39 protein-coding genes, 5 pseudogenes and 1 other annotated feature are annotated in these 57,671 nt (G+C 58.4%); of the genes and pseudogenes, 17 read left to right on the top strand and 27 right to left on the bottom strand.

Annotated features, from left to right (window positions below; all coding sequences use genetic code 11):
• Window positions 1-11: 11 nt before the first annotated feature.
• Window positions 12-1,133, top strand: coding sequence for a nodulation factor fucose acetyltransferase NolL (nolL, locus tag IVB50_RS13895; RefSeq protein ID WP_247296058.1), 1,122 nt, complete (start codon window positions 12-14; stop codon window positions 1,131-1,133).
• A gap of 537 nt (window positions 1,134-1,670) precedes the next feature.
• Here nolL and IVB50_RS13890 read toward each other — a convergent pair.
• From IVB50_RS13890 to IVB50_RS13865, 6 genes and pseudogenes are all read right to left on the bottom strand, one after another.
• Window positions 1,671-1,975 (bottom strand): annotated as a pseudogene (locus IVB50_RS13890) (3-methyl-2-oxobutanoate hydroxymethyltransferase); the annotation flags it as partial.
• Window positions 1,976-2,187: 212 nt separating this feature from the next.
• Window positions 2,188-3,450, bottom strand: a pseudogene (locus IVB50_RS13885) (adenosylmethionine--8-amino-7-oxononanoate transaminase).
• Window positions 3,447-4,079 carry a dethiobiotin synthase gene (gene bioD / locus IVB50_RS13880; protein WP_247296056.1) on the bottom strand — a complete coding sequence of 211 codons (633 nt, stop codon included), beginning with the start codon at window positions 4,077-4,079 and terminating at the stop codon, window positions 3,447-3,449. The pseudogene IVB50_RS13885 and the gene bioD overlap by 4 nt, the downstream one beginning before the upstream one ends.
• A complete protein-coding gene (locus IVB50_RS13875; RefSeq protein ID WP_247296054.1) occupies window positions 4,076-5,224 on the bottom strand; it encodes an 8-amino-7-oxononanoate synthase in 1,149 nt (382 codons plus the stop codon). The genes bioD and IVB50_RS13875 overlap by 4 nt, the downstream gene beginning before the upstream one ends.
• An 86-nt stretch (window positions 5,225-5,310) precedes the next feature.
• Window positions 5,311-5,664, bottom strand: a complete 354-nt coding sequence (panD, locus tag IVB50_RS13870; RefSeq protein ID WP_018455497.1) for an aspartate 1-decarboxylase — start codon at window positions 5,662-5,664, stop codon at window positions 5,311-5,313.
• Between the two features lie 50 nt (window positions 5,665-5,714).
• Window positions 5,715-6,429, bottom strand: a pseudogene (locus tag IVB50_RS13865) (radical SAM protein).
• A gap of 2,966 nt (window positions 6,430-9,395) precedes the next feature.
• On the opposite strand from IVB50_RS13865, the gene IVB50_RS13860 reads away from it, so the two are divergent.
• The 5 genes from IVB50_RS13860 (at window position 9,396) to IVB50_RS13840 (ending at window position 18,858) form a co-directional block, all read left to right on the top strand.
• Window positions 9,396-9,617: a hypothetical protein gene (locus IVB50_RS13860; RefSeq protein ID WP_157642944.1), complete on the top strand. Its 222-nt coding sequence runs from the start codon at window positions 9,396-9,398 to the stop codon at window positions 9,615-9,617.
• A 2,829-nt stretch (window positions 9,618-12,446) separates the two neighbouring features.
• Window positions 12,447-13,532 (top strand): GDP-mannose 4,6-dehydratase, encoded by a 1,086-nt coding sequence (gmd, locus tag IVB50_RS13855; protein ID WP_247296052.1) that lies wholly within the window; start codon window positions 12,447-12,449, stop codon window positions 13,530-13,532.
• Entirely contained in the window at window positions 13,513-14,490 is a 978-nt protein-coding gene (locus tag IVB50_RS13850) for a GDP-L-fucose synthase (protein ID WP_275991526.1), read from the top strand. Before gmd ends, IVB50_RS13850 begins: the two co-directional genes overlap by 20 nt.
• Before the next feature lie 218 nt (window positions 14,491-14,708).
• Window positions 14,709-16,535: a glutamine--fructose-6-phosphate transaminase (isomerizing) gene (glmS, locus tag IVB50_RS13845; protein ID WP_247296050.1), complete on the top strand. Its 1,827-nt coding sequence runs from the start codon at window positions 14,709-14,711 to the stop codon at window positions 16,533-16,535.
• Between the two features lie 973 nt (window positions 16,536-17,508).
• Window positions 17,509-18,858, top strand: coding sequence for an MFS transporter (locus IVB50_RS13840; protein WP_247296049.1), 1,350 nt, complete (start codon window positions 17,509-17,511; stop codon window positions 18,856-18,858).
• Window positions 18,859-19,332: 474 nt separating this feature from the next.
• Here IVB50_RS13840 and IVB50_RS13835 read toward each other — a convergent pair whose 3' ends face one another.
• From IVB50_RS13835 to IVB50_RS13775, 13 genes are all read right to left on the bottom strand, one after another.
• On the bottom strand, window positions 19,333-20,199 hold the full coding sequence (locus IVB50_RS13835; protein ID WP_247296047.1) for an electron transfer flavoprotein subunit beta/FixA family protein: 867 nt from the start codon (window positions 20,197-20,199) through the stop codon (window positions 19,333-19,335).
• A 411-nt stretch (window positions 20,200-20,610) separates the two neighbouring features.
• Entirely contained in the window at window positions 20,611-22,371 is a 1,761-nt protein-coding gene (nifA, locus tag IVB50_RS13830) for a nif-specific transcriptional activator NifA (RefSeq protein WP_247296045.1), read from the bottom strand.
• Between the two features lie 260 nt (window positions 22,372-22,631).
• Window positions 22,632-23,468 carry an SDR family oxidoreductase gene (locus IVB50_RS13825; protein ID WP_247296043.1) on the bottom strand — a complete coding sequence of 279 codons (837 nt, stop codon included), beginning with the start codon at window positions 23,466-23,468 and terminating at the stop codon, window positions 22,632-22,634.
• Between the two features lie 917 nt (window positions 23,469-24,385).
• Window positions 24,386-25,360, bottom strand: coding sequence for a nodulation protein NodZ (locus IVB50_RS13820; RefSeq protein ID WP_026232960.1), 975 nt, complete (start codon window positions 25,358-25,360; stop codon window positions 24,386-24,388).
• A 198-nt stretch (window positions 25,361-25,558) separates the two neighbouring features.
• Window positions 25,559-27,565, bottom strand: coding sequence for a carbamoyltransferase (locus IVB50_RS13815; RefSeq protein ID WP_247296040.1), 2,007 nt, complete (start codon window positions 27,563-27,565; stop codon window positions 25,559-25,561).
• Between the two features lie 190 nt (window positions 27,566-27,755).
• Complete coding sequence (locus IVB50_RS13810; protein ID WP_026232959.1) at window positions 27,756-28,544, bottom strand: ABC transporter permease; 789 nt, start codon at window positions 28,542-28,544, stop codon at window positions 27,756-27,758.
• 3 nt (window positions 28,545-28,547) lie between these two features.
• Window positions 28,548-29,462 carry a nodulation factor ABC transporter ATP-binding protein NodI gene (gene nodI, locus IVB50_RS13805; protein WP_018455479.1) on the bottom strand — a complete coding sequence of 305 codons (915 nt, stop codon included), beginning with the start codon at window positions 29,460-29,462 and terminating at the stop codon, window positions 28,548-28,550.
• 4 nt (window positions 29,463-29,466) lie between these two features.
• A complete protein-coding gene (gene nodU / locus IVB50_RS13800; protein ID WP_247296038.1) occupies window positions 29,467-31,179 on the bottom strand; it encodes a nodulation protein NodU in 1,713 nt (570 codons plus the stop codon).
• An 11-nt stretch (window positions 31,180-31,190) separates the two neighbouring features.
• Entirely contained in the window at window positions 31,191-31,820 is a 630-nt protein-coding gene (gene nodS, locus IVB50_RS13795) for a nodulation methyltransferase NodS (protein ID WP_247296035.1), read from the bottom strand.
• A 22-nt stretch (window positions 31,821-31,842) separates the two neighbouring features.
• A complete protein-coding gene (gene nodC, locus IVB50_RS13790; protein WP_247296033.1) occupies window positions 31,843-33,192 on the bottom strand; it encodes a chitooligosaccharide synthase NodC in 1,350 nt (449 codons plus the stop codon).
• Window positions 33,193-33,206: 14 nt separating this feature from the next.
• On the bottom strand, window positions 33,207-33,845 hold the full coding sequence (nodB, locus tag IVB50_RS13785; RefSeq protein WP_247296063.1) for a chitooligosaccharide deacetylase NodB: 639 nt from the start codon (window positions 33,843-33,845) through the stop codon (window positions 33,207-33,209).
• Between the two features lie 17 nt (window positions 33,846-33,862).
• Window positions 33,863-34,495, bottom strand: a complete 633-nt coding sequence (locus tag IVB50_RS13780) for a NodA family N-acyltransferase (RefSeq protein WP_247296031.1) — start codon at window positions 34,493-34,495, stop codon at window positions 33,863-33,865.
• Window positions 34,492-34,908 carry a response regulator gene (locus IVB50_RS13775; RefSeq protein ID WP_247296029.1) on the bottom strand — a complete coding sequence of 139 codons (417 nt, stop codon included), beginning with the start codon at window positions 34,906-34,908 and terminating at the stop codon, window positions 34,492-34,494. The genes IVB50_RS13780 and IVB50_RS13775 overlap by 4 nt, the downstream gene beginning before the upstream one ends.
• Window positions 34,909-35,350: 442 nt before the next feature.
• Here IVB50_RS13775 and IVB50_RS13770 point away from each other — a divergent pair, with 442 nt between their 5' ends.
• From IVB50_RS13770 to IVB50_RS13745, 6 genes are all read left to right on the top strand, one after another.
• Entirely contained in the window at window positions 35,351-36,295 is a 945-nt protein-coding gene (locus tag IVB50_RS13770) for a LysR family transcriptional regulator (protein WP_018455472.1), read from the top strand.
• A 1,794-nt stretch (window positions 36,296-38,089) separates the two neighbouring features.
• Window positions 38,090-38,809, top strand: coding sequence for a MerR family transcriptional regulator (locus IVB50_RS13765; RefSeq protein WP_026232958.1), 720 nt, complete (start codon window positions 38,090-38,092; stop codon window positions 38,807-38,809).
• Between the two features lie 1,339 nt (window positions 38,810-40,148).
• Window positions 40,149-41,225, top strand: a complete 1,077-nt coding sequence (gene hisC, locus IVB50_RS13760; RefSeq protein ID WP_247296062.1) for a histidinol-phosphate transaminase — start codon at window positions 40,149-40,151, stop codon at window positions 41,223-41,225.
• A 209-nt stretch (window positions 41,226-41,434) separates the two neighbouring features.
• Window positions 41,435-42,463 (top strand): LLM class flavin-dependent oxidoreductase, encoded by a 1,029-nt coding sequence (locus IVB50_RS13755; protein WP_039799450.1) that lies wholly within the window; start codon window positions 41,435-41,437, stop codon window positions 42,461-42,463.
• 1,236 nt (window positions 42,464-43,699) lie between these two features.
• Window positions 43,700-43,969: a hypothetical protein gene (locus IVB50_RS13750; protein WP_247296027.1), complete on the top strand. Its 270-nt coding sequence runs from the start codon at window positions 43,700-43,702 to the stop codon at window positions 43,967-43,969.
• A gap of 1,260 nt (window positions 43,970-45,229) precedes the next feature.
• Entirely contained in the window at window positions 45,230-45,967 is a 738-nt protein-coding gene (locus IVB50_RS13745) for an outer membrane beta-barrel protein (RefSeq protein WP_247296024.1), read from the top strand.
• Window positions 45,968-46,445: 478 nt separating this feature from the next.
• On the opposite strand, the gene IVB50_RS13740 is transcribed toward IVB50_RS13745, so the two are convergent.
• The 3 genes and pseudogenes from IVB50_RS13740 to IVB50_RS13730 form a co-directional block, all read right to left on the bottom strand.
• A complete protein-coding gene (locus IVB50_RS13740; protein WP_247296022.1) occupies window positions 46,446-47,171 on the bottom strand; it encodes a LuxR family transcriptional regulator in 726 nt (241 codons plus the stop codon).
• A gap of 804 nt (window positions 47,172-47,975) precedes the next feature.
• Window positions 47,976-49,361: a cystathionine beta-lyase gene (metC, locus tag IVB50_RS13735; protein WP_247296020.1), complete on the bottom strand. Its 1,386-nt coding sequence runs from the start codon at window positions 49,359-49,361 to the stop codon at window positions 47,976-47,978.
• A gap of 335 nt (window positions 49,362-49,696) precedes the next feature.
• Window positions 49,697-49,812 (bottom strand) — a sequence feature (AL1L pseudoknot).
• Window positions 49,803-50,093 (bottom strand): annotated as a pseudogene (locus IVB50_RS13730) (transposase); the annotation flags it as partial. It overlaps the preceding feature by 10 nt.
• Window positions 50,094-50,808: 715 nt before the next feature.
• On the opposite strand from IVB50_RS13730, the gene IVB50_RS13725 reads away from it, so the two are divergent.
• Window positions 50,809-51,654, top strand: coding sequence for a transglycosylase domain-containing protein (locus IVB50_RS13725; RefSeq protein ID WP_247296017.1), 846 nt, complete (start codon window positions 50,809-50,811; stop codon window positions 51,652-51,654).
• Window positions 51,655-51,786: 132 nt separating this feature from the next.
• Here the strand turns inward: IVB50_RS13725 and IVB50_RS42280 are convergent, their stop codons facing one another.
• The 4 genes from IVB50_RS42280 to IVB50_RS13710 all read right to left on the bottom strand — a co-directional run bounded on the left by IVB50_RS42280 (window position 51,787) and on the right by IVB50_RS13710 (window position 53,276).
• Window positions 51,787-51,984: an FMN-binding negative transcriptional regulator gene (locus IVB50_RS42280; protein WP_346771301.1), complete on the bottom strand. Its 198-nt coding sequence runs from the start codon at window positions 51,982-51,984 to the stop codon at window positions 51,787-51,789.
• A gap of 17 nt (window positions 51,985-52,001) precedes the next feature.
• Complete coding sequence (locus IVB50_RS42275; protein WP_253076217.1) at window positions 52,002-52,379, bottom strand: FMN-binding negative transcriptional regulator; 378 nt, start codon at window positions 52,377-52,379, stop codon at window positions 52,002-52,004.
• Between the two features lie 64 nt (window positions 52,380-52,443).
• Complete coding sequence (locus tag IVB50_RS13715; protein ID WP_247296060.1) at window positions 52,444-52,596, bottom strand: rubredoxin; 153 nt, start codon at window positions 52,594-52,596, stop codon at window positions 52,444-52,446.
• Between the two features lie 62 nt (window positions 52,597-52,658).
• Entirely contained in the window at window positions 52,659-53,276 is a 618-nt protein-coding gene (locus tag IVB50_RS13710) for an MFS transporter (RefSeq protein ID WP_247296015.1), read from the bottom strand.
• 261 nt (window positions 53,277-53,537) lie between these two features.
• On the opposite strand from IVB50_RS13710, the gene IVB50_RS13705 reads away from it, so the two are divergent.
• Window positions 53,538-53,726: a hypothetical protein gene (locus tag IVB50_RS13705; protein WP_247296014.1), complete on the top strand. Its 189-nt coding sequence runs from the start codon at window positions 53,538-53,540 to the stop codon at window positions 53,724-53,726.
• A 931-nt stretch (window positions 53,727-54,657) separates the two neighbouring features.
• Window positions 54,658-55,026 (top strand): hypothetical protein, encoded by a 369-nt coding sequence (locus IVB50_RS13700; protein ID WP_247296012.1) that lies wholly within the window; start codon window positions 54,658-54,660, stop codon window positions 55,024-55,026.
• 219 nt (window positions 55,027-55,245) lie between these two features.
• Here the strand turns inward: IVB50_RS13700 and IVB50_RS13695 are convergent.
• Window positions 55,246-55,446, bottom strand: a pseudogene (locus IVB50_RS13695) (DUF2285 domain-containing protein); the annotation flags it as partial.
• A 1,212-nt stretch (window positions 55,447-56,658) separates the two neighbouring features.
• Here IVB50_RS13695 and IVB50_RS13690 point away from each other — a divergent pair.
• Window positions 56,659-56,880 (top strand): hypothetical protein, encoded by a 222-nt coding sequence (locus tag IVB50_RS13690; protein ID WP_039799447.1) that lies wholly within the window; start codon window positions 56,659-56,661, stop codon window positions 56,878-56,880.
• Between the two features lie 3 nt (window positions 56,881-56,883).
• Window positions 56,884-57,105, top strand: a complete 222-nt coding sequence (locus tag IVB50_RS13685; RefSeq protein WP_247296010.1) for a hypothetical protein — start codon at window positions 56,884-56,886, stop codon at window positions 57,103-57,105.
• The last annotated feature ends 566 nt before the right edge of the window (window positions 57,106-57,671 follow it).

Raw genomic sequence — 57,671 nt, 5'->3', positions numbered from 1 at the left:
CAGATATCTAGATGTTTCATACATTGCTACGCGTGACTGGAACGATCGCCCCGAGCTCGCGCACGACAGAGGCTAACGATCGAGATCTGAGCTTAGACTTCGCGAAAGGTGCGCTCATTCTTTTGGTGATCGTTGGGCACCTGATCCAGTATGTCATCTACCGAGACGACGGGTTTTGGTATTCGCCGTACTACAAATCGATCTATATGTTTCACATGCCACTCTTTATGGCGATAAGCGGATATCTTTCTTCTCGATCGCTGCTGCAAAAGTCGTTCACTCGAGCCGCCAGCGACCGTGCGAAGCAGCTCTTGCTGCCGATGCTGTTTTGGTGGACGTTCATGGAGACCGTTAAGCTGGCGGCATTGTGGCGCGCGACCAGCATAACGAGCGGACTTTTGGGATTTTTAGACGATTTCGCTGGCACCTATTGGTTCATCTGGGCCACGTTTGTTTCCTACCTTCTCATCAAGATTTCTAGCAGGCTCGACCAGCGATCGTGGGTCATATCTGGCGTAGCCATACTGGTCGCACTCGCGCCTCTGACATTCTCCATATCACCCCTGATCAGATTCACTTACCCATTCTTCTGCTTCGGCTTCTTGCTTGCTCAATCGAGAGAACGATGGACGAGTACATGGCGACGTCACAAGCCGCTCCTGGTCTTATTTCTCTCGATAGTGACTTGCGTATGCTTTCTAGCGTGGGGCAAGGACACCTATGTCTACAATAATCTTGGGATAATTCACGATCTTCGGTCGGCTAAAGACGTGCTTCTGATGTTTGTTGGCTCTGCAGCTGCCTCAGCAATCGTTATCGAACTCCTGCTGCAATGCTGGAGCCTTGGCCATTCAAATCGGATGGCCCGCTTTATCGCTGTGGAGTTGGGCCAGACCACGCTGCTGCTCTACCTGGTCCAGGGTACCGTGTTCCGTCTCATGGATTTCGTACAATTCGGAGAACTTTGGGATCTCACGACCCGGTTGATCATCGCGGGTCTGCTCGGTGCCTCGATTATTGCGATCGCGCTAATGGTGCGCTCGATTGTTCGCGGCGTTCCATATCTATCTCAGCTCGTCGTTGGAATGCCGCCACGCTCAGGTCTCCCGCAGGCCAAACCTGCAATAAACTAGCTGTATTGCATTTAATTGTTTGAGTACGGCAGGGTATTGCGATGGCATCGACTTGTGACGCCCGGAACAGCGGTCGACGGCGACGGCGTGCCGCCCGTCGAGCCGGTGATCGGCATAAGAGCAACCCCATCGAAGCGTGTATTGCTCAGGTTTGTATGGCACCGGCGAACTCAGCCCATTGCGTCCGTCTGTTCAATCGAGAGTCGTGAGATGAGCTTCGCTGTACCAGTCCTCTAGCCGCCGGGTTTCGACCCAGATCTGGCGATCGAACGTAATCCAATCACACTCGGCGAAATGTTTCTTCGAGTGCCGTACTGAATCCGAGACGTCCCAGTCGTTCGACTCTCCGTCTCGGCCCGCAGTTCCCATGCACTACCTTGACTTGGAAGGCGTCCAGTTTACGATCGAGTCGCGCAAACCGTCCGGAAGACGACATGACTCCTGCGACGCGGGGAATGCTGCGTTAAGGACATCAGCTGCCCAGCGCGAGAGGCCCTCCTGCAGCAGCTGACGGTCCTCTACATAGCCTGCGTCTGTGCCAAGCTGCAGGAAATCTCTAGCGTTGCGTATCGTGTCCTCGGGACTGATATGAAAGCTGAGAAACGGCATGTCAGCTACAAGCAGGGCGCGAGGCCTTGTTCGCGCGACCGCCTCCAAGTGGTGATTCATCATCCCATGCTGACGGGTAAAGTGTCATCACACCCAAGGCATACATTGCCGACGCTATCGCCGACAAGAATGACGTCGACGACAGGATCGGCGATACATGCCGTCACCGCATCATAACCCGTGGTCATGACGATGGTGTGCCTTTCCTCCTTGCATCATTGCAGAACTGGAACGTGACGCGTTCAACTGACAGCTGCGAAATGTGGCTCTGTTCGATCTGATCCGGCCTCCGCATGTCTCTGGAAACGGCCTTCCCCTTGGAACCCACATTGCAGATGCGAGGTCACAATCGCCCATTTCGAAAGTCTATGGCAAGGCTCTCTCAAGTCGTTCGGGAAGCCGACGACAGCTCAGGATCCTTCATCTTGCGCTACCGCGCGCGTCTTCAGGCCAGCGCATCGGCAGCGTCACAGATGCGTGCATAAATTTCGTCCAGGTCACCTGCTGTTACACAATATGGCGCATCACATAAATCGTATTACCGAGTGGACGCAGCAAGAGATTGCGGTCGTTAAGAAGGCGTGAAGCCTCGGGCCGACGCCTGCGAGATAGCCGGTATCTCTCGTCTTCAGGTCGAGTGCTGTGATGGTGCCGCTACGGCGAACGTTTGCAAAGCGCGGATCGGCGCGGAATCCTTCAATTGCCTGCTCTTGCATGGTTGCGACCGCAGCGATGCGCCGGTAACATTCCTGGCCTTTCCACAGATCCAGGTTAGCTTTGGCGGCGGCACAGGCCACCGGATTTGCCGTATACGAACTCGAATGAAAGAATGTGCGCGTACGGTCTTTTGAATAATGGGCATCGAAAATCTCTGCCCGGCAGAGTGTCACCGCGAGCGGCAGCGCCCCTCCCGTGAGACCCTTGGAATAGCACGCTATATCTGGCACAACATTGGCCTGCTCACAGGCGAAGATTGTTCCGGTGCGGCCCCAGCCCGTCATGACCTCATCGGCAATGAACAGAACGTCCGACGCCTCGCAGATCCGCTTCATCTCTCTTAGCACCCAAGCTGGGTACATCAGCATTCCGCCTGCCCCTAACATCAGAGGCTCGACAATAAAGGCTGCGGGATTTTCGTTCCGACATGCTGACTCAAGCGCATCGAGCGTCGCCCGCTCACGACCGCTCGCAGGGAACGGGATTGAGGTCACGTCGAACAGGAGAGGTCCGTACGCCGCGTTGAAGACACCGCGGGCACCAACTGACATCGCGCCGAACGTGTCCCCGTGATAGGAGTGCTGCTACAATGATGCGTGTTCGCTCTTCACCTATATTGTGCCAGTAACCGAGTGCCATCTTCAAGGCGACTTCCACGCTGGCTGACCCGCTGTCCGAGTAGAACACGTGGTCCAAGCCTTGGGGTGTGAGTTTCAAAAGGAGCCGAGCGACCTCCTCAGCCGGATCATGCGTGTAGCCGGCGAAAATGACTTGGTTTAGCTTGCCGGCCTGTTCCTGAATCGCGCTCACGATCTACGGATGGCAATGGCCGTGAGTGACGACCCACCAGGGTGAGATTGCATCTATGATTCGATTATGCATCCGCAGTGTAGAGATAAGCACCATCGCCACGCACAACCTTGGTCATCTCGTTGTGAAGAGCATGCTGCGTGAATGGATGCCAAATTGGCGACCTCTTGTTTGGCTTCATGGCGTGAAATCGCCGGGAATAAACGAGCCTTTGAAGACAGCCTGCAGGCTCTCTGCCGTCAAAGGAGAAATCCAGGGCAGCCGTCCTAACCAACGCACCCGCGCGATGTCACAAATTGCGCTCTCAGTCTCCGAATTTCTTTCTCCGATGAATGCGATCCCAAGAATGTCGATCTGGCGCTTTCGCAAGGCCTCTATCGAGAGCAGGGAGTGATTGATGGTTCCGAGTAGCGTGCGCGCGCAAAGCACGACGGGAAGTCGCCACCGCTCGAAGATGTCGATGTAGAGTGCACTAGAATTCAGCGGCACCATCAGCCCGCCAGCGCCTTCGATGACGAGCGGTCGCTCCCCGGTATGCGGCAGGACGAGCGAATCGGGGTCGATGCGAATTCCGTCTATTTCGGCGGCATGGTGCGGCGAGGCGGACGTTTTAAGGCGGTAACGCTCCGGAACGATCCGATCGGCCGGAAGACCGCTCAGTCGTGCGACCTGCTCGCTATCGGTCTCTCCTTCAACACCGGCCTGAATTGGTTTCCAATAATTCGCGCCGAGAAGATGGGCAAGGCCTGCCGAAAAGACAGATTTTCCGATCCCTGCATCTGTGCCGGTCACCACGATCCGCTGGCTCATCGAGATTCGCCCCCCGTCTCCTCAGCGAGGGCATCGAGCATCGCACGCACCTCATCCTCTCCGACGTTGAGCGTCAGTGAAATTCGTAAACGGGCCGTGCCGGTCGGCACTGTTGTCGGTCTGATTCCTCGGATGTCAAATCCGCGAGCCTGTAGCGCGGACGCTAGCCTCATGGCGCGGGCATTCTCGCCAACGATATAGGGAAGGATCTGCGAGTTCGAAGGACTTCTCTCGCCTCGCGCAACCATCTCCTGATGCGTGAACGCGACAAGCTTCGCCAGCCGCTGTTGGCGCTCCGGCTCCTCCTGCAGGATCAACAGAGCCTCCCGTACGGCCACCGCCATTAACGGCGAAGGGGCGGTCGCGAAGATAAACGGGCGACAGCGATTGATCATGAAATCGCGCAGCACGCCAGAGGCGGTGACAAGCGCGCCGGCAGCTCCCAGCGCCTTGCCGCAGGTATGAATAACCAGGAGATGTCCTTCAAACGGCCCTGTGAGCCCTCGCCCCTGCTCGCCGTAAACGCCGGTGGCATGAGCTTCGTCCACAACCAAGAACGCATCGTGCCGGTCCGCGATCGCGAGCAGGTCTTCAAGCGGTGCGAAATCGCCATCCATGCTGTAGAGGCTCTCGACTACGATCCAGACCTGCCTCGCTCCGCCCGCGGCACGCCAGTCGCAAATTGCGCTTTCGATAAACTGCGGGCGGTTATGGGCGGTGATTCGAAACGCGGCTCGGCCAGCTCGTGCTCCTTCGTGAATGCTGGCGTGAACCAGGGAATCAAGGACGAGCAGGTCATCCCGTTGCGGCAACGTTGTCAGCACCGCAACCTTTGCAACATAGCCACCGCCGAAGAAGAGCGCGGTCTGCGCGCCGAAGAACCGCGCCGCTGCTGCTTCGAGGCATTCGTGCTCCTCGCAGTTGCCGCGCAGAAGCCGTGATCCGCCGGCTCTGATCGAAGTACCGGCTTCAAGCGCGGTGACGATCGCTTTTTTCATCCGCGGCGCGCTCGCCAGGGCCAGATAATCGTTGGATGAAAAGTCAATCCCGGTGCGCGGCCTGAGACTCTGCAGGCGGTTCTCGCGTTTAAGCGCATCCAAGCCTGCCGCATAGCTGGTGACTTTACCCGCAATGATGGTATTCATTCTTCACTCGCTGAGCCAAGGGTCGACGCCGCAAAACTCCTAACTGGCCACCAACGACAGGGCTCTACGCGATTAGCTTGTTGGATTCAAATCGGCACGATGCGATTTTGTCGATCAACCAGCACAATGCGCGGCCTGAAGATTCTTGCCTCCGCCTCGTCAACTGAGGCGTATGCAACGATGCTTATCCTATCGCCGGGCATCGCCAGTCGCGCCGCCGCACCGTTCACGTCTACCGTGCCGGACCCTCGCGGCGCTTCTGTCGCAAACGTTGCAAAGCGTGCCCCCGTCTCGAGGTTGTAGAGTTCGACGCGTTCGTTAATCAGGATACCGGCCGCGTCCAAAAGTGCGCGATCAATCGAGATCGAGCCTTCAAAGTGCAGGTCGGATTCAGTTACCGAGGCGCAATGAATCTTTCCCTTCATCAAGACAATCTGCATTTCTTACCTACGCTAGTGGCTTGCGCGCAGCACGCCGTTCTTCTGATGGCTTAAGCGAGTCCAGACGTAATGCCGAGCCGAGCTAACAAACTTGCATCACCGTCAAATTGCGGGTTTTTGATAGTCAGCAACACATCGCCGACAAAGATGGAGTTCGCACCCGCCAAGAAGCATAGGGCTTGGAGTTCATCACTCATGTACTGGCGCCCGGCGGCCAACCGTACGACGCTCTTGGGCATCATGATCCGCGCGGTCGCCACCAGGCGCACCAGTGCAATCGGATCGGGACGCTCCGCCGTGACCTTCACCGGCACGCCATTCACCTCGTTCCACAGGTTGATCCTCGGGTGAAGTGTCCACGTTATGATTGTAGAAGTCGAGGCCGGCGTCGGCGAGGCGTGCGGCTTGCTTTGGCGTGAGCATGCCGGGCGTTACGCACGTCTCCATGCCAACACGTTTAACGGGGGCAATCATGTCGCAGACCTTATCGAGGTCGCGGTCCTTTGGACTGCGCCACGCCGCGGCCATGCAGAAGCGACTCGCCCCGGCCGCCTTGGCGCGCTGCGCGGCGGCGACCACATCAGCGCGATCCGTCAAGCGAGTCGCCTTCAGGCCAGTGTCGTAATACACGCTCTGTGCGCAATAGGCGCAGTCTTCAGGACAGCCGCCGGTCTTGATCTGAGCAGGCTTCCGGTTTCGACGTGGGTCAAAATTACCGCGATGAACGGTCTGGGCCTGAACTAGGAGCTCGGGAATTGGCTGCACGTAAACCCCCTCCGCCTCGGCACGTTCGCAGTCGCGGCGGACCGGCGCGCCGTTGCGGCCGCTATTGCCTTCGGCTTCCACAGCACCCTCAAGATTTTCGCTCGATCGTACAGACGACAACGTCGTGCGTAGCTCCGCAAAGCAACACTCTTGCCCTGTATTGAACGAGAAATATCGCCGAGTTGCGCGGGCATGGCGCTGATATCAGGCTAATCGCCGCCCCCTCATGCAGGATTTCCCCGCAGGCGCGCCTCACTCAGGTAACTAGGCGGTGCGTCCGGTAGTTGCGCCCCCTAGGAGCCTCTTCCGATGCAAATGTATTTGGCCGCGCGCCGTGTATAACGGAGCGACGGATCTGCTCACCTGACTGAATCCTCAATGGTGTTGTTATGCGCGTCACATTCCGCACAACAAACGGCGGCCTCAACAAGCCGACTCTGCGAGCGTTACCTTCCGCCCCTTTCAGAAGTGCAGCGGGTTGGGCTCTGGGGCGCAGAGTAGTGGCTGACGGCCCCTTGGCGGGCCTTGGCCACCTAGGCTCGCTCGCCGCTGTGCTCGTCGTCCCTGGCTGTGTGAGCAACTCCGCGGGAGTCTCGATTATGTCGCCGCCGCCCGACTTGGCTCCGGCGGGGCGAGATCCGCTAAGGTGTCGCACTCATCTGCGCAAACAGAATTGCCGCTTCAGACGGCCCGAGCCCGACGATGCCCACGAAGGCTGCCGGAGGCATCGGAATGACCTGCCGCGTCGGCCTCCAGAGATGCAGGCAATAGCGACTATTGTTCACATACTGCGAATGAGGAGGATGCAGCTGCATCACGCATTCCTCTTCATCCCAAAACATATCTTTAGCGAGGCACATCTCCTCCCAGTTTGGAGATCGCCGTGGCGTCGACACTGAGACATGCTCCCATCCCGGACGGATTAAGCCGATGATCTTGAGTTGGCAGCCACAAGGCCCCTGCACGAAGAAGAGACCAGAAGGGCCAGACCCTGGTGCAGTGGCGAATTGGCCCTCGCGAACGCGCCCCGCTTCCAGTCTTTCTACACTGTGCCTCCTCATGCGTCCTCCATTTGGCCGATAGAGTTGCATCCGGCACCACTCGTCTTGTCCGAGTCGCACATCGAACGGGCACCCGGGCATGGGCAGCCCCAGCTACCGCTGATCATCTGCACCGAACCTACTTGGATGAAGATCATCGGTTCTATCCGCACCGTTCACCGGGGAGTTCTCTTGGGTTTGTCTTTCGACATCTGATCGTCTCTTCAATTTTCTTGTCATTCGCGCCTTCGTTGCGAACCCGGCAGACAATCTGCGCAGAGATCTATGATGGCCCGTCTTGGCAAGCCGTGCCAGCAGGAGCTTCTGCTCGCCTCTTCGCCTGAACATGTCCGCAATGTATGGCGTTGAGTTCAGCAGTGCTTGGTGCAAGATGCCAGAATTCGACTGAAACGCCTCACGCCAAAATGGCGGCGGAAGCCAATTCGCGTGGCATGATCCGGCGAACCGGCTACTTTGTCACCCAAACAAACGTCCTGGCTTCGGCAACATGATGCAAAGCGCGACGCCAATGCCTCGCCAGTTCATCGAGCGAGAGGCTTTTGATTCGACGACCTGACGGTGGGCTTTCATCTCATCCTTCTCATGTCTAGCGGTTAGCCGGCTTGCCGCCTGAGACACCGTCAATGCGTCATCTATGTGGCCGGCCCCGCGACTCAGAATGGATTCATGGTCAGAGGCTCGGACGCGCGGACCGCGCTCGTTCAGCAGCCTAGCTCATTGGCCTTACCGCATGACGCAGTTTCGCAGTTCAGCTAACGGGCTGTGAGCTCCAACGGAGAGACACCCGCGCCGAGGTCACAAGGCGTTGACGATCGGTGCAACCGTCCGCCCGCTGGCGATCAGAACTGCCCATCAAGCTCATTTCTTTGCCGCCCCTCCGCGAGGCGAGCCAGCTTATCATATTCTTCAGCGACCTTGAGGAGCCTGCATCTGGATGTGTCGTCCTCGAGCGACTCCGCTTTTCTTCGGGTCGCTTCAGCACGGCTTCTCCAATGTTTGGCGTCTGAGAACAGCTTTTTTTCCTTCATGCGGAAGACGATGCAATTTTTAGATCACGAAAATGCGACACATGCCCTACGTAAGATCCCGTAGGTTGGCTTTCGCAAAAGCACCTCATTTGCGGTTATCTGCCGACCACTCTGTTGATGTCTGCGATGCGACAAGCCGCTCGCAGCAAGCGCGGCAAAGGGCGCGAATGCGCGACTCTCGACATTAGGGCTTGAATCGTACGTAGCGTCAGATTGTAGGGTCTCTTACAGTTGGCAAGCGTGCTTGGCCGTACAACAGCTTCCGGGCGACACAATTTCGAGTGTATCATTTGGCGCCCAGATTGCAGAACGCCCGCCTTGTCCCGGGCGCCGCAGTGAAGTCGCCTCGGCGAATCATTGCACGTGTGGCGACTAAGCCAGGCTGCAGGGGAACCGGATTCTAAGATCGCAGCAGCATCCTCGCGTGGCGGTTGCCCGATTTGACAGATTGCTCACGCAGAAGGTCGCCGTCCGGAGATCGGGGCCTCGCAGCTCAGAGTGGAATGGAAGTTGGAGGCCATACTCATCTTACGTAGCCGTGATGCGGCCGCGGGGAACCTGCAATAGCTTGCTCACGCCAAAACAGGTAGCTCCAGGCATACACGGTTGCCAGCATTCTCGCCAGAGATGCGTCGACTGGTCGCTCATGCCGAAGCCGCCTTCGGGTGCCTGGATTGCCTCCGCCGCCGCCTCCATCACGTTTTTCGTATCCAAAGACGGGCAACACGGCCTTCGCAGTAGCAATGACTTCTACAGCTTTGGCTAGCAAGTGGCCGTTCAACTGATGGCCATGGCGAGCGCGCGAGGTCAGACCACAAGGAAATCTCGATCTATGCTCTGTCCGAAATGTCACACAGATAACTGGTGCGAGATCGCAATGCACGATCCCTGGAGCGGCCGACCAGTGATCAACTGCAATACTTGCGGTGAGTATGCCGAATACGATTGCCTCCAGCGCAAAACAGCGCACGCGATCATCGCAGCTACCTTGGCCTGTAACGTTAGCAAAGAGGACGAGCGAGATCCGCGGGCGGTTGCTGAAACGATTTTGGATGTGCTGGAGAATGCCGGCCTAACAATCGCTCGCGCCTCAAGATGAATGGGAGGACGCCGATCGGCGCCCGCTACAAGGCCCCGGCCATCCATCAGAGAGCATGGCCAACTGCGCCGCTCGTTCCAACAGCCATTTGATTGCCTGCAAAACCGCGGTCTTTCCCCCGGCCGACCAGGAGTAGTCGGCGTAGCAAGTCTTCAATACCAACACGATTGTAGCAAACGCGCCAATCTGGACTCGAGCCGCGATGCTCTCAATGGGACCAGGGCTGAGTACCGCTTAGGCCTTCCAACGTGACGCTCGGCAAATCTTCCCACAAATATCGAATCCGCGATGATCAACCCGGCGTGGCCTGCACCTGACGACGCCTTTCGAGCTCGTCCATAGTTCAAGGTTATCTAGAACGGCGAAGTCATTGTTGGGTTACCTGACGGGAGCTTGGCTCTTTGACCAGGTTAACGGGCTGCCGATTGATCTCGTTTCCAATCTTCTCAGCCGCCGCGGCACCGACAACTCCCGGGAAGCAGCCCCATTACGATGGTGACAGCGGCAGAGCTCGGCTGGATAGACAAAGCCAATTCGCACCGACTCGCCAGAGCATTCCAGCCATGGGCGATCGATTGCGTCGCCAAGGCACCTCCTATCCACACATTTAAGTAAGCTTGATTGATTCGCTTGATCACTCGTGGCCACCGACGAGCAGCCTCCCAACTGGGGGGTCGCTATGCGCGCACACTCGAGCGGACCTGAGCTGCGCCTTCCGCAGACGATTGATACCCAAAGCCAACTGCCTTGGTGAAGCGCCTCCCGCCCTGCTCGTCTTGCGGCTGGCTCCTGGCAAACGAATACGGGTTCGACATATTCACGCGATAAGCTCGGAGAGGGATTGAATCATACGTAGCGTCAGATTGTAGAGTGCACAGCTAGGGAGCACCAATGTTCGGCCGCTTCCAGCGGAGCAGGCCGACCGCTTGCGATGAGAGGTCTTCTGCCAAAGCGGCTGAGGATCGCGCTCAGCCGAAGAACGCCTTTCTGTCCTGTCCACGCAATCGCCGGCCCCATGAAGACAAGATCGCCCACATGTAAGAAGGACCAATCCAGCCTTGGAGGCTACGAAATACGTTTGCGGGCACTGAGTTCCAAACCAGCCGCCGCGAGATCGATGCGGTATCCCGGAGCGGTCATGTGAGAGGACCCGATGGATCCAACAGGGTCTTGCTCGTCGATCACTGTGAGGGCCAATGCCGGGCCATTGTTGGTTTCAAGAATGGCGATCCGGGAGCCGCGTATATGTGCGGCGCCCCCGTTGTGACGGGGCCTCGCCAAAAGCTGTCATCGTGGTGCGCTTATCACCATTCCCGAATGCACGTCATGCCATGGTCGGACGGACGCAGCCTCGTTGAACGAAAGCAGACTAGATGAACAACAGTAATCCGAGACGAGTCCGCGCAAGTGCTAGGCATGGCAGCGGCCATCGCGGGAGCAAGAGAGCTGCCGATAGATCCGCGAGCTGGATCCGCTCGAGGTGCAGGCCTGACGATTGCCCAAGAGCCGAACGCCGATCCGGCAATGAGGCCCATCAAGACCTGACGAGCGAGTATTGAGAAGCTCATGTGAGCGCCTTGGAAGAGATGATGTGGAAGTTTATACCCGCGAGGGACTGAAGATTGATCTCGGCACCTTGATTTAGGGCAACACCGCGTTCGAACCCGATAAGCCGGCGATCCATTTCGAGACGCGCCTCTAAAGCTTACGCTGCTTTCGGCGCATTCGAGCGGGGGCACTTGGCTTAATGGCCCGGCTCGACCTCTCCACTCTCCACGAGCAGCTCATCCGACTTCCTTCTGCCGAGGGGCTGCAAATCAAATGTGATAGTTGAGGTAGAACGCAGTTGATCCGTCAGCTCAGGCTGCTATCCGCAGAATGCTTGCTCAAGAACCGGACTTTGCCGACAAGAGAAGGGGCGCTCGGGACCAGCAAACCACCAGTTTCAATGGCAGCGGCACGTGCTCGAGGCGGCTTAATTCACCCACAAGCGGGCTTTGCCTGGTCATACTACGGCCGGCCCGAAGACATGCTTGCGAGCGCGGAAAACACCCCCCGGCGGAATGGTCGCCGAACCGAGCACTGACCTTGTGAGCCATATCGTCCGCGCTAAACGCACCATTGTTGTTGATTCCTTGGCCACTCGCGAGCAATGAACCGCCAGATGCCTTTCGCTACTGAATTCGCCCTTCGGGGGCGCAGGGCACACTAATCGTCGCGATAACCCCCTTGAGGTCCCATATAGCACTGGCCTCATTCATCCAGCGTTTTTCTGTGAACTCAAACAGCACGGAAGCAGTATGCGCGCCTTCACTTTTGCTTGCCAGATCACCAACTTGATTGTCCAGAAATGATCGACGATGATAAGTACTGCGCGACAGAGAACGAATTTAAATGCTTTGTTTGGCCGGCTTGCTCGCGGTTGCACTGGATGAACAGCAAGATTGGAAAACTCTTAGGCAAGGACACGAAATGAGGGAAACTCGCTGGCTCAACGTGCGAGTTGACCACGAACGGACTGTGGAACGCTTCTCGGCCAAACGGGTCTGCTTACCTCCCATCCGCGCCGCAATTTCATTGGTCGCGCCCACGCCGAGAAACGCCTGACGAAGGCCGAACGGAATCTTCCGGACTACAAACTTTCGTATAGTCCTTCAAAACCCTTTCGATGTGGAAGGTTACCTCCGTACAGTTGAGCGCTTGATGCAATGCCTATACAGAATCCAGAACTCGGCCGTTCGAGAGCGTGACGCTTCCGCATTTCGAAGAGGCCAGACGCGATTGACGTCGTCGATCGGGGACCGACATTAGCCTGCACAGAGCAACGATTTGTCAAACCAAGAGAGCAAACGGCGGGTCGCTCTAATCACCGGCGTGACTGGACAGGACGGCGCCTATCTGGCCGAATATCTGCTGTCGCTCGGCTATGTCGTGCACGGCATCAAGCGGCGCTCGTCCTCGTTCAACACTGCGCGGGTCGACCATCTCTACCAGGACCCGCATCTCGGGGACGTGCCGTTCCTGATGCACTACGGCGACATGACGGACTCGACCAATCTGATCCAGCTGGTGCAGCAGATCCGGCCGACCGAGATCTACAATCTGGCCGCCCAAAGCCACGTCGCGGTCAGCTTCGAGAGTCCCGAATACACCGCCAATGCCGATGGGATCGGCGTGCTGCGGCTGCTGGAAGCGATTCGCATCCTCGGCATGGTGAAGGAGACGCGGTTCTACCAGGCCTCGACCTCCGAGCTCTACGGCCTCGTCCGGGAGATCCCGCAGAAGGAGACCACGCCGTTCTATCCGCGCTCGCCCTACGGCGTGGCAAAACTCTACGGCTACTGGATCACGGTGAACTACCGCGAAGCCTATGGCATGTTCGCCAGCAACGGCATCCTGTTCAACCACGAGAGCCCGATCCGCGGCGAGACATTTGTGACCCGCAAGATCACGCGCGCTGTCGCCCGTATCGAGGTCGGGCTGGAGGAGACGCTCTATCTCGGCAATCTCGAAGCCAAGCGCGACTGGGGCCACGCGCGCGATTACGTCGAGGGCATGCACAAGATCCTGCAAGCCGACAAGCCCGATGATTTCGTGCTCGCCACCGGCGAGATGCACTCGGTGCGCGAGATGGTCGAGCTATCGTTCGCCCACCTCGGCCGCCGCATTGCATGGCGTGGAGCAGGGGTCGAGGAGACCGGCGTCGATGAGACGAGCGGCAAGACGGTGGTGAAGATCGATCCGACCTATTTCCGCCCCACCGAGGTCGATCTCCTCGTCGGCGACGCCAGCAAGGCGCATCAGGTGCTCGGCTGGAAGCCGAAGCACACGTTCGCCCAGCTCGTCGAGGAGATGATGGCAAGCGATCTGGCGGAAGCAAAACGGGAGGCGGCCCATGGCAAGCGCACCGTTTGAGCTGAAGGGCAAAAGCGTCTACGTCGCCGGCCATCGCGGTATGGTCGGCAGCGCGATTGCGCGCCGGCTCGCGCGGGAGGACGTGCAGCTCGTCACGGTCGACCGGCGCGAGGTCGATCTCTGCAACCAGACGGCCGTGTTCGAATGGTTCGCGAAAACGCGGCCGCAGGTGATCTTCCTCGCCGCCGCAAAAGTCGGCGGCATCGTCGCCAACGACACGCTGCGGGCCGAGTTCATCTACGACAACATCACGATTGCTGCGAACGTGATCCAGGCCGCGCATCAAAACGGCGCCGAAAAGCTGATGTTTTTGGGCTCGTCCTGCATCTATCCGAAGCTAGCCCCACAGCCGCTGCGCGAGGTCTCGGTGCTATCAGGCCCGCTGGAGCCGACCAACGAGCCCTATGCGATCGCCAAGATCGCCGGCATCAAGATGGCGGAAGCCTATCGCAGCCAGTATGGCAGCGACTTCATCAGCGTGATGCCCACCAATCTCTACGGCCCCGGCGACAATTATCATCCCGAATTGAGCCATGTCGTTGCCGCGCTGATCCGCCGCTTCCACGAGGCGAAGGTCGCGGGCGCAAAGAGTGTCGCCGTGTGGGGCACCGGCACGCCACGGCGCGAGTTCCTTTATGTTGACGACATGGCGGATGCCTGCGTGCACCTGATGAAGAGCTATTCGGGACCGGAGCTGATCAATATCGGCACAGGCGAGGACATCACCATCGCCGAGTTCGCCCGTGTCGTCGCCGAGGTCGTTGGCTACAGCGGCGAGATTGCCTTCGACACGTCGCGCCCCGATGGCACTCCGCGCAAGCTGCTCGACGTCAGCCGTCTCGCAAGCCTCGGCTGGCGCGCGAGGACATGGCTTGTAGATGGAATGCGCCAGACCTACCGGGCCTTCTTGGCCGTATCGGGTACATCGGACAAAACGAGAGCCTCATGCAGCTGCTAACTGCTGACGGCGCTCATTGTGCGATTGCCAGACAGTTGCTTTAGGATCTCCCGGCGAATTCGACAGGGCTCCACGTTTTCTTGGAGTTCGAGCACCTCCGGGTGCCGCGTGCCCGATGGAGGGCAGGCACGGCTAGACTGGCGGATAACTAAAGCGAGCGAATTGGTCAGGCGCGCCTTGCGGGACGCTCTGTTTTGAACTTGAGGTAAACTGACTAAATGTGCGGAATTGTCGGCATCTTGGGGCGCGGTCCGGTCGCGGATCGTCTGATCGATTCACTGAAGCGACTGGAATATCGTGGCTATGACTCAGCGGGCATCGGAACGCTCAAAGGAAACCATATCGAGCTTCGACGCGCCGAGGGGAAGCTGAGGAACCTTGAGACACGCGTTCGCTGCCATCCGCTCTCAGGCCATGTCGGGATTGGGCACACGCGCTGGGCTACTCACGGCAAGCCGACGGAGCACAATGCTCATCCCCATGCAACGGACAATGTTGCAGTCGTCCATAACGGCATAATTGAGAACTTCCGCGAGCTGCGAGCGGAGCTAAAACAGCATGGCGCCTGTTTCGCCTCTGAAACAGACACCGAGGTGGTGACGCATCTCATCGACTTTTATCTGAAAGATGGCTGCTCGCCGCAGGAGGCAGTAAAAGCGTCGCTGCCGCGGCTAATCGGCGCGTTTGCGCTTGCAATCCTGTTCAAGGATCAACACGACCTCATGATCGGTGCGCGCAAGGGCTCACCACTCGCGATCGGACATGGAGAAGGCGAAATGTATCTCGGATCGGATGCTATCGCGCTCGCGCCCCTTACCGGCTTGATCACCTACCTTGAGGACGGCGATTGGGCTGTGCTCAACCGCAACTTCAGCGTGGTCTACGACGCACAAGGCACAGTTGTCCGCCGGGAGGTGATGAAATCTGGCGCGTCGTCGGTTCTCGTCGACAAAGCAAACTACCGCCACTTCATGGCGAAGGAAATCCACGAACAGCCAGAGGTGATCGGGCAGACGGTGGCGCGTTACGTCGATATCGCCACCGAGAGCGTGGCACTGCCGCAGGAGCTTCCGTTCGACTTCAACGAGATCGGACATATCTCGATCACGGCTTGCGGTACGGCAGGCTACGCCGGCCATGTCGGCAAATACTGGTTCGAGCGGCTGGCTCGTATTCCGGTCGAGCTCGATGTCGCCTCCGAATTTCGGTATCGTGAGGCGCCGATGCGCAAGGGAGATCTTGCTATCTTCATCTCGCAGTCCGGCGAGACGGCCGATACGCTGGCCGCGCTCCGCTATGCCAAATCGCAAGGCCTGCATACCCTCTCTGTCGTGAACGTACTGAGTTCGACCATTGCGCGCGAAAGCGGGACAGTGTTGCAGACGCTCGCCGGACCTGAGATCGGCGTTGCCTCGACCAAGGCGTTCACATGCCAGCTGGTCGTCCTTGCGGCGCTTGCGGTCGCTGCTGGCAAGGCGCGCGGTGAATTGCCGGATAGCGACGAGGTCGATCTCGTGCGAGCGCTGATCGAAATCCCACGGCTTGTTACCGCGGCGCTTGCCAGCGAGCCGCAGATCGAGAAGCTCGCACGCGACATCGCCAAATCGCGTGACGTGCTATATCTTGGTCGCGGCACGTCGTTTCCATTGGCCCTGGAGGGGGCACTGAAGCTGAAGGAGATCTCCTATATTCACGCCGAGGGCTATGCGGCCGGAGAGCTCAAGCACGGCCCGATCGCCTTGATCGACGAGAGCGTTCCCGTAATCGTCATTGCTCCCTGCGACCGGGTGTTCGAAAAGACCATCTCGAACATGCAGGAGGTCGCCGCACGCGGCGGCAAGATTATCTTGATAACGGACGCTCGGGGAGCCGCAGAGGTATCCATGGATTCACTCGCGACGATTGTGATGCCGGAGATGGATACGACGTTCACGTCCATTGTTTATGCGATTCCGGTGCAGCTTCTGGCCTACCACACGGCCATCCTGATGGGCACGGACGTCGACCAACCCCGAAATCTCGCGAAATCGGTAACTGTCGAATAAGGCAAGGTGATGCGACCTGGACATCGTGGTCAGATTCCGAATGCGCACAAGCCTCGGTCAGATCGAATTACGATGTGCCGCCCAGCTCCTGGCCCGATGCCACCGCATGGTTTCGCGGCGGTTCATAGCCCTCGCTTACGGAGGCGAGCCTCATGTGCAAAATTTACGGCCAATCAGGTTGCGAGGCTGGCGTGGCCTTGCCTCCGGCAAGCAAGCAGTCGCGCAGGGCTTATCACGACATTCCGATTGCTTGGACCTGGTCATAATTCGTGACAAACATCCAGGTTTCTAATACGACGTGGAAGCCAGATGAAGCTGTTCGATTAAGCCCATTATCGCTGAGGAGGCCCGCTGTGATCCTCCCCCTCAGCGCGGGTTTTGGACCGCATTAGGACCGCAGCGCCCCTCGAAGTACGAGGCGCGCCTCGCTTCGAAGGACAACGTGGCACTTGCCCGAGCATGGCGATCGGCGCTATCGGACGGGCTCGATCACCAGCACGCTCACCAAATCTTTTCCGTAAACCTCAGGTTAACTTGAGCAACTCGAGGCCAAATCGCTGGACATCGGGTGAGATGCTAACGCACCTCGGCTCCAATCGCAGGCTCGCGAGCTGTTCTAGCAGACATCTCACGGCAGCTCTTCCCTGCCGCTCTATCCCATGCATCTCGTCCTTGCTTTTCATTGCATGTCGGTGCGCTCAATGAGGAATTCGGCCACGCCACAGACAACAACCTTTCCACCGAGAATTGCCCGAGGTTTCAATAGGTTGAGAGTCACTCCTGCGACGCGAGCGGAATAACGCCCGAAAAACTGTGCGAGTTTGCGGCAATTGCCGAAAATATGCCGGAAACGTCAGGCGCTTACGGGTTGGTCGATAGTGCCCTTATGGCAGATTCGCGGCCATGAAACTGCACTCGGCTGGCGTGAGATTTTCTCCAGAACCGGCCATTTCAAACCGAGAGGAAACTCGCCATGTCACCAGTGTCCATCGCGCAAGCGTCAAAGGCCAAACAGCGCATTGGCGCCATCTTACGTGCGACGAGCGGCAACTTCCTCGAGCAGTTCGACTTCTTCTTGTTCGGGTTCTACGCCAGTGCCATCGGAAACGCGTTCTTTCCATCAGGAAGCGAAACCGCTTCACTGCTTAACACCTTCGGTGTGTTCTGGCTGGGGGCTTTGATGCGACCTGTTGGCGCGATTGTGCTTGGAGCCTATATTGACCAGATTGGCCGTCGGCAAGGCCTGATCATCACGCTTTCGATTATGGCTATTGGCACCGTCATCATCGCCTTTTGTCCCGGCTATGCAACGATCGGCATTGCCGCACCCGCGATCGTGCTGTTCGGACGGCTGTTGCAGGGCTTTTCTGCGGGCGTTGAGGTTGGCGGCGTTTCCGTCTACCTCTCCGAGATTGCCACCCCGGGTAACCGCGGCTTTTACACATCGTTTCAGTCCTCGAGCCAGCAGGTTGCGATCTTTGTCGCGGCTCTTATCGGATATTTTTTGAGCGAAGCACTTCCGGCCGAAATGGTTGCCGCCTGGGGCTGGCGGATCCCATTCTTCCTTGGCTGCCTGATCGTTCCGCTTATCTTCTTCCTGCGCCGGACGCTGGAGGAAACTCCGGAGTTTCTGGTCATGAAGACCCACCCAACGGCCCGCGAGGTCTTTGCCTCCACAGTTGCGAACTGGCGCATTGTCATTCTTGGCATGATGATCGCAATGCTGACGACCACGACCTTCTATTTCGTCACAGTGTACACGCCTACGTTCGGCAAGCACGTATTGCAGCTGTCCTCGCAGACCACGCTCTTGGTGACGCTTTTGGTCGCCGTGACGAACTTCATCTGGAACCCAATCGGCGGCGCGATCTCTGATAGAATCGGTCGGAAGCCGGTCTTGCTGACCATTGCTGGCCTTGCCTTGGTGACTGTATATCCGGCGTTGTCCTGGCTTGTGACCGACCCAAGCTTTGGCAAGATGGTGGTCGTGGAGATGATGTTCTCGTTCTATTTTGGCACCTACAGCGGCGCCATGTTGGGCGCTTTGGTCGAAATCGTGCCGAAGCACGTTCGCACAACCTGCTTTTCTTTAGCCTTCGCACTCGCCGCAGCTCTCTTTGGTACCTTTACGCCGCTGGCATCGACTTGGCTGATCGATCGGACCGACGACAAGGCTTCGCCGGGTTTCTGGTTGATGTTTGCAGCTTTGCTCGGCATTATCGCCGCGCTCAGGATTTATCCAGGAAACACCAACAGAGTTGCGAAGCTGTCGCGACCCGAGGGGTCTAACGGGGCCGTAAGCGCGCAATTTACCACACGTTAGCAGCGCGCCCACGGGGGACCTTCACGTCCAAGACTGAACTGAGCGGGGTGCGTGGCGGTCCTTGCGGTGATCTCGGTAGTCCGCGTGCCACTCGGCGGGCCGCGGGCCACTGCGGAATTCATGCAGCCTCAAGACGTGCCCGTTAAGTTTGCATGGCAGCGCACGTGGAGCTCGCGCGAGGGATGTATCTCCCTCGCGCGAGCTCTGCTCGTTTTTCACCTAACCGAAAAGTGCGAGTCGCGCCGCTCGACCACACAACGCATCGAGCGTTGCGTTAGTGCTCAGCCATTCCGACTCAGCATCAGCGACGGCTCGTCCCGATACAGCTCGACATTGCATAGGAAGAAGGTGTATCGCAGCTCGCCAATTCTCAGCTAGCGGTCGAAAAGCTTGAATCGTGCCTGGTGCGCCGCGCGTCGGGCCAGCATGACCACGACCCGGGCCGTCGCTGGCTCCGCTCGATCAGCGGCGACTTCACGCACCGCTAGTTTGGGCGGATGAGGTACCGCGCGCAAGCTGTGCGAGCTCCGTCTCGAGCGTAGGGTTGCGCTTGAACATGGCGTCGATCAACGCTTGCGCCGGCTGCTCGGCCGCTTCCACCCACGTCGCCTTCTCCGCTCGTGCGGAGGGCGCGAAGACACGCTTGACGACCGTCGGCGACCCCCTCAGACCGCATTTGGCCATGTCATCCACGCCGGCAGTTTGAGCGCTCCATTTTACGACGGAGGCACGGGCCGCACGCAAGGCGTCGATCATTGCACCGCGGCGAATTTGATTGCTTGCCTCTAACATGCTGACGAGACAAGGAAGCTTGGAACGCAGCACTTGGACTCCTCCTTCGCAGCGCCGTTCCGCATCGATCGTGCGTGCTTTGAAGTCCAACGCTTTGATTGTTGAAACATACGTAAGCTGCTGGACCCCGAGCCTCTTTGCAATGCCAGGTCCCACCTGCGCCGTATCGCCGTCGATAGTCTGCTTGCCAGTGAATATGACGTCTGGTGGGCCATATTCCTTCCCGATATTGCGAATCGCGCACGCCAGAGCGTAACTCGTCGCCAGCGTATCAGAGCCTGCGAAACTACGATCGGTGAGCAGGACAGCACGATCGGCACCAAATGTCAGCGCCTTTCGGAGAGATTCTTCGGCCGACGGCGGCCCCATTGTCAGAACAGTGATTTCGCCGCCGAACTTGTCTCGTAGCTCGAGCGCAGCTTCCAGTGCGAACAGATCATATGGGTTGATGATCGTCGGCACGCCCTGCCGCATGATCGTATTCGTGATAGGATGCACGCGGATTTGTGCGGAGTCGGGGACCTGTTTGATGCAGACGATGCTGTGCATATGCTTCTCCTAAGATGTTGAGCAGGCTCCCCACGAATAGCAACTGTCATACCACCCCAGGCACTTCGCCGATGAGAGACGAATGCAACGGCTGGCGACTGACGGTGAGACCGTTGGGACTGCGACGAGTTGCGTAAAGCGGACGTGATCTCTCTCATCTGAGTCGCGCCATAAACGGCCCGGCCGCGATCTTGCGCTGGTTCGACACCTAATCATTTCTCATAGGGCGAATACATTGCAAGCAGACGATGACCAGCACGCGGCTGACGCGAAGATGGCTTACGCTCCCGGCATGGCCCCCCAAGCAGAGCACATCGGTTTCGTATCCGCTTCATGGACCAGAGTACCGCCTCTTGCGCACGCTCTCCTACCGCGCCCGGCGATCGAGAGAGACGCGAGCCGACTTTTTATTCAGAAGCGCTTGATCTCGATACCGTGCCTTCTCAAGGCATAGCCAATCTGGCGCGGCGTCAGTCCAAGCAAGCGCGCCGCCTTGGCCTGTACCCACCCGGACGTTTCCATCGCGGCGACTACGCGCTCGCGATCTGTGACCTTGGCGGCACCTATGTTGGGTCGGCCGGGTGGCTCTAGCGGCGTCAGTTCGCTACCGACCGGCTGAACGTGTGCCACAGCTTGTGTCGGCGGCATGCTCAGCCTCGCGGGAAGTGAGATTATCGGGCTCGGCTGTCGTGCCACTTGCTCCAGCCCGCACTTCCATAGAGTGGCCGACAGGCATTGCCCGTGGCAGCAGGCAAAATCGTCTCTTACGATCGACGATCCGTGCGCCAGGGTCGCGGTCCGCTGCACACAGTTCTCCAGCTCACGGACATTACCGGGAAATCCGCAATTCATAAGAACGTCTATCGCACTTGACTCGAAGACCAGAGCACGGCCGTTCTCATTGTTGAAGTTCTTCAAGAATCGAGCGGCGAGAAGCGGAATATCAGTGCGTCTTTCGCGCAGCGGCGGCAGTAGCAGAGGAACCACGCTAATGCGATAATAGAGATCGGCACGAAACTCCTTCCTTGCCACCGCCTCTTCAAGATTCTTGTTCGTGGCAGCAATCACGCGGACGTCGACTTTGATCGTCTGATTGCCGCCCACCCGCTCGAACTCCTGCTCCTGAAGCACGCGCAGGAGTTTCGCCTGGAACGACGCCGAGATCTCGCCAATCTCATCCAGAAACAACGTTCCCTTGTCCGCGAGTTCGAAGCGACCCTTGCGCGCGTTGAATGCGCCCGTAAACGCCCCCTTCTCGTGACCGAACAATTCGGATTCCAGCACCGTCTCGGTAAGGGCTGCGCAATTCAGCTTGATAAAGGGGCGTTTGGCGCGCGCTGAACGCTCGTGAATAGCCTTCGCGACCAGCTCTTTGCCGGTACCCGATTCGCCACGCAACAGAACGGTGCTATTCGATTTTGCGATCAGCTCGATCTTCTCAAGCATCGCGCGCAGCGCCGGACTGTCGCCGATAATTCCCTCGACTTGGACCTTCTTACGCTCCCGGCCATGAGGCTTGAGCTCGGACGACGGCTGCGTCTGCAGCCGGAACTCCTCGTCCATAAGCCGCCCGCGGTCGCGCACAAAGGTGCAATGCAGCTTTGCCGTCTGGCCCAGAAGGCTTGCGACCATCGTCAGCAGGCGGAGGTCGTCCTCGAGCTGCGCATGCGTCCCGTGGTCTGCGATGCGGTCGATGCTCAGCGTACCCACAACTTTCTCGTCGATCTCTATGGGAACGCCGATGAAGGCAACACACGTATTACGGGCGGCGTCTAGCATCATCTCGACTTCCGAAAAACTGAAGATCGAATGCAGCGCTACGTTCTCGACGATGAGCGGCCGCCCCGTCGCCACAATTTGATCAATTGCTCCTTGCGGCAAGCGCCCCCCGCAACGCGCGTCGCGCCCTTCGCTCCGGCCGTCGTCTACGATGATCTCGGGCAGCCCGTCATGTTCGAACAGACATACGATGCCGCGCCGCATCTGCACGAGCGATGGCAGGCGCTCGATGACGCTCGCCAGCTTGGCTTCGAGCCGGGATAGGCCAGTGAGCGTGTGCGCTATTTCAAAGATCGTGCTTAGCGATTTCTCTTGCGACGGCGGAATAGAAGCGGAAGGGTCCGCGCCGGAGGTTGAGTTTGGTGTTTCGCTCAGGGAAACGCTGTCCAGCATAGTGACTTCTCCGTTCCTTTCTTGATCCTCCCCATCACCTCGATCGGACTTGTTAGACTCGTGTTGCATGCCTGCCTCGATCTGACATCCAGTTCTCAGGCCGGGGGCGAGAGATGACGGCTCTTCATGGCACGGCGGCAGCACTTACAGTGACTAGATTTTGCGCTTTATTCTTTCCAACTCGCTGCGCGGATTCGCCTGGCCAACATGGCTTCGATCGATGAAGCTGAGTTAGTCGGGTTCGCCAGGGACGGATTCACTCACAAGTGTTGCCCGCCATTGATCGGCACTTCGGCACCCGTGACATAACTTGCCGCATCTGAACATAGGAAGAAAATGACCTTGGCGACCTCTTCGGGTGTACCCACCCGGCGTAGTGGGATCTTTGGCACAAGATGCGCTTCCGTATCAGGCGACAAAATGTCCGTCTTGATTTCGCCGGGCGCGATCGCATTGACGCGAATGCCATGTGAGGCGTAGTCGTGCGCCATTTCGCGCGTGAGACAAGCGAGCGCAGCTTTCGACGTGGCATATGCCGTGCCTGCAAATGGATGCACCCGCGCTCCGGCGATCGAAGTCACATTGACGATCGAGCCTGACGCCGCTTTTAGCTCATCGAACAGACCTTGAGCGAGCAGGATCGGCGCCACCAGATTGAGGTGGAACACGCTCATCCAGGTATCGACTGAGGTCGCCAGCGACGTGAGCCGGGCACCGTTTGGCGTTTTTGGTGAGTTTCCGGCATTGTTTATCAGTCCCTGCAGCGGTGCGCCGGCAAGGCGCTCCTTTATCTGGGCAATCACGCGCGGTAGCGTCCGATGATCGCTCAGGTCGACTTCGATATAGCTATCCCCCTCTGAGTCCCATGGGCAGCGCACCGCGTCGAATGGTTGGCGCGCGCAAGAAATGATGCGCCAACCGGCTTCCGAAAACAATCTTCCCGTGGCGCGACCGATACCGCGCGATGCCCCGGTCAATACCAGCGTCTTCCGCTCACGCAGCGGACGGCCCGCTCCATCGGCGTGAATTGGACCACGAGGGTCCGTTTCCGACGATTTAGCTGCGACCGCGTTGTCATCTGGTAGACCTAGATTCACACGCGACTCCCTTCCGCTCCCCTCGCCCGTGCACCTGGTGCAGGATCCGGGCCAGAGCGAAGCAGGGCACAGGTGGCGCGCTTTTACGACGCAAATGGCAGGTTCCGAACATCTGGCCTGTTTGCTTTGCGACACCGGCAGCGCCGCAGCAATGGCTGTCGTCGAGCTCCCGGGTGCTGCCCACTGCGTGCGCTACGCCTCGAGCCAGAGGCTGGGGTTTCCATGGCGAGCTGACTGCGTCACCACTCCACGAGTGGTCTGTGGGTCATGCGCGCTAGACGAGATAGATTAGCTGCGGGCGGAGATCAGGATTTAATGGCCGGTTCGTCCAAGTTGCTCTCGGCCCGGTTACGCGCGGCCGCACATACGGCTCTTGAGCAATACCGATGGGCCGCCGGCCGCGCGGTTCATCACACCTCCGTCCGAAAGGACTCCGCGAGCGGAGCATGAACAAAGGCCGTCGTCCAGAAAACGAAAGCCCTGCCCAGCAAAGGCGATCCATCTACCGGACGCGCCTCCTTGCTGCTGGGACATTCTGTCGTGACTGTCTGTTACGTCAGATTTCCTCGCCGACCCGGACCGCCATTGCCGTGCTTTTCACCGTCTGGCCAGCGGCGGCGGACTTGGCTGGAGGATGACAGAACTGTAAGCTTTCCGCGCGACTCGACTTGCACCGGAGGGCCCGAAGTGTTGCCGGGCAAGACCGCCGGCCCTCGCTGGCATCCGCCTTACGCTTCTCAGGCGTTCGCCCTCCCACCGCACCGCATCCATGGTAGTGCGCCGGTCAGCCGTCGCTTGCGGGACGGAAGTCGCCATCCAACGTTCCTGCGACACGTTGCGAAACTCGACCGTGTCGAAGCCAGCAGTATCAGACCGATGATCTAGCCCGTCATTGTTCAGGCCCACATTCTGGCGCTTCAGGAAGCCGCGAAATGCTCGTATGGATTATCGATCAGGGTCAAGCGCTCCGGATTGCTCTGGTCGAATTCAATAATCCGTGGCACGAGCAGACGGGCATAGCGCGTGAAGGCGCTGGTGGGGGGAAAGCGGATCACGGTAGCGCACCGCGCAAGAAGATACATGTCGATGAGAGCGGAAGCTCCACCTTCAATTCCCATTTCCGCACTATGCAACGGCCCTGCCCGATCGGCCTGGAAACGTTTTGGTACGGCGAAGACATCGGGAAACAGACCCGATAGGCGATCGAGCACCTGTGCACTGTCCGTGCACAGGAAGACCTTTACAGGCTTTGGATATGGCAAAGCCTTGGCTTTACGGATTGCCATGCAAACCTGACGAAGGGCGAGCTCCGAATCGGCCCAGTACGGCGCATGCTCCATGATATCTTCGCCATTGCCGTGCCGAACATGAACGCCAATGATGCTATGGCCGCTAAAATGTTCCTCATACAAGGCGTCGATCCGCGCTTGAATCTCAGACCTGAGCTTGATGTTCCGAAAGATCAGTCGTTCGGCTGCCTCGCCACAACGCCACATCAGGCAGGCGTCACAGACAATGGTGTTGGCTTCGTTATCTTCTCTCGCCTGGAACAGCTCGGTCAGTTCGTCACGTTCTCGGAAGATCTGCTCATCCGGACGATTGATGCAGTCGATCGACGGCCTGTTCCACCACCGCGGGAAGAACGGTCCGGGAAACGAGAGCTGGTTGATCCGGTCATCGCAAATCACCGGTACCCCAGCGATGTCCTCAACTGGCTCGAAGAACACCGGAAAGGCGTTGCTGAACGGTCGGTCGATGTAGCAGGAACCGCGCCAGTCAACGACGAGCGTCCGCCCGGTCCGCTGCGCGTACGACCAGGCCGACGCCAATGACCAGAGGCAGTCACCGAAGCCGGTACGCCTCCGAGAAATAACAAAGCGTTCCTTGGTCAAGTTATCAAACCCTTCTCGTTGTGCAAGATCAGCTTTGTGTGGCGCACCTAGCATCTGCGATTCCGATCCACGCCAGTGGACGGCTGGTCACCGGGACGCAAGGCGATCAACCTGCAACCCTCCTCCACGGCACCGCGTTTGGGAGGTCATGCGAGAGGCCTCCAAAGAGCCCTGTTCCGCATTGCTCACCTTTTGCAATCACGCAGTCGGTGACGGATGCAGCCGTATACGGCGCAGATCCCAGAGCCCACGCAGTTCGTTCACGAGAGCTTCTCGCCTAGTCCTGTCAGAGGTGACCCTGGCGAGAAGATCGGCAAGAACAGCTTCCTTCTCAATTTGCATCAGCATGTCGAACAGGTCATGCGAGACGCGCACGCTCTCCTGGCTGGAGTGACCCATGCGGATCTCGCAGACTGTCTCCTGGCGTTCTCGGCCCGCATGAGCGCGAACCCGGTAAAGAGATACATGGGGCGGCAGTGATACAGCGAGTGCAGTCCAGCTTTCGAGCGTTGTCGCCCGCTTTTTGACGAGGAATGAACCGATTACAAGGCCATCCAGCTCGGTTGACAAAAACGCCGTAATCGCATCGGCAACGGAATCTACGATCGGTTCGGCATTGTTGTTGAACGACGTGTTAAGCAAAATCGGGACGCCTGTCCGGCTCTTGAACGCATTGATGAGTTCCCAATAGGCGGAATTGTTCGTGCGAGAAACCGTCTGCAGCCGAGCCGTACCATCGATATGCGTGATCGCGCCCAGCAAAGCACGCTTGGATTCCCGCACGCGAACGACGAAATTCATGAAGGGGTATTCTGCGCGACCATCCGGCAACTCAAAGAACGCGCCCGCATCCTCCTCCAGAACCGATGGTGCAAATGGTCGATAACTCTCGCGCTTCTTGACCATCGCATTGATCCGGTCCTTGTTCGCCGCGGGCCTCGGGTCCGCAAGAATACTACGGTTGCCGAGCGCACGAGGGCCGAACTCCGATCGGCCCTGCACCCACCCGATCACGGCGCCATCAACCATCCACTCGGCTGCTCTGGTTGCGACGTCAGCGGTCCGTTCAAACTCGAGGTGTCCGGCCCATCCCTGCAGTTCCTTTTCGATGCTATCGTCGCTGCCGACATCTGGCCCCCAATAAACCGCCTGTAGCCGCTCGCGGGGCGCAGGCTGCCCGGCCTCGTTCGACACCATCAGCGCCGCGCCCAATGCGCATCCGGCGTCATGCGCAGCCGGCTGCACGAAGATGTCTTCGAACAGGCCTGAATACAGGAGTTTTCCGTTCAGCGTGCAGTTATGGGCCACCCCGCCAGCCAGGCACAACCGTTTCATTCCGGTCGACTCACGGTAATGCCGCAGAATGTGAAACACGATCCGCTCCAGCGCCTCCTGCAACGATGCGCTCACATCTCGATGCTGTTGGGTGAACGGCATTCCCTTTCGCCGGACCTCGATATTGCGCAGCAATGCCGGGCCGATACGTTCGAGGTGAACGCGGTAGCCACCGTTTGCGGAGAGCTCATAAAATTGCGAAAAGAGCTCGCGATAGCGTGCGGGATCTCCGTAAGGAGCCAGTCCCATAACCTTATACTCGTCGAACAGGCCATAGCCGAGATATCGGATCGTCTCCAGATAGAACAGTCCGAGAGAGTTATTCTCTGGAAACGTCATAAGCTCGGTCATTTCGCTGCCTGACCCGACAGCCAAGAGACCCGACAGGAAGTCGCCACAACCGTCGATCGCGAGGACCAGGCTATCTTCAAAACCCGACATCGCCAGAGCGCTCACGGCGTGGGCCTGATGGTGGCCTACGAATGACACCCGGGAAGGATCAACTTGGGTACCGAACTCCGAGGCTAGAAGGTGCCGTAGCAGCAGATTCGCATCTAGGGGAATTGAGATTTCCGGTTGTGAGATGAACAACCGTTCGAGCATTGCATTGCAATAGGCTTCAGTAGCGTAGAACGCAATACGATCGACGTCGCGAAGCTCCACACCCGCGGCTGCAAGACAGTATTCGATCGCACTGCTCGGCAGCTTGTTTGAATGTTTGATCCGGTTGAGGCGCTCCTCTTCCACGGCAGCGATCACGCGCCCGTCCTTGACAAGTACCGCGGCGCCGTCGTGCAGAAACGTGCCCGGTAGCCCAAGGGGGTTTTCATAGACCCTGTCGAGGCCGCCACTCAATCCTAGACACAGCATCTTGTTCTCCGTTAATCCTGAGAGGCCTGTTGGCCCATTTCGTATCGCTTGCTTTGGAAGTAGGCCCCGCGGGGCCGATCAGGCACCGTTAGCTGACCAGACGCATGTAAGCGTCGCACGCGATTGGAAGTTCGCTAAGCCCGATATCTCATCTCGCACACGCGATGCTTCGCTTTAGATCTTATTCCTCTCACCGCATCAGGCGCTGCCGAAGGAGCACAGCCGAGACGAGGAAGGGGACTGCTGCGTAGATGCAAAGTGCGCCCACATGCAATCCGACGCTGTCAACCGGTCGACCAAGCATTGTTGGACGAATGAGATCGACCGAATGACTCAGCGGCAATAAGGCTGCGATGCGTTGAAATGAACCGGGCAACTGGCTCATTGGGAAGATCGTCCCGCTTAAATACATCATGGGCGTAAGAATAAGCGACTGGTAGAAGATGAAATAGTCGTGGCTCGGTGCAAGTGCTGAAACGACCATTGCGAGGCTCGCGAAAGTAACGCCAGTGAGGGCGATGGCTGGTAACGCATAGGGGATGGATGACCACTCTGCGTAACCCAGCGCGACGGCCACAATCGTGATCGCGGTCCCGGCGAGCAAGGCCTTGCTCGCTGCCCATGCCACTTCACCGAGGACAATGTCGCCGAGCGTAAGGGGCGTACAGAGCACTGCCTCCCAGGTGCAATTTGTCTGCATGCGAGCGTAAGCCGCATAGATCGTTTCGAAGGTTGCGGAGACCATCGCGCTTGTGGCAACCATTCCAGCCGCCAGAAACGAGATATATGAGGTGCCCTCAACACCACCTATGATCATTCCAAGGCCAAAACCGAGACCGAACAGAGAGCTCATCGGCTCGGCCAGATTCCCAAGAACCGATGCCAGAGCAACTTTCCGCCAAACCAGAAAATTGCGGCGCCATACCGCCATCCAGTTCCACGGATTAGCAGGGAGCGCCGGCGCAAAACGTTGCCACATCGTTCAGTCCTTTATCTCTCGCCCGGTTAGCCGCAAGAACACATCCTCCAGATTTGGAGGACGCTGCAGAAAGCGCAGATCCGTGCGGTTGACAAGCCGGAGGCGCACCTGCTCTGGATCCGTGACATAGCAGAACAGCGTCTCCCCGCTCACCTCAGCGCGCTGCACTTGGGGTCTAACCAGCGGCAGCAGTTCGTGCGGGTTACCGCCGTAAATCTCGATCACTTGGCAGCCGATCTGCTGCTCGATCAGCGCGCGAGGCTGACCTTCGGCGATCTTACGGCCGTGCTCGAGCACGCACAGGCGGTCGCACAATCGCTCCGCCTCTTCCATGAAGTGGGTGGTGAGAAGGATCGTTTTGCCGCGCCCTAATAACGAGCGCAAGCGTTCCCAAATCAGGTGACGGCCGTGCGGATCGAGGCCGGTCGTCGGCTCATCAAGGACCAAGAGCTGCGGATCGTTAATGAGGGCCCGTGCCAACGTCAGGCGTCGCTTCATGCCGCCGGACAGTTCGGCGACTCGCGCGTCCGCCTTGTTCTCCAGGCGTGCGAATTCGAGCAGTGACGGCGTGACCGCTTCCACCTCAGCCGCGCTCATGGCGAAGTAGCGCCCGAAAACGAGCAAGTTTTCGCGTACCGTGAGCTGAAGATCAAGGTTATCGAACTGTGGGACAACCCCGATCCCCCGGCGCGCCAAACGCGCCCGCGCCGGCACTGGCTCGCCGAGCACGCATATCTTACCTGCGTCGGGCGATGCAACACCCAGGATCAAACGCGCAAGCGTGCTTTTACCCGCGCCGTTTGGTCCCAGCAGACCGAAGCACTCTCCCGGCGAGACCGTAAACGAAAGAGCGTCCACGACGACCCTGTCGTCGTAGAACTTGCTCACCTGGAAAAGGTCGACTGCCGCGGTTGACATTTGCTTACGCCATCGCGACGGACGTTATTCCCGCCGCTTCCCCGCTTGCGCGCTTTTTTGTCCAAAGCAGGCCGTCACACCATACGTGATCGACGCGTCCCCACTGGCACGCGGCGGCAGCATCCGGGAAAAAGCCGCGTCCATGCAGATTGGCGCTGGTATTGCAAAGCAGCGGAATGGCTGTGAGCTTCTCGTATTCGACGAGAAGCTCGGCCACTTCATGCTGAGAGGTTCTAGAAACGGTTTGTAGACGAGCAGATCCATCGAGATGCACAACGGCGGGAATTTTGTCCCGCCATTCTGGTCGCGTCTGGTGATCGAACAGCATGTACGGATCAGGTATTCCAGGGCTAAAAATCTCCGCGGCACGATCCTCCAGGCATATCGGCGCTACCGGCCTGAAATGCTCACGAAGTTTGATGTCGTTGAGATGATCTTTCATTCCTTCCCAGCTCGCAGCCGCGAGAATGCTTCTGCCACCCAAGGCTCGCGGCCCGAGCTCGGCACGCCCGGCAAGGAAGACCACGGGCTTGTCGCAAGCGAGAATTGCCGCAAGTTGGCCCATAGTGCAGGGCGCGCCCTCCCATTCGGGCGGGACTTCGCTGGGACGCACGGCCGGTCCGCTGTAGACCGACCATTCCAGAGCTCTAAAGCCTTGCTGTGCCGCCAATGCAGAGCAAGCAGCACCAATGGCTGAGCCGCTGTCGTTCGGAAAGGGCGGCACCCACACGAAATCGAACAGGCCTGTCGCACGAAATGCACTATTCCACTTAATATTCAGGCCACAGCCGCCGGCTATGCAGAGGTTACGCGCCCCCGCAAGATTCGAATGCCGCTCCACCACATCAGCAATGGTGCGAACCAGCAGACGCTCTAGAAACACGTGAAATGACGCAAGGACGTCTTGGGCCTGTTTTTCCTTCAATCGCATTGCGCACGCATCGAAGAAGTCGTGCAGAGCTTCAAGTGGCGATTGTGAGCTGTTGATCTCTTCAAGCTCAGGACAAGCGCCCTCAGCATCCGTGGCAAAGTGGCCCTCATAAAGTTCATGAAACGTCTTAATACAATCCTCGTCGGGCGATCCCAGTGCGATATAGGCCATCAGCTTGCCGGCAATACCGAGATCCCAGCTGGTCCGGTCTGCCCGCCTGTAAGGTCCAAAGTGGTGTCCTGCCGTCGCATAGGCGTGACCTATTATCGGAAACAGGCACTCGATGAACCGGATGCCGTGGGGCTCTACATAGTAGAGGCGCGGAAAAATGCAGCCGTCCCACACCAAGCAGAAAGCAGATTGTCCGGATTTGGCAAACGAGCTGGCGCAGTATGCGGATGCTACGTGCCCGGTGACATGGGGATAGCTTTGATAGGGATATAGCTTCCCATCAAGCATGAGGCCGATCCGACCGCGGGACGTCAGGGGGCTATCGCCTTGCCGTTCGACATACGGCGCGCCCTTGAGCTTGATGGTCGTCGTCCCACTAAGGACTTCAAACTGTGACTCGAACTCTCCATCCCAGCCATCAATGACGAACTGATCAACATCGCTCGGATCCAGCCCGTGCTCCGCCAAGGCGCCAACAACGGCATCCAGGTTGTCGATAGTTTGATAACGCGGATTGTTGTTCAGCTTCTCCTGTTCGACACAAAACACCACCCGGCCGTCCTCGATCAGAGCGACTGCCCCGTCATGCGTCAACTTAATACCGCAAATGCGCATCGTAGCTCCTTTCAAGCTCGGCCGTTAGAACAAATCGAAGATCGCTCCGGATTGCGAAAGCGGACCAACAAGCAGTCTTCGTCAGCCGACTGCCCCTGGCACTGCACGCGTTCGACCTCAATGAGCGCTTCAGTCAACATCGTGATGACTGTCTCGGCGCCAGCGACATGCCCCCATCGCCTGCAGATGGCATCACGTGCAGATCCGAAGACCAGGTGCCCACCTGGAGCAAGCATCTTCACCAGCTTGTCGATTGCGGTACGCATCCGTGTCATGTCTTCGAGATAGTAAAGAACTTCGGCGACCACGATCAGATCGAACAGCTCTTCGGTCGAGAACTGCAGAATATCGGTCGCCGCCCAGCTGATATGCGACCACCTCTTGGTCCGCTGGACCGTTCGACCGATCGCTCGCGGCATAACATCGATGACCGTGAGCCGTTTGCAGTGAGGAGCAAGCTTCTCTGTGAATGCACCGGCCGCGCACCCGATCTCGAGGCCGGTTGAGACGGCGCCGTTCGACAGCGATAGCCGTAGCAATTGGGTGTGACGCTCACGTTCGAACGGATTGTCGTCAAGCCGCCACGGGTCATCGTTGGTCAGCTCCCGTTGCAAGGATTGATATGTCTTGTCCACGCTCACCACTAGATCCCCTACAAAGCTGTCAGTCAGTCGCGGCGGCAATGCCATCAGACGCGATCAGCTGCGAGGGAGCGCGCGAAAGACCTGCCCCGCGAATTGAGCCAGGCGCTTTCGATCCCGGGTTAAGGCTTGGTCCATTTGTCGCGTCTTCAATCGAGACATCGACGTCTGATGATTTCGCTACTTTGCGCGAGAGCCAGTCGCTGTTGCTCAAGGTACAGAGCGCATAGGCTTTCATCGGGAGCAGGAGGAAGATGTTGATCGGGGTGTGCAGCGAGAAGCCGATAAATCGAAGCTCGCCGGCACGGAGGGCCGCCACGCTGCATCGAACCATGGTCATCGCGACGATGGTCAGACCGGTCCACCAGGGCACGGTGCCGGTGAGCGCGAGCTGAGCGAGCGCGGCAATCGATGAGATGGCGAGCAGCAGCGGCCCGAGGTTCTGTCCGAGCACGTCGAGCGTAAGGTACCGGTCCAGGCCGGGCAACAGGTGCAAGCCCAACAGCGTGTCGCGGTAAGTGCTCCGCGCCCAGCGGAGCTGTTGCCGCAGATAGGGCAAGAGCCTGTCCGGGACCACCGTGGCGGCGATGGCGTCCGGAACGTACTCGGTTCGAAACCCTGCCTTGAGCATGAGGATCGTCAGATGGCGGTCCTCACCGAAGTCGCTCGGCTTTCCCCGGAAGAACTGCGTCTCGTACTGGTCCAGCAGCAACAGCAGCGCGGAGCGGCGGTACATGGCACACGGCCCGCAGCAGCACATGACGGCACCAAAGCGCGTCTGCGCCGCGCGCTCCTCGTTGCAAGCCAACCAGTACTCCATGTCGATCAATCGGGTCAGCCAGCTGTCGTTCCGGTTGCTGGCCGTCAATTGGCCCATGGCCGCGCCGACGGCTGGATCCTGCATCTTGCGTACGAGTTTGCTGACCACGTCGCTGGCGATTTCCGTGTCGGAATCGACGTTGAGCACGAGATCGCCGAACGACCGGCGTATCGCTGCGATCTGCGCCTTGCGCTTTCCAACGTTGCTTGGCAGCAGAATGACGTTGAACCTCGGGTCATATGCGTAGCTCGCATGGACCGGGGCCACTGCTGCGACATTTGCAGAGCCGTCATCGACGACATAAACCTGCAATCGCCCTGGGTAGTCCTGGCTTGCAAGAGACTTCAGGCAGGCCGCCAGCGTGCGCGGGTCCTCGTTGAAGCAGGGCACGATGACGTCCACGCTGGGCAGAGCACCGGCGTCGGCCGAGTCGTACGGCGGCAGTGAGGCGTCGGTTCGCAGCGCATAAAGCGCCTGCGCGCTCTTATGGACGCTGGAGAGCAACGCGTATGAGGCAACAGCAACGGTGCTGATGGTGGCAAGCAGGCTCATGGGAATTGATCTATTCAGTTTGTTTGAGGAAGCGACCGGATTGCAAATCCACGGTCATGCAGTGCTGGAATGAGCTTGGCGAGCGCCGTCACAGTCTGGTCGCGCCGACCAGAGTGAGGGCAGCGTTCCAACTCGTCGGGAGGGCACCCGTCGTGCAGGAGCACGATCGCCCCCGGGCGTACCGAGGCCAGCACCGCGGCAACAATCGCCTCGCCGCCAGGACGAGACCAGTCTTGCGGGTCGACTGACCAATGCAGGGCTGCCAGTTCGGCCTTCGCCGACGCGGCGAGGGCCTCCTTGGTCCAAGTCCCATACGGCGCACGCATGTGCCGCACAGAGGCTCGCGGGCAGGCCATTCCGATGACCTTGTTCGTTGTGAGGATCTCGTATTCCACCTCATCGGGCTTGCATTTGGATAAATCCGGGTGCGTCATTGTGTGGTTTGCGATTTCGTGCCCTTCTGCGACGATGCGCTGCATCAGCTCCGGCTGACCCGCTGCATATGCACCGATCACGCAGAAGGTGGCGGGGGCCCGATGCTGCGCCAGCACATCTAGGATAGCCGGCGTGCAATGCGGGTTGGGCCCATCATCAAATGTAAGATAGACGCAGTGCTCTCCGCCGGGGTCGGCGTAGTCGCTCCGGGCTTTAATTTCGCCGTCTGCAGACGTCACAGTTCTGGCCCGTTCCGTTCAATCATCTCACCGGCCGGCCATTCGCTCATTGGCCTCGCAATCGGCAGAACGAGGCCGACCACGTCCTCCACGCGCGTCGGAGGCACAGTGAGATAGATATCCGGACGAGCGGACCGGACACGGAGCGCTGGCAGAACAGTCGCTAATCCCTGTCGCCCGAGCAGCCTGGTAATATGTTTCTGCAGGGCAGATCGGACCGTGCCAAAACCGAACGGCACCCCAAGATCTCGCAATACGGGATACATCACGCGGATGGAGTGGCTGATTCCGAGCCCCTCGAGATCCGGGCGCACCCCGTACAATCCGAGTTCAGCCACAAGCAGATCGACCTCACCCACTTTTATGAAGCGGCGCAGTGCGCCGATGTGAATCGCAACACCACGATCATCGTAGCCGATTGCGCGAATCTCAGGCCTTGCGCCGGCCCAGCTTCGATGACCTTCAAAGGGCTTTGCATTGAATGCCCCGGTCGGACCATAGGTCTTCCGGAAGAAGTCGGACAACTCAATATGGTCAGCAAGTTGAAGCTCATTCTCCCAGCACAGCCTCCAACGAACTGGAGGGCGCGCCGAAGCACCTCGTGTGGATCCGGGCGCGATCATTTTCATAGAGAGTAATTCCTATTCATTATCTGGCTCCTGACGCACGCCAGCAGTTCGCTGCGCTCGAAAGGCTTGCTCAAAAACTGGAGTCCAGTTTGCAGGACTCGCCTCATATCGTTTTCGAAGCTGTCTGTGAGCAGAACGGTGGGAATCGCGCCTCCGGATGCAGCCAGATGATGGAAAAGCTCAAAGCCACTCATCACGCTCGACTGCATGTCCGCGATCAAGCACGACGTGATCAAACGGCGGCCCGATTTCAAGAACTCGTCTGCGCTCTCGAAGGGTTCGGGTACGTAACCCGCCGAAAAAACCATATCTGTCAGACCTTCACGCACTGACCGATCTGCATTCACAATGGATACGACGTCGAGCGTGTGCGCAACTCGCATCAGATTCACGAAGGACGGCTTCGCTTGCATGTTCGGCACGATTTCCCCGCAGCAAGGACGCAATCGGATGCGACCAAAACACATTTGGCACCCCCAACCGAAGGGGTCCAACTGGAGGGAAATCTACGGTCAGGTTAAGCGTTCGCTCAATTCTACAGCGGTACACGGCCGGTATAGAATGGGTTGGCGAAGCCATACGATGGTTTGCTCGTCCTATACGCCCACGCACATTTGCGGATCCCCACCGTGCTAGCTCGCCGAGATAGGACTTGCGCAACACGCGCGAAACTGCGACCGCACGGTCCAGATGTCTTGATCGATCCCTGGCGCTGGGCTGAGACGCGCTACGATTTGTAACCATTCTGATAGATCTGGCATCTCGCTAAACTATCCTTTGCTATCCTCAGTCGGTACAAATGGTAAAATCGATTGTATCGATAGAACACATTCACACGGTGGATCACTCAAGATTATGCGTTTCAAGGGCCTCGATCTGAATCTCCTCGTCGCGTTCGACGCCCTGGTGACGCAAGGCAATCTCACTGCGGCGGCAAGAAGCATCAACCTCAGTCAACCTGCCATGAGTGCTGCCGTCGCGCGGCTTCGCACTTACTTTCGCGATGAGCTATTCACGATGAGGGGTCGGAAGCTTGTCCCAACGCCGCGGGCTCAAGCGCTCGCAGCCCCAATTCGCGAGGCTCTCGCTCACATTCAGCTCTCCATCATTTCTCCGGAGGGCTTCACTCCGTCTCAATCGAATCGGCGATTCAGGATCATCCTGTCCGACTTCATGACTGTCGTGTTTCTTCGAAGAATCGTGGACCGCGTCGCGCGGGAAGCTCCGACGATCAATTTCGAGTTGCTGCCGCCCTTAGAGGAACCCGATGAACTTCTCCGGCGCGGTGAAGTCGATTTTCTCATGTATCCGGAGATGTTCATGTCGAGTGCGCATCCCAAGGCGGCACTGTTCGAGGACACGTTCGTTTGCGTGGGCTGCCCCATGAACAAGCAGCTGGCGCCGCGACTTACGTTCGAGAAGTACATGTCGATCGGGCACGTGGAAGCCCGGTTCGGGGGCTCCCTGAGGCCCTCCTTTCACGAATGGCTCTTGCTCGAGCATGGTTTCAAGATACGCACCGAGGTCGCAGTGCAGGGTTTTGGTATGATTCCGCCTATGTTATTGGGCACCAACCGTATAGCGAGTATGCCCTCAAGACTGGTCAGCCATTTCGCAGACACGATGCCCCTGCGGGTCATCGAACCTCCGCTGCGACTTCTCACATTCACCGAGGCCGTCCAGTGGCCGGCCATTCATAATACTGATCCTGCAAGCATTTGGATGCGCAACATGTTCTTGCAAGAGGCATCCATGATGGTCTCTCCGTCCGAGACCAACCAATGTCACGGCCCGTTCTAGCATTGTTCGGCCGTTTGCGATCTAATCTCGGTTAACCAGATCTACGCCAGGCTCGAGGCTCCGGTCCTCGCTGGTGTTCGGATTGGCGCGTTTGAGCGTAGTTTGATCGGGTCGGCCGCGCTCTTGATCTCGCGCTGGCGTGACGATCTTGCGCTTCATACAGCTCGTTCGGCGGCGCTCCGCCTGACTTGCCTGACACGACGGCTGCATCGCACTGTTCTACATGAGCTGAGGCTCAGAGCTCGCGAAGTGATCCGGCCAGTCAGATGAACGAAATCAGGCCTTGGCACTAAAATCCCTCGAATCGTACACCGCGTCAGGTTGTAGACTAAGACCTGCGATCGAGGCTGCAAACGTGGACACTGGCAGGCACCCACACCGCTCTTAACCTGCCGGTGGGCATTCTCCTTGCCGTCTACTGTCCCGGTGATCGCAGCAGCAATGCCAAAGCACCACATCGGATCGGTGGGTGCAGGTCATCCTTTCGGATCGCGACAGTGGTGTTATTCGAGAGTGTCGTGGCGCGTCGCGCGCGGGATGCCGCCGCCGTTAGTCCCGAGTTGCGGCCCGTCACCGCTGACTTCGAAGAGCTACTTCGGTGCGGCAACATGATTTGCCAATCTTACCCAAAGCATCTATGTCCAGCGCTCGCACACCAAAGCGATACTGTTCGAGGATGAAAGTGAGTGAGCTTCTGGACGAGCAAGGGACTGTGCTGCGCAACACTGATCCGGCTCACGTCTGGATATGCGAGTTATTGCTGTAGGAGCTATGGCACTTCGTTGTTTCCCGGCGCGGCCCGCGCGGCGCCGGGGGCGTGTTGCCCGTTTTGAGTGTGCCTCCACGTCCGACGGATATCGGAGCGATCCTTCGAGGCTCCGTCCTCAATCGCGAGTAACGTTTCGCCAACCGCGCGAGGTGCGCTCGCGTTGAGATACATGCCGGAAATGGTTTTGCGGCCCGCCTTCTCTCATTATACTGGCGCTTTGCGTCGCAGACTTGCGCCGTTGAAGAGCAGCCATCATCTTGTGGCATTCCAAAACCCGATGTTGCCATGCGCGAACAACGCCTTCGCGGCCACAAAGCCATCAACAGACTAGCAGCGCGTCGAAAACGCTGCTAGGTGCCGAGCGGGCGGCCGCGCCACCCATCTGATCAGATCAGTACTTTGTCTGGGCAGCCGTTCGTGAAGCTGTGTCTCAAGAGCAAGCGGGGTGGCATGTACCTGCTTTCGCTTCGCGTGGCGATCAGACAGCAAATGGCCGCTGCTGCGCCAGCATCCAGCGGAAATTGCACAGTTTCGGTCAGGCAGTGTTGGACAAAAGGGAAGCAAACGCCGTGTTGCACAACGGCACCACACGAACGCACCTGTCACATTCTTTCGCGCACGTCGCCGCTCCGTCTTCTTTTTGCCCTACCACAGCCAAACGGCTTCCCCACGTGCAGCGAAGGTGCCGCAATGAAAGGAGCTTACTGTTGGAGAAGCCGAGCGGAGTCTACGACCCGGAGGATCTCGCGAGCTTGGGAAACCTTTTTGATCGAGCAATCGCGTCTTTACCGACATGCATGCGAACCGGCGAGAATCGCGTAGCGATCGCCAGACTTGTGATGCAACGCGCAGCGAGGGACGAATTGGCGTCGCTGGCGAACTTGATGCTTGCACTTGTCTCGGCTGATTGATTAACAGCATGCGCTCAGTGCTCCTGGGGTTCGCAGCGAGAGACCATCATCTAGATCATTGAAATCACTTGATTCTCACGTGACGTCAGGTTGTAGGCTTGCAAATTGAGGACCATGACAAAAGCCACACCACGACGGCGCCGATGGCGCATTGGAGAACTTGCAGAGGCGACCGGCGTAACGGTACGCACTCTGCATCATTACGAACATACGGGGTTGTTGACGGTCGCGGAACGTACCGGTGGCGGTCACCGCATGTACGATCGTGAAAGCCTACAACGCGTCTGTCAGATACGGGCGCTACGTGAGCTCGGCTTCTCGCTTCCTGAGATCCGCAAAGCCATCGAGGGACGGTCGTCTCTCACGGACCTATTGCGCAACCATCTCGAGCGAATTGAAATTCAAGTCGCGCGGGCGACATTATTACGGGATCGATTGCGCAATATGACGACGCAAGGTGAGACAGAAGTTAGTGTCGACGAGCTACCGGCCACGTTAGATGCAATGTCGCGGATTCAGGAACGTACCCCCTCGGCCATCTGCACATGCGCCTCTAACGCTAGCCGCGAAGATCGGTGGCGCAAGATTCGGGACGAGCTACGAAGCTGCATGGATCGGGGCGAGCCGCCATGCGGTGAGCGACCAAATGCGGTCGCGCGTCAGGCCCGTTCGCTGCTGACTGAGATCGCAGGAGTTGATTCGACTGTCTCGATGATACTGAAGGTGCTGACGCGATTGACTGAACCACACAATCTCGCCGGCTGGGATGCGAGCCTCATGCGATACCTGGATCTCGCCCTCGCCGCGCTGGAGAGCCAGCTCGGAACGAGTTGACGCACCCGGCTGCCGGACTCGGTTGCTCAAATGTCTCTAACTGAATGAGCTGATGCTGATCCTTGTCTGACTGAGGATCGTTGGCCCGTAGCAATTCGCCTGCGAATGTGCGTTGTCGACACCCTGGGAACTTTCGCTCTGCCAACCTCGACGAGCACGCTTCGAAGTACTTGATCCGTACGTAGCGTCAAATTGTACCTTCTAAAAGTATCGACGCAGCGGCGGGGCGACCTACAGAGCGCCGGCTACGCCGATGGAGACTCCAATGATCTGCACCCCTTTTGGAAGTTCCCGGTGAGAGCGCTGGGCGAGAACAATTCGGTGGATGAACGTCTTTGGCCATTGCCGGCGACTCCGGCACGCTCCTTTACCTCCATGCCGCACTCGACGAAGAATGCTGCAGGGCAGCCGATGTCGCCAAGCTCAAGGCTTCAAGCCAATCTGCTGCAGGTTGCAGGCTACGCTTATGCCCCAGTTCAAGCATGGGCAGGCTCGGTCAGACGGGCGGGCACCGTCGATGCCACGCGGGTCGCTGCGGCCGAACCTCGGGCTCAATCGAAAGGGCCATTGCCACGGTTCGATTCGACTCCAAGGGAGACAATGCCGCTCCTGGGTCCATCGTTTACCGCCGCCGCGACAATACCGTCGAAATGGTCGCGCAGACCTGACCGCCCGCACCAACACCGCAGGGAGCGTTGAATGATGAACCATTCTAGGCCTCGCGATTACGCGCTGGTCACGTGCGTCGCAGTCGCCGCACCCGCAGCATTTCTCGCCCTCGCGGCAATGCTATCAGAGCTGTCGTGCGCGCCCGAACGGCCGCCCGAAGAGTACGTTCCCATTCGTCTGGTACCACTGGAATGAGCATCACTTCCACAATCGTAAGGCCGACGAACATCGGTGGCTTCTTCCACCCAGTGACACTGATGCGCACCTCGCTCTCGGGAGTGAGCTGCGAGGACCTCTTTAGAAGGAACGTTTGTGGCAACATGTCAGGCGTGCGCAGTCTGTCTGCGGATTACGCGAGTTCAAGCCACGTTAGCAGCGTTGTTCGGCCGAGTGGACGTGGCGTTTCCTCCCCTCTTGAAACAGGTATTCGCCGGGATAACGCCGTGCGCCCGCCTGATCCGCACTGATCGCTGCCGGACTTTGAGCCGGACTCTGATCCGGTGCGGCGCTTAGATCTGAGCCCGCCTGTGGCACCCACCCTCACATTCATGCACGCCTTGCGCTTCCCGGCTCCGAATACGGGGCGCGCATCAGGTAGGCTCGATGAAGGCCGTCAACTGCTCTCGTCGACGAAAGGGAGAACATCAAATTGGATACAAAACTGCAAAATATGCTTTCCTCGCTCTCGCCGGTGGCTCGCGAATTGGATGCTCTGCCGTCCGGGCGGCCTACGCGCGACAATACTTCCGTGAAACTGAATACGAATGAGAACCCATTTCCTTTGCCAGCCATCGTGATGCGAAGCGCAATTGCAGCTCTTGAGGTGCAATACCGCTATCCAGAAGATGACAATATCAGCTTGAGGCAAGCGGCCGCAGCGGCGTACGGGCTTGCCACTGATCGCGTGATGGCTGGCAATGGATCGTCTGAACTCCTCAGTCTCATTTACAGAGCCTTTCTTGCCCCGGGCGACAGCATCGCAATGATGTCGCCCGGCTTCTCATTCAATCGCAAGCTTGCCATGTTGCAAGGGGCTCGGTTCATTGAAATTCCCTGGTCTGAACCCGACTGCTTGCCGATGGACAAGCTGCTTTTCGGTCCGGCTAAACATGCCAAGTTCATTCTGCTGGCCAATCCGAACAATCCGACCGGAACCTTCGTTCCGGTCGCTGAGATCGAGCGCCTCGTTACACGGTCTGACCGATTGATCGTATTGGACGAAGCTTATGTCGATTTCGCACCTGAGGACGGCCTACGCCTCATTGAGCGCCATTCGAATCTTCTGGTCCTGCGCACGCTTTCCAAGAGTCATTCCGCCGCTGGCATTCGCGTCGGCTTCGGTTTCGGCCATCCCGAGCTGATTGGGCGGCTTCGCAACATCCAGAATGTTTTTAACATGAATGTGGTCGCTCATGCCGTAGGCATGAGCGTCCTTGCGCATCGCGACGCCTACGAGGAGAACCATCGCCACGTCAGGTCTGAGCGTCAGCGCGTAGCGGCCGCCCTCTCGGAATTTGGGTTCTCCGTAACGCCTTCCCACGCGAACTTCCTCCTCGCCCGTGTGCCGGTAGGCCAGGGTGGCAGATGGTGGCAGGCGGCGTTGCAAGACCAGAGCGTCCTCGTTGCCTTCTTTCCGGATCCCGGCCTGGAAGAGTGCATTCGGGTTAGCATCGGTACAAAGCGCCAGATGGATGCGTTTCTTGCGGCTGTCGGCAGCATTCTTAAGAAAGTGGGATGCCGTGGCTAGTGAACCCTTCCACTCAGGTCACAGATGCCCGTTCGTCATCGAACAGGACCCACACATGATGCAGCTTCGCGACCGGCCTCAGTCAGTTGTTGTCCGGTCGGCGCATTGCGAGCTGCTGAGAACGGCTTCGCAGCATATGCACGCCAGCGAGCGCTTCTTGAACCCCAAAAACCTAGCGGACTCCGGTCCTCTCTATAGGAGATAACTGAGTGAGAAACGTTCTTCCCTCAAACCTGACCTGCGGCATTTTTGATCATCTTGACGAGGACGGTCCCGATATCGCCAGGCAATACGCGGACCGCCTCGCGCTGGCGGAGGCCTACGACCGGCTCGGTTTCTATGCCTATCATCTGGCAGAGCATCATTGCACCCCCCACGGACGCGGTCCATCGCCGAACTTGTTTCTGTCAAGCGTCATACAACGCACACGGCGACTTCGCGTTGGTCCGTTGGTCATGCTGCTCAACCTCTACCACCCGTTGCGGGCATTCGAGGAGATCTGCATGTTGGATCACCTGAGCAGCGGCAGAGTCGAGGTCGGCCTTGGTCGCGGCTCCCTCCCGATCGAACTGAGCTATTTTGGGGTTGGAGCCGATGTTGCCTCTAGCCGTTACGAGGAAGCTTCCCAAATCTTCGTTAACGCGATGAATGGCGGCCCGCTCTCGTACAAAGGGCAACATTTTGCGCTGAGCGACGTTCCTTTGACGCTTTCACCTCACCAGCGTCCTTGTCCCCCGACATGGATTGCTACAAATCGGCCAGAGTCCGCGCATTGGGCGGCGGCGAATGGCGCTAATCTGGCGTGCATGGGACCCTCTTCTGCCGTTCGCAAAGTAACAGATCGCTATCGCGCTCATGGAAACGCGAAGTATGACACCAACGGTTCAGCACCATTTCTCGCATTACTCCGCATGGTCGTAATTGCCAGCTCTGAAGCAGCCGCCCGCTCCCTCGCCGCGCCAGCCTACGAAACCTGGCTCAAGAGCTTTAAGTTCTTGTACGACCTCAATGACATCCCGCCTCCATCCAACCTGCCCCTAACCTTGGATGCCGCAATTGAGAGTGAACTGTGCGTTGTCGGATCCCGCGCTTCGGTGCGCCAAACTCTTCTCGATCACGTGGAAGAGGCAGGCGCCAACTATCTCCTTTGTCAGCTCGCCTTCGGATCTCTGTCACTGGATGCCTGCCTCAACACAGCAACTGCGATTCACTCCGAGCTCATGGCGGCAGAGCACTGATGGTGAGCCGATTCCAAGCAGTTCGCCCTTGACCATGCAATAAATGGCAACACCGAGGCCCATGAGCACCGCAGCCGGATGCATTTGTCAGGCCGCTCTTATGGCTCAAGTGGCTCTTACGCGCATGAGACCCTTTCGACTACATCACCAAGGTGTAGTCTCGAGGGCAATAAACGCCGTGCCTCCCATTTTGCATGCCTTGATATTGCCCGCGCAGTGGTTTGCTTGGCCAGGTGAGTTGGCTCACGCTCATCCCGCTTTGGCGCGCCAGTTCGTCGATCGCATTCCACACGAATCCAAGATGTGGCTTATCGCACGGGCGGGCCTGTCGTGACGCGGTCCCGGCAGCGCTCTGACCAGATGGAGGAGATCGCGCGTAAGCTCGAGATCGTGCTGGCGGAGTTGGCTTCGCTGCGCATTCTGCTGGCTGCGCACGGAATTAGCACCCCTCCGCCTCTGCATGAGGACTACCTCACTGTTCAGCGATTCGCAGCGATGAACCACATAAGCCCCGAAGGGGTGCTCTCTCGGATCCGCCGCGGCAAGCTGCGCGCGGAGAAGCGCGGTGGCCGGTGGTGGGTGAAATGCACGGTTTGCACAGCATAGCCGTGCAGTGGCGAGGACAGTTATGGTAGCCGAAACGAACCAATCCGAGATACGGAATCCAACACATGGAAATGATCTGCGCGTTTAAGGGGCTGCCCTTTCTGCGCTCGACCCCGCGACCAATGGAGAAACAAGAGATGATCGAGGTCAACGTGGCGCACGACCAACACACCATCGCGGGATCGGGAGGCTCGATGTCGATGCACCCAGGCAATCACAAAACGCGCGCGTGGCAGAAGTCCAACTCCGATGCCGCTGCATGTGTTGTGGCAAATGGGAAGCGGCGCATACCCTCCGTTTTGCACGTGAGCCACCGCGCGCTACCGCGTTACGGCTTGGAGCACAGGAAAGAGAAGTGCCTTGCTCGCAAATCGCACCTTGCGAGTTCCGCTGAGCATATCTTGAACGTCCGTCTCACGCCGGCTGGGGTGTAGCCGCCGACATGTATCCCAGTCATTCGCCTGTTCAGGGTCGCCTCGCGCGCCGGTGCGCGACGCGGACAGGTCTAATTTCGCTGGGATAGTCCGAGATTCAGGCTGGAGAAGGAGATGGCCAATGATGTCACCAAGGCTAATGTCAGTCCTCGGGTCGACGGTAGCAGTCGAGCGTATATTTTGGAAATTTCGAGAATTGATCGATGGCGATAGCGCGATCTCACCTGAAGTTCGAGAGACGCTTCATGTAATCCTAGATGCAAAGCTTCTTTCCGCAAAAGATAAGATTATGAGCGACGCGCGCGCTGCGATTGACGCAACTCCTGATTTGCCGCAGGCCGCCCGCGATCGAGCATACCGGTCGCTCGACTTTGCAATGAAGATGTTCATGACCAGTGAACCGCGCCGCCCTGAGGATCCTTTTAACGAAGTTGGTATCTGCAGCGCTCATCCCAAGATGCGTTGATGCAGGACCCGCTCCAGCGATCGGCGCGCCTCACTGCCGCCGTACGACCCGGTCAAGATCGGGCTTTGCCCAGCGTGGATGTCATCGTGCCCTGTTTCAACGAGGGACCGGCGCGCGCTTGCCGCCTGCCTGAGGTCTCTCGCAAGCCAGGGCTTCCGGCAGTTCTGCTCCGCCGCCGCTCCGAGTTCCCGCACGCCGTGGTTCCTAATGCGGCATTCGGCCTTGCTCAAGCAAGGCAATTGCCGATCTGCCATAAGAGGGCGAACGCCGGGTGCCGTCAGTTCGTCGAGCACAAAATCGGGAGGCGGCGTGGAGGGCACGCGCGTGCAGTCAGTCCCAACAGCGCGGTGCAAGGTGCGACTGCTGGCCGATTTGACCCGAGACACTGACGGTGACGACGGCGAGCCGGCCGTTCACGGATGATCGGATCGGCAGCCGTGTATTCGCGACCGGCCCTGGACCTTGCAACGTACGTTTGTGTGATCTTAGCATGCGCGGAAGCCATTGCCGGACCGAATTCTAACAAGCGCTGGTGCACACCATCCACAAGGAGCACCTTTCACTCTCCTGCGGCATCTACTCCGGTTCAATGCCCGTGTCCATCTGCACTGGGCCAGAAGGCTGATCCAGAGCCACCGCACGACTTCGAATTAACTCGCCTACCTAAACCGAGAGGTTTCCAAGGTTAGGCTCCCCTCCTAGAACTCGATCCGCGATAGTCACTACAGCGGATGCATCATGAAACCCGACGAGCGCCTCGCCGAGGTCCTGGAGAACAGCACGTGTTTTGATGATGAGGCATCGGAGGTGTGGGCGCAGTGCCTCTCACCCACTGAGCGGCTGGCGTATATTCGAAAGCATCGCTCTCACTTCCGGTTCGCAGATTACGATGACGTGATATTTGTTGTACGGGGTCGGCGCTTCACCGGTTGCTCATCGCAGCTCCTTCGGTGGCGTCACAGGATAAGAGCAAGGGCGTTGCAAGGCGCTTTGCTCTTTTCGGTTGCGGTGTGGCTGGGCCTCGTGTGGGTTGCGGTGCGCTTCATCCGCTGAGATCAGCAGCACGCTTTTCGCCGACGCCACGCAATCTGGTTCGCACGCGAAAGAGCATTGCGAAGCGTGATCCGCAACGCCGCAACCTGACGCAGGGTTCGGTTCAAGCATTCCTTTCCGACGAAATGTTGCGGTGCAGCTACAGCTATCCGTGCGGATGTTGTTAAGACGCGCGAGGCTCGGGGCACTCAAGACATGAGAGTAGAAATGAAGAACTTGTTGCTCGCGACTGCAAGCACTGTGGCGCTCGGCGCGATTGCGCCCGCATTCGGCGCGGATCTGGCTGCGCAGCCCGTCCAGCCTCTTTATGGCAAAGCTCCGCAGCTTGTTGAGGCTATGATCTATGACTGGAGCGGCTACTACGTCGGCTTGAACGGCGGCTTTGGCTCAAGCGCGAATTGCTGGGAGTTCAATGGCGGCACACCTGAGGGCTGCCATGATGCGACCGGCGGTACTGTGGGTGGCCAGATCGGGTATCGAAGGCAGACGGGCCAGATCGTGCTTGGTGTTGAAGGCCAGGGGAACTGGGCTGATTTGACTGGCTCGAATGACAGCGTCGCGTTTGCGGATATCAACCAGACCAAGATTGATGCGTTCGGCCTGGTAACAGGGCAGATCGGTTATGCCGTAGACAACGTATTATTCTACGCCAAAGGTGGTGCCGCAGTGACGAGCAATACCTATCAGATTAGCTCGACCCTCACGGGCGCGCAGCTTGGGAAGAGCGACCACATTCTTTGGGGTGGTGCGCTGGGAGCTGGGATTGAGTACGGTTTCGCGCCGAGCTGGTCGGTCAGCCTCGAGTACGACCACCTATTCATGCAGCCCGGAGCGGTGCACTTCGCCGCGCCCGCAGGCGGAACCGATCGCGTCCGCCAGGATTTCGATCTTCTGACTGCCCGGCTCAATTATAAGTTCGGCGGCCCGCTTCTTCTGAAATATTGATCAGCAGTACGAACGAGGAATCGAAAGCCCCGGCCCATGGCCGGGGCTTGTTTTTGCAAGTGCAGGCTTGCTGCATCAAGCGATACCGTTATCCCAGGCGACTAGGTTGCCGCAACCCAGGCCCGAAAACCGCTCCCATATTGATGGGTGGCGGCATCCACAACCAAGCACGCTTGCGAAGATCACTGTGATCGCACGCGCGTCATCGATACGCCGAATCGTCTACCGTCATGGCCAGTCCACGTCGGATTTAGGCGATCGTGCGAACCTCTCCCGCCTCGAAAACTCGACCAACCCTCGGCGGGATACGCATCTATGCCCCCGAAGACGACGAGACGACAGGCTTGTCAGCTATTCGCGGCGACAGCATCTTCTGCACCTTGGGCTGAACGTGTCCTCGCTGTCGTGTTGCCACGCTGGTCAGATCGCTCGCTCGTGACTTCGACATAGGTCGGTACGGGGCAGCGGCGCCGAAACGTCAGATTAGACCGGGGCGAATCGACTTGGCGAGGCAATGGGTACGGCTGTTCGTCTCTAGCTTTCGCATCGGGTTCTTCAGGTGAAAGTTCACCGTATTCTCGCTGACTCTCAGGATGACTCCGATTTCACAGGATGATTTCCCCTCTTCCACCCAGCGGAGGCAATCCTTTTCTCGTTCGGATAGGGCCACTTTCATATGGCATTTGCCCTCCGATGAGGGCGCGATTTCTGTAAATGTATGATGGGACTGCCAAGCCAATGCGTTGAGACGACTGAGGCGATACTCAGGGTCGACATCGTCGAAGCTGGATGCAAAGGATACGACTGATAGCTGTCCAAATGGTCCGAACAGTGGTACGGTTACGCCGTGCTTCAGACCCGCCTCTTTGGCCTCCTTCAACACACGCATTTCGCCGGGTTGCAATTGATATTTGTGAGCGAGTTGATCCCATAGCAACGGCGCCGACTGCATCGTCGTACGCCGAACCACAGGATCGATGGCATTGTATCGGCGTTCAGCATAGCGCTCGCGCCACGCGGAAGGAAAGTTCACTGTCACGGCGGCTGGCAGATACTCTGGCCGGCGGGTCGGCTCCGCGTCCGTCAGCGCCCCGTAAGCGACTTGACTGAAGCCCTGTTCGCTCGAGCAGCTCACAAGCAGATCGAACAACACCTCGGGAGATCGATTCTGTTTTGCGCATTCGATGAAGCAAAATAGGTCCATTTGGTGCCTCCCGCCACCGACTTAGGCAATCCGGTGCTGCGTCTTTTGAGTGGATCGATTTGGGCAGGGCCCTGCGCCACTTCGGCCTCCTCTTGCTTCGAAGTGCTCGACCGAACGCGACAGTCATACTTCTCGTCATGAGCTGCAATCGAGTTGGCTGAGATCGGGTAGCTGCTCGATAGAGAACATTGTGCATGCGCCTCTTCCGGAGGAGGCGGACCTGAAGCGTCCAGCAAATGTCGTCCCAGCTGAGGCGGCAGGAGCACTGCCGCAAGCAGGAGTGTTGGAGAACTGGGCGCCACGTTCACTGCTACAATTCGGACATTCGTCGCAAGAGAGACAACCTTGTTGGTGCTAGCTGAAGAATGTATGTCGCATCGGCAAGTACGCGAACGATCGTTTACGCCTTGGGTCAGCCTCCGCGCCTCTGCTCCGGGGGCCAGCCGAGCTAGTAGACCCGGCGCCCGCGTCATAGGGCACAGAGGCAATTAGACGCAGAAATGGCATGCATCCGCTGCGATATACCCGTTTGCGGTCGCGCCGTACCGAACGGAAAGCCGGAGATTCCCGGTTGCGCGGTCGCCTGTTGCCAAGCGCTCGTGTTCAAAAGCACCCGGACATGTTTGGGCAAGCGAATCATCCGAATACGGCAATGGCCTGCGGCTTAAATGAGATCCAACCGACCGCACACATCGGCGTTGTGCTCACGCACATTGACGGACAGAAGCCGTACGCATGGTTGCGATAGCGCCCCCAAGCGTCGCTCATATCGGCCTCCTCGCACCATCAATACTGCCCTTGAAATCACCCGTCTCTGCTCTCATCCTGGTAAGCAGCGTCGCTCACGGAGTGTTCGCAGGCGGCTTGCAGCGCCTGATGCATGTCCGCAATGAGATCACTCGGCCTCTCGATGCCGGCGTGAATACGAATCAACGGTCCATCAAATGAAACCTTAGCTTCCGTTCGTGGAGGATCATCGACAGGCAGCGCAAGGCTTTCGTACCCACCCCACGACAATCCGATTCCAAAAAGGCGCAGTTTCTGGAAGAAAACCGAAAGCTGGGCCTTGGGCATAGCCTTCAGAACGACGCCGAACAGGCCACTTGCACCCAAGAAATCCCGCTTCCAAATATTGTGGCCGGGATCGTTTGGGAGCGCAGGGTGTAGAACCCGGCCCACTGCCGGGTGGTCTTCCAGGCTTTGAGCCAGCTTGATGCCATTTTCGCAATGCTGCCTCATGCGAACGGCTAGTGTCCGCAGTCCACGAAGAGCTAAATAGATGTCATCTGGCCCAGCGATCTCCCCGAAATGATGAGCGCTTGGCTGCAGGAGCGGCCACGCTTCCTTGTTAGCAGTAGCAATGCCCAGAAGGGCGTCGGAATGACCAACGATATACTTGGTCGCGGCATGGATCGAAATGTCGACGCCATGGAGAAAGGGTTTGAAATAGAGCGGCGTCGCCCAAGTGTTATCCATGAGCACGAGCGCACCCGAATGATGCGCGATCGCGCACAGCGCGGGAAGATCCTGTACCTCAAACGTCAGTGACCCCGGGGACTCCAGGTACACAGCTCGCGTTTTTGCTCCAATCTTCGCGAGTAGATCCGAAGGTTGTGTGGGATGGAAGTACTCCACTTTGACCTTAAACCTAGTTAGAACCTCGTTCGCGAATATCCTGACCGGTTCATAGACGTTATCGCAGATCAAAACATGATCCCCGGCCTTCAGGATCCCGAGAAGCGCGTGGGAGCACGCAGAGAGCCCCGAAGGGAACAAGATCGAACGATACCCGCCTTCCAGTTCACAAATGGCAGCCTCGAGAGCGCGAGACAGCGGTGAGCCGAATCGTCCGTAGTTCGTCACTGGATTCTGCTTGCGCCTATCCCACTCTTCGAGGCTTTCCGAAACGATCGTGGAACCTCGATAGACAGGCACATTGACCATCCCGGCGTGTTCAGCCGGCGCGCGACCGAGATGAGACAATTTCGTGTTGGGCTCTGGCAAGCCTTTACCCGAAGGGATCCGATCCATACTTCTCCTATCTGGGATCGCGCCGCTTAATGCGCAGCGAATGCCCACAACGTGCAACTCGTCTCCGGCGCGACCACTCGAGAACTCTGCATCGACGCCCTCTTCGTCATCATATCCAACGTTAGAGCAGCTCTCCTCCCGCACCGAAAGCGCGGTCAACCGCACAGCGAGACCGTGCCGGACCGCGCTCCTGAAAGTCGGTGGTCAGCTTCATGCAGATCTACAGTGGGTCCATCACTACAGCAAAGGTTGGGCCAGACGCGCGGGGTGCGGGCTGCAGGCGGATTAACCAGGACTGATCGAATGACTCGGCACCAGGCGACTTTCTTGTCGGACAAAAGACGCTGCATGTGGGCTCCTCGCCAAATCGGTTAAATCGGGACGATCTTGATGTGGGTTGACAATTGCACTTGTTATGAACTCGCGCGTTGGCGTTGTTTTTGCAGCCGCTTGGCTGGATCGCGCCGCTTGGCCGCATCGGCGTGGTAGGTCGAGGGGGCGCATCGGCAGGACCTTGCAGGTCGGCTCACCCCCATGCGCCCACGATGGATCATCAAGAGGCAATCATGGCTTGGACCCGCGGTCGAGCTCCGCCATCGCAAAATAGGCGCTTGCGTTCCGTAGGATTTTGTTAGCCTGCCGGAGCTCGCGGTTCTCCCGTCGGGGCCTTCAGCTTCTCGGCCATCTCAGTCGGAACGCCGGTCCGCTGCCCGCTGTCGATCTCGCCTTCTTGACCCAGTCACGAAGCGTTTGCGGTGTGCCGCCGATCTTTGCCGCAACCGATCTCACCGCCGCCCGGCGCGAAGGATGCTCGCCGGAGAGATCCAGAACCATCCGAACCGCTCGGGTTCGGACCTCGGGTGACAATTTGTCCGTCGTCTTGCTCGTCATGGCTCCATCCTCTCAGGAGTTGGAGCGTCCGACAAACCCGGGCGGTTCAAACCGATACCTGACTGAATCGAGAGCTGGACCTTAACACCACTTGAATCGTACCTAGCGTCAAGTTGTACTAACTACCGGTTCGATTCTCCGAACCCGAGACACATTCCGGCCTCAAGGTGCAGGCGCGGGACATTGAGGATCTGCGAGGCGTGCTTGAGATGATGGTGGCAGCTCTTATTGTCCTTTCGATTGTCGCCGCCGGTGGGGCTGGCTACGGCGTCCGTACTCGGCGCTTTCGCATCCGACGAGAGCGCGCGCGGCTGCATATGGCTACGGCCCACTCCGCAGAGAGTTGCAGCAGTCATCCGCCGTCGCGCAACTCGCTCGAGCAACCCGCGTGCTGGCAACCAGAAGCAGATCTTGCGGACCAGAAGCGCTCGACAATAGCCCGCGAGGGCTAAACAAATTCACACGGGCTCACCTCTCACCTGCAGAATTCGCTGCCGGCACCCTCGGCAAGGTGCAGCTGATGCGCGAGTTCTTACGTTGTGCTGCGGCGTGTCGCGGCTCCAGAACTACGACAGATGCTTTGTCTGGCGGGGACGTCCGAACGGAGCGGCGTGCCGCAGGCAGCACGCGTTTCGACGCGCTAAGTTCAAAACAATTTGAAACGCAAGTGAGTCAGATGATACCGCGAAGAAGAACCCCAATCCCAGATCGTATGATGGCTGGAGCCACGCGTGTCTCTTCGATTGCCTGCATGCTAACGGAGCTTATGCGCGGTGCAAGGCTTGTTCGTCGATCCTTGCGCTGTACGATCATCGATCCCCTTTCCGAGGCCTTAACATTCGGGCTCATCAGCCTCATACTGTTAATGATCGTGGCAAACCCCGTTTTTCAGAAAACAGGTGATCAGGATTGGAGCCAGGGCGACGATCCCACACTCTGTCTGCCGGAATGTCGCACGGGTCTGACCAGCGCTTGCGCGACCTACAGCTCGATTTCAGTGAAGGAGCTTCCGGACGTCCTAGTCAAGGCGACATTGGCAACCGGGGATCGCCGCTTCTATAGCCATTTCGGCTTTGACCTTACCGCGATCGCGCTCTCATTGCATGCCGCCCCGGGCACACAGGCCGTGCGATCGTCCATTACCCAGCAGGTTGCGAGAATTCTATTCCCCTCAGATCAACAAAATTTGGAGGTCAGGATTCAGGAGGCGCTTGTCGCAATTTGGCTCGAATGGCGGCTCAGCAAGGATGAAATCCTGAAGATCTACCTAAACCGTGTGCAGATCGGAGGCGGCATCTTCGGCGTCAGTAAAGCTGCGCAGAGTTATTTCCAGAAGCAGGTTCAGGATATCGAGCTTGGCGAAGCAGCCTTGCTTGCCGGCCTGATAAATGCGCCACTAGATCTATCTTCGCATGTTGCTCTTCCGAATGCGCGTGAGCGTGCAAACCTGGTTCTGGACACCCTCCTCGAGACCGGGCTCATCACCAATGATCAGCTGTTCGCGGCAAAGCAACATCCGGCACGCCTGATCTTCATGGATCAGGACGCATCGCCGAATTGAAGCGATCGAGGTGAGCGTGATCTCGCGGAAGATGATTGCCACTGCTGCCAACGAGTGGAGGGTAGCACAGCTGATTGATTGGCTATGAAGCCTGCTCCGTGTTGACGGCTGCGGCCAGCATTGCCTCGCCCATCACATTGTTCCCTGTGCCTTTAGGGCATAGCCGGCGCCGACAATATCTCGGACCTCTTTGTTCTGGCTGAGCTTCGACTTGCCTATGAGGCGTGTGACCTCGATCTCGACGCCGACGATCATCTTGAGCATCTCGCCGATGTAGTCCTTGGGGCTGTCGGTCATCTTCCGAGGATCGGCCTGTTTCGCCTCATGAATGCGCGTCAGGCGCGCGACTATGCCGCGGACATACGCTCATCATCGCGGATCGTGACACGTCCGTACACATGCGCAACCATGTAGTTCCAGGACGGGACCTGCTTCTTGGACTCGACCTTGCTCGGATACCAGTTTGGCGCGATGTAGGCATCCGCGGCGCGGAAATCGATCAGAACCTCATCGCCGGTGGCGAGATCCTGACAAATAGGGCTCGTACGAGCGACATGCGAATGAAGCACGCCCTGCTGACCTTCGTGCGCATGCAGCTCGAAGGGAATATGATTCGCGTCAAACCCACTCTTCCCGTTGGTAAAGAGGATGCCGAGCGGATTTTTTTCAATGAGATGGTGAAATACCTCGGCGCGAGCCTCAACGAAGTGCGGAGGGACGTACATGATAACTCCTTTGGCATTGTGGGACGCCGTGCACCATAGGGTCGCGCAGCATCAACGGTTTGGTTCAGACCTCGGTCATCTCGAATTCACTTTTGCCAGCACGATAGTCGGGGCAGATCCAATCTGCGGGCACGTCCTCCCAGCGGGCGCCGGGCGGAATGCCCTCTTCAGGCCATCCGTCTCGCTCGTTGTAAATGAGCCCGCACAACGCACACATCGAGGTCTTGTAGAGAGGCGCGTCGGACGCGATCTCGGTGTTCACGTGAGCACTTTCGTTGCTCATGACAGCTTCCATATTCGTCGGGCAGTGTTCATGAGGTCGATAGGGCGAGTCTGGCCTATCCAACTTGTAACTGCATTTTTGCTGGTGCGATCGCGATGGGATAGATCAGGCCGGGGTAGATGTTGCCGGTTGCCGGTGTAGCTGACGAGCGAGAGGCTGATCAGCGGAACGAAGCCGCCGAGTATGCCAGTGCCGATGGGATACGGAAGCGACAGCGAGGTATATCGCAGCCGCGCCGGAAAGAGCTCGACGAGAAACGCGGCATTCGGCCCATACACCAGCACTACCAAGACGAGTTGCGCCAGGAATAGCGCGGTGACGGCCACGTAGTTGTGCGCAGCCGTGGCGCTTGCAACGCCCATGTAGATGTGAATGTAGAGCGCGGCGGCGAGCAGAAGTCCGGTGACGATCAGCGGACGACGTCCGATGCCGTCTGACAAGGCCCCGCTCACGACCACCAGGGGCGTACCGATGGCTAGGGCAATGGCGACGCAGACATTCGCCGTCAGGAAATCCACCTTGAGAACGCTCTGCAGGAAATACAGCGCGTAGAATTGCCCGGTGTACCACACGCATCCCAGACCCGCCGTCGCCGAAGAGAGCATACAGCGCATAACCAAATCCTTGTCTCGTGCCGAAACTTTCGCGAACCGGCGCGCGCGAGACCTTGCCGGCCTGGCGCATCTGCTCGAAAACCGGCGACTCGCTCAGCTTGAGACGAAGATTGATCGAAAACACGACGAGAAGTGCGGACAGCAAGAACGGGATACGCCACCCCCAAGCACGGAAACCTTCCTCCCCGAGCGTTAGCCGACACGCCAGCACGACCAGAATTGCAACGAAGATGCCATCGCTTGGTAAGAAGAAGTGTCTCGATGGACCTTCAGAAAATTCTCGATCAGAAAATCAAAGATCTGCCTGCAGGCCCCTATAAAATCGGCCTAAAGGCGGTGATGGCGCATATTGACGCCGCCATCAAGCACTACAAGCGAGGACAATCCGAGCCAGACCAAACACTATTCACCGATGTTGTCTTTCGCGGCAATCAAGCTTTTGAGGGTTAAGGAAGCTTTCCGAGTGCTCGCTGGCAAGGACCCGTCGCGTATCGCGCCCCACAAAATCGAGGAGTTCCTCGGTCAGGCTGATCTACTTCGAAAGAAAGTGTTGGATCAATTTACGCGTTACCGGACCGAATGGCGCAACCCATTCCACCCACGACTACGCTCTCGATTTCGACGAGGACGAAGGCCTGATGTCAATCGTATCTGTCACGGTCTTCGCCATCGTTCTTTGCGATCAGATCGACGGGAAACTTGCTTTTGACACTGCGGCGGACCCACGAGCGCCTGCCGCCACCCCGACGACCCGGCAGGCACACCGCTGCTTGACTTAGTTACGAGCGCCCTTCTCAGATTTGCTCAAGGACATACAGATGACCCTTTGGTTTCTCGCGATCAATTGAGACCGCATTATCTTCGTACGGTGGGCACTATTGCGGGCTATCTCGTCGGTGCGCTGCGCGGCGTGCCAGGTGTTAGGGTCAAACAGAGCCAACTGTTCTCTGATAGAGAGGCTGATATCGTCGTCGAGCGATCAACGGGAGTGAGCTCTACGGAGAAGGTAATCGTTGATTTGAAGGTTTCCTCCTCAGGGAAGTCCCTTCCGAGGCGCTTCCTTCGACGTAGCGCGGTCGAAAAAGCCGCTTACTTCTTGCACCTGCCCGACGTGACGGGAGCCGTCGTTTTCTATATTCCGGCAGCAATAAAACGTATGAGATTGCCGATACAACGGAGGCGCCGATAGAGAAGATGCGAATAGTCGGCGCGGCTTCGGATACAAAGTTAGTGAGCCCAAGAGATTAGAAGTGCACCGTCTGTTTGGCATGGGCCTCCGGCTTCTCGTTGGCATAAATGCGGTGCTCTTCACGGATATGATTTTCTCGGAATGCCGGCTCACAGCCGCGATTGCCGGCGAGCGGTCCGCCGAGACGCCGGAATGCAGGGAGATAACGGCTCGGATCATCGAGCGGGAAACACGCATTTCGATCACTTCTCGGCCTCCGGCGGCAGTGTCTTTTTCAAGAAGCCGGACAGGGTCTTAATCTGCGATCCAAAGTTTGTGAACGCGAGCGGCTTCCCGTCAAATGATTGGTTTGCCCTCGCCGCGACGGCAGGAAGCGCGGTCACGGGTGTCGATCCGAAAAAACTGCAGGCGGCGGCTCATCGATGCCAGAGAACCGCACTCAAGGACGACGGCGAACAAGCTAGCGTTGCTCTTCCTAACGCAGCAGTCGGGTGTCAGGCGTTCACCAGAGACGGCGGAGGCGTGGTCGTGGATGTGGCAATACCGCTGCGAAAGCATTGAACTGGTTCAACGCAGGTCCCAGCACACCGCCGCGTTGTTGCCCGCGAAATAGCCAGAGCCTGCCCGAATTGGTTAACGGGTTGTTAATCGGGGTTCGGCAGGCTGACCATCAGCGCTGCCGATCAGCCCCCCAGCCACAGGTAGCGCAAAGCGATGGCCGGCGGCAGCGATGCCCGCCGGCCATTGTCGTGACCTAGCCCTTTCAGCAGCCGAAGGCCATCCTTGCCGCAGCAGCTGACGGTACCCACTGTCAGCGACCCATTTCGCGCGCTCAAGATGGCTCTCGAACGCGGGCCGAGCGCGCGCTGGCTCACGTTCCGGGTCAATGCGCAAGATGATCCGCGATACCTCGCGCCAGTCAGCGCCTTCCGCATCGGCATCAAGCATGCGGAGATAGGTGATGCGGTGCTGTTCATCATAGAAACATGTGCTTCCTTGCGATCGTTGGTTGCAGCGCCGGGACCATTCTCGGTCTTTGTGTCGCCCGGGTGGGCGCCGGCACGGGACTAAGGCCGCTGCGAAATGTGGCTGATTTATTTGCCGCGCGATCCGGGTTGACGTGATCGGTATGCGCGCCGGCGTTCCCAATTCGGCCCGCGGTAGGGCTGGTCATCCGGCGTTCTTGTGAAGCGCGCCGGGCGAGTACCGAGGCAGCGCCGCTGCGACATTCCATGCAGCCCGCGGCCGCTTCCAAGTCGCTAGGGAAGTTGGACAGGATAGCCAAATCGCCCCCGCGTTTCGGGGTCCGCACCTACCGCAGCGCGGGGCCGTAGGACTGCCGGCACTCGACAGCCCGGTCATGTTGCACACTGGTTATTGATCCGGCCAGCCCAACATGCAGGCTTGGGATGGGCCGGCACCGACGCCAAACACGCGCCCAGCTGGGACCGCGGCGCCTGCGCGCCGTAACGGAAGTTCAATGCCAATGTGGAGCATCTCTCGGCGGATCGCGGCCGCCACCTGAGCCGGTAAAACAAGGCGGGCCCGGTATTCCTAGGAACCCGGCCCCACAACCTCAGCAACGTCATGGCGGCGCCGTTCGGCTGCGTGTTGGGTTCTAAGCGCCCTTGTCTCAAACCGCCTTGAGCAAGGTCAAAGACTCCCCTTCTGGCAGTCGGGCTGGTCATCGGTCGACTTGATGCTATCGGCTACAAGCGGATGCAATTCAACCTCGATGGACCAGGCGAGCATAGCTTCGCCTGACAGTGGCACGAACCAAGCAGATGCGTCCTCCCATGCCGCAAAACAACAACCATGAACCATTTAGAAAAGATTGCCGGCTGTTCCCGGTCGTTAAGTGATCGTAAACCATGCGATGGCAACAAACCGCATGGAAACCGAACTCCCGCCTGAAACGATACTGCGAGACAGCCGTCGGCAAGAAAAGCGCAGGTCGCTTTTTAAGCACTATCACCGGCAATTTCTCGATCGTCTTCGTGACCGCGATTGGGTGTCTTCGTTAAAGCTTCCCGACAGCCCCGGAACGACGCTCGCTCTTTTACGAAACGGATGGATGGAGCGACGCTCAACGGGCAAAGGCGTCGAATATCGTATGACGGAAGCCGGTCTGTTGGAGCTTAGCCGGCCACGATAACTCAAAGGCGCAGTGGAGGCAACGCAGTGTCAACAGCCATGGAAATGATCGTCGCCGGCTACGTGAAGGTGCGGGACCGACGTGCCTTGACGGACCTGCTCGCGCATCGGCGCAAGATGCTGGGCGAACTACACGCTGTCTCCGGCATCGATCCCGCGAACGCTGTTCAGGCCGTCCAAGACGAAATAACAACTATCGAAGCCGGCCTAGAAGAACTCAAACCGCCGCCCGGCTCGCTCCCCGAAAACGAGTGGAGCTAGGGCGTGCGCGTTAACAAGATCAATTGGGAGAAGATCGGCCGCATGACAGAGCCCGGCCGTTACAAATGCTTCTTCGGCTATCTAACCGTTACGTCAGACGACATCGAAGTGTGGACGCGCTATCCCAACGCGACGTTCACTTTGATTGTGGGGCCAACGACTGAGCAATCGTTGGGCGAAGATTACCGTTTAGGCGCGTTCGACATCGGCGATCCACAACAGTAGGCGGTTCGCCGTCGGCGATGCCTATCAGGCTGCCGCTTGCGCCGACCTCGCCAAGGCGCTAGGCCCCGATCTAGACCGCCTCGCCGGTACATCGCTGGACAAGGGCGCCGAACTTGATGCACTCGCGGCGATGCCAGCAGACGACCGGGCTTCGCTGATCCGATGGGCGGCCCCGGCGAGATTGCCGCCTTTGCGGTCCTGCTGGCCGGTTGGTTCAGCGAGCGCGCACTCCGTGCAGAAAGACGGCGCCGGATATCCCATCGACGCCGCTGATCGTCATGGTTGCAATGCTAAGTTCCCTCGCCAATCAGTTGGGGGCAACATGGTTCGGGCATTTCGCGATACCGTCATGGCACTCACTTTTCTTGTAGTGTCGCGCGCCATGGAAAACTGCCCCCTCAGCGTCACGAGGAATTGCCCCCTCCTCGGATAGCTGAGGAGAGAGTGAATGAAGCGGGAACGAATCACTGAAAGCTCGGCGTGGAATGATCCACGGGGGCAGGTGATGAAGACGCCGGATGACGTGGCGGAGATGATGCGCCTGAGGGCGTGCGGGTGGGGTGTGA

This window comes from Bradyrhizobium sp. 87, from assembly GCF_023073015.1.
Classification (GTDB): Bacteria; Pseudomonadota; Alphaproteobacteria; order Rhizobiales; family Xanthobacteraceae; genus Bradyrhizobium; species Bradyrhizobium canariense_D.
The sequence above is the reverse complement of the archived record's forward strand: the minus strand, read 5'-3'. Positions and strand labels throughout refer to the sequence as shown.

Coding starts and splice junctions, on each gene's coding strand:
- nolL (WP_247296058.1), top strand. CDS start 12: ATGTTTCATACATTGCTACGCGTGACTGGAACGATCGCCCCGAGCTCG.
- bioD (WP_247296056.1), bottom strand. CDS start 4,079: ATGAGCCAGCGGATCGTGGTGACCGGCACAGATGCAGGGATCGGAAAA.
- IVB50_RS13875 (WP_247296054.1), bottom strand. CDS start 5,224: ATGAATACCATCATTGCGGGTAAAGTCACCAGCTATGCGGCAGGCTTG.
- panD (WP_018455497.1), bottom strand. CDS start 5,664: ATGCAGATTGTCTTGATGAAGGGAAAGATTCATTGCGCCTCGGTAACT.
- IVB50_RS13860 (WP_157642944.1), top strand. CDS start 9,396: ATGCACGATCCCTGGAGCGGCCGACCAGTGATCAACTGCAATACTTGC.
- IVB50_RS13850 (WP_275991526.1), top strand. CDS start 13,513: ATGGCAAGCGCACCGTTTGAGCTGAAGGGCAAAAGCGTCTACGTCGCC.
- glmS (WP_247296050.1), top strand. CDS start 14,709: ATGTGCGGAATTGTCGGCATCTTGGGGCGCGGTCCGGTCGCGGATCGT.
- IVB50_RS13840 (WP_247296049.1), top strand. CDS start 17,509: ATGTCACCAGTGTCCATCGCGCAAGCGTCAAAGGCCAAACAGCGCATT.
- IVB50_RS13835 (WP_247296047.1), bottom strand. CDS start 20,199: ATGCACAGCATCGTCTGCATCAAACAGGTCCCCGACTCCGCACAAATC.
- nifA (WP_247296045.1), bottom strand. CDS start 22,371: ATGCTGGACAGCGTTTCCCTGAGCGAAACACCAAACTCAACCTCCGGC.
- IVB50_RS13815 (WP_247296040.1), bottom strand. CDS start 27,565: ATGCTGTGTCTAGGATTGAGTGGCGGCCTCGACAGGGTCTATGAAAAC.
- IVB50_RS13810 (WP_026232959.1), bottom strand. CDS start 28,544: ATGTGGCAACGTTTTGCGCCGGCGCTCCCTGCTAATCCGTGGAACTGG.
- nodI (WP_018455479.1), bottom strand. CDS start 29,462: ATGTCAACCGCGGCAGTCGACCTTTTCCAGGTGAGCAAGTTCTACGAC.
- nodU (WP_247296038.1), bottom strand. CDS start 31,179: ATGCGCATTTGCGGTATTAAGTTGACGCATGACGGGGCAGTCGCTCTG.
- nodC (WP_247296033.1), bottom strand. CDS start 33,192: ATGAGCCTGCTTGCCACCATCAGCACCGTTGCTGTTGCCTCATACGCG.
- IVB50_RS13780 (WP_247296031.1), bottom strand. CDS start 34,495: ATGAAAATGATCGCGCCCGGATCCACACGAGGTGCTTCGGCGCGCCCT.
- IVB50_RS13775 (WP_247296029.1), bottom strand. CDS start 34,908: ATGCAAGCGAAGCCGTCCTTCGTGAATCTGATGCGAGTTGCGCACACG.
- IVB50_RS13770 (WP_018455472.1), top strand. CDS start 35,351: ATGCGTTTCAAGGGCCTCGATCTGAATCTCCTCGTCGCGTTCGACGCC.
- IVB50_RS13765 (WP_026232958.1), top strand. CDS start 38,090: ATGACAAAAGCCACACCACGACGGCGCCGATGGCGCATTGGAGAACTT.
- hisC (WP_247296062.1), top strand. CDS start 40,149: ATGCTTTCCTCGCTCTCGCCGGTGGCTCGCGAATTGGATGCTCTGCCG.
- IVB50_RS13745 (WP_247296024.1), top strand. CDS start 45,230: ATGAAGAACTTGTTGCTCGCGACTGCAAGCACTGTGGCGCTCGGCGCG.
- IVB50_RS13740 (WP_247296022.1), bottom strand. CDS start 47,171: ATGGACCTATTTTGCTTCATCGAATGCGCAAAACAGAATCGATCTCCC.
- IVB50_RS13725 (WP_247296017.1), top strand. CDS start 50,809: ATGGCTGGAGCCACGCGTGTCTCTTCGATTGCCTGCATGCTAACGGAG.
- IVB50_RS42275 (WP_253076217.1), bottom strand. CDS start 52,379: ATGTACGTCCCTCCGCACTTCGTTGAGGCTCGCGCCGAGGTATTTCAC.
- IVB50_RS13715 (WP_247296060.1), bottom strand. CDS start 52,596: ATGTGTGCGTTGTGCGGGCTCATTTACAACGAGCGAGACGGATGGCCT.
- IVB50_RS13710 (WP_247296015.1), bottom strand. CDS start 53,276: ATGCGCTGTATGCTCTCTTCGGCGACGGCGGGTCTGGGATGCGTGTGG.
- IVB50_RS13705 (WP_247296014.1), top strand. CDS start 53,538: ATGGACCTTCAGAAAATTCTCGATCAGAAAATCAAAGATCTGCCTGCA.
- IVB50_RS13700 (WP_247296012.1), top strand. CDS start 54,658: ATGCAGGGAGATAACGGCTCGGATCATCGAGCGGGAAACACGCATTTC.
- IVB50_RS13690 (WP_039799447.1), top strand. CDS start 56,659: ATGGAAATGATCGTCGCCGGCTACGTGAAGGTGCGGGACCGACGTGCC.